A 56,661-nucleotide genomic window follows, 5' to 3' on the forward strand; every position below is an offset into this window, starting at 1 on the left:
GAAAGAGCGAGGAACTATGCGTGTGTCACGCGACAGGTACATGAAGTACAACAGATCAGTTGGAAACTATGCGGCCTGCATTCCAAAAACAGCCCCTATGGGGGTGGAGTCACGCAAGCAACAAGCATCAAACGGCAGGCCTGAGGGCCAAGCTGTGCTGCCCATTTCTAGAAAAGGCGACACGCCATGATCGACCCCAGCCGGGAAGCGCTACCCCTGCTGCGCTGGGCGGCCCGTTTAGGCTACGCCGGCTTATTACCTTTCGTAATTCTGGCAGTGGCTACGTGGATTGCGCCCCCGGCCTACCGTGCGCAGGCAGGCCATGCCCTGTTGGCCTATGGCGCCACCATTGCCAGCTTTTTGGGCGCAATTCATTGGGGCCTAGCCATGCGAGAGCCGCTGGCGCCACAACTCGGGCCGTTTGTGTGGGGCGTCTTTCCCAGCCTGGTTGCTTGGGTGGCACTGCTGCTGCCGCTTTCGCAAGGGCTGGTCACGCTGGCGCTGCTGCTTGGCATCTGCCTGATGGTGGACTGGCGCAGATACCCCACTTATGGGCTGAGGAAATGGCTCACGATGCGTCTGCACCTCACGCTGGTCGCTGCCGTTTGCCTTCTGGCGGGGGCAGTAGCGGCTTGATGCTTTCAGACGTTAACGTATCACGTAGGGTGGAGTCGGCGAGGGAAAACCGGACGCTGTTTGAAGCGATTGAAGCCCAGTTCGAGCTGAATGAATCCGGGGCGGCAACGCTGATGCGCTCGCACATGAAAGCGAGTCCGTTTCCCATGTGGCACAAGCGCATGGCTGGGCAGGTAACCAAGCACCGCGCCCAGCATCGCGGTCAATCAAACAGCCATCATTGATTGGTCGACTCCGATGGCTTGCTGCGATTAACCAGCAAGCGCCTCCCATCAAGGGTCACATTCTCATGCCCTGCCGGTCAGCACCGCCACAAACCCCACCACAGCAAGGCCCGGCGCAACGCATGACAATCAAACCCATGAAATCCCTCCACACCATTGCCCTTTCCATGCTTGACCTGGTTTCCGTGCGCGAAGGCGGTACGGTAGCCGACGCGCTGGCGATTGCCTTGCGCACCGCCCAGCATGCCGAACGGCTCGGCTTCAAGCGCTACTGGCTGGCCGAGCACCACAACATGCCAGGCATCGCCAGTTCGGCCACGGCCGTGCTGGTCGGCCACATCGCCGGTGGCACACACACCATTCGCGTGGGATCGGGCGGCGTCATGCTGCCCAACCATGCGCCGCTGGTGGTGGCCGAGGCCTTTGGCACGCTGGCCGAGTTGTACCCGGACCGCATCGACCTGGGCCTGGGCCGCGCGCCGGGCACCGACCAGGCGACCATGCGCGCACTGCGGCGCGAACGCACCGAGACGGCAGATGATTTTCCGCAGGACGTGGCCGAACTGCAGCGGCTTTTGGGGCCAGCCCAACCCGGCCAGCGTCTGATCGCCATGCCGGGCGCCGGCACCAATGTGCCGATCTGGCTGCTAGGCTCCAGCCTGTTTTCGGCGCAACTGGCGGCCGAACGCGGCCTGCCCTATGCGTTTGCCTCGCATTTCGCGCCGCGCATGCTGCTGCAGGCGATTGGGCTGTATCGACAGAACTTCAAACCGTCCGCCATGCTGGCCAAACCGTATGTGGCGATTGGCGTGCCACTGATTGCCGCGCCGACCGACGAGGAAGCCGATTTCCTGGCGAGCAGTACCTACCAGCGCGTGCTGGGCATCCTGACCGGCGAGCGGCGCGGCCTGCTGCCGCCGACGGCCAATTTCCTGGCCCAGCGACATCCGCAAGAGCGCGCGGCCATCGGCGACTTCCTGGCCGCCGCTGTGATTGGCGGCCCCGACACCGTGCATGAAGGCCTGGACGCACTGGCGCAGGCCACGAACGCCGACGAGTTCATGCTGGTTTGCGACATCTACGACCCGGCCTTGCGGCTGCGCTCGCTGGACATTGCTGCCGCTGCGCTGCAAGCCGTGGCGGCCTGATGGGCTGAACCGACGCTCTCGCCTGACCAACGGTATTGCTATTTAATTAATAGCTTCATTGCAATACAGGACATGCGGAAAAAGCACTTTTCATGCTTAAAATTTGTTGCAGCAGCCCTGCGCTGCTGCTTCTCCGGCGATCAGTGCGCGCCAGCGGCCGCGTCGGCACTGCCTGCACCCGCATGCGTCGGCCGCGTCAGGTAGATCAGCGGAATCAACAGCAAAAAGATCAGCGCTGATGCATAAAACACGTCGTTGGCGGCCAGCATGTAGGCCTGCTGGTCCACCAGCCGGTTGATGGCGCCCAGCCCCTGCTCGGGCGACAGTCCGGCGCCGGCCAGGCCCGACAGCGCACTGTTGGCCGCCACGCTGCCTGTGTTGACATATTCGCTGAGCTGCGCATGGTGCATGGCGGCGCGGTTCTGCCAGACCGTGGTGGCAATCGAGGTGCCGAAGGAGCCGGCCAGGATACGCACGAAGTTGGACAGTCCCGAAGCCGCTGGAATCCTGTCATACGGCAGGCCCGACAGTGTGATGGTGACCAGTGGAATGAAAAAGCAGGCCATCGCGATACCCTGGATCAGGGTCGGAATCAGGATGGTGCCCATGTCGGCCTGGGTGTTGAAGTGGGAGCGCATCCACAGCACCAGCGCAAACACGGCGAACGCCACGGTGGCAAAGTGGCGCGGGTCGGTCTTGCCGATGTTCTTGCCGACCAGCGGCGACAGCAGCAAGGCCAACACCCCCACGGGCGCCAGCACCATGCCCGCCTGCGTGGCGGTGTAGCCCATGTACTGCTGCAGCCACAGCGGCAGCAGCACGACATTGCCGAAAAACAGGCCATAACCGACTGAAAGCGCCAGCGCACCGGCCCAGAAATTGCGTCTTTTAAAGAGGCTGAGGTCAACCACCGGATGCTCCTCGGTCAGCTCCCAGATCACGAAGGCGATCAGCCCGACCAGCGCGACAATGGCCAGCGCAATGACCTCGCCGGAATGGAACCAGTCCAGCTCCTTCCCCTTGTCCAGCATGATCTGCAGCGCGCCGACCCAGATCACCAGCAGCGCCAGTCCGATCGAGTCGATCGGCAGCTTGCGGGTCTGGCTTTCGCGCTTGTGAAAGATGCTCCAGGTGATGAAAGCCGCGCCAAAGCCGACCGGGATGTTGATGTAGAAAATCCACGGCCACGAAATGTTGTCGGTGATCCAGCCGCCCAGCAGCGGCCCCATGACCGGCGCGACCAGGGTGGTCATGGACCACAGCGCCATCGCCACCCCGGCCAGCGCCTTCGGGTAACTCGACAGCAGCAGCGCCTGCGACAGCGGAATCATCGGCCCGGCCACCAGCCCCTGCAGCACGCGGAAAAAAATCAGCGTCGTCATGTTCGGCGCCAGCCCGCACAGCCAGGACGTGATCACGAACAGGATGATGCTGGTGGTGAACAGCCGTACCTGGCCGAATCGCTGCGACAGCCAGCCGGTCAGCGGCACGGCAATCGCATTGGCCACGCCAAAGCTGGTGATGACCCAGGTGCCCTGGGTCGGGCTGACGCCCAGGTCGCCGGCAATCGCCGGCAGCGACACGTTCGCAATCGACGTGTCGAGCACGTTCATGAACGTGGCGGCCGACAGCGCCAGCGTGCCCCAGAGGCGGGCCGAGCCACTCAAGGGCGGCGGCGGAAGGTAATCAGAAACAGAAGGGGTTGCGGACGCCATGAAAGCCTTGACGGAACGGTATTAAAAATGGGTCCGCTCAATGCGGCAACGCGGCATGACTGCCATTGACCGTCGGAGAAACCGGCGCTGATGCGTTGGACTTGACGGCCTTGCCGCCGCGCCCGGAATTCGCTGCGATCACGCGCCGGACGTCCTCGTTGCCGGCATCGTCCTGCACCGCGAACGCCTGCATGTGCGCCAACGCGGCATCGCGCGGCGCATCGGCCAGCGCCTTGCCGCTGGTCTGGCTGACATCGACCTCGGCATTCATCGACAGGCCGACCCGCAGGGGATGTTCCGTGAGTTGCCTGGGGTCCAGCGCGATGCGCACGGGTACGCGCTGCACCACCTTGATCCAGTTGCCGGTGGCGTTTTGCGCCGGCAGCAGCGAAAAGGCCGCTCCGGTGCCCACGCCCAGGCCGGACACGGTGCCGTGGTAGTCGACCTTTTTGCCGTACAGGTCGGCCACCAGCGTCACCGGCTGGCCGATGCGGATGTTGCGCAATTGCACTTCCTTGAAGTTGGCGTCCACCCAGACCTCGTTCAGCGGAACCACCGACATCAGCGGCATGCCGGCGGCGACCCGCTGGCCAAGCTGCACCGTGCGCTTGGCCACGTAACCATCGACTGGCGCGCTCAAGGCGGTTCGCTGCGAGGCCAGAAACGCCTCGCGCACCTTGGCCGCCGCCACCAGCACGGCGGGATTCTGTTCGATGGCCGTGCCGTCGGTCAGCGCCTGGTTGCTGGCAAGCTGCTCGCGCGCAGCGACGACGCCGGCCTGCGCCGCAGCCAGCGCGCTCCTGGCATTGGCCAGTTGCGTCTGCGCATGACCGAGTTCTTCTTTGGACACCGCGCCATTGCCGACGAGCGACTGGCGGCGCGCCAGGTCATCGGCGGCGCGTGCAATGTCGCTGTTGGCCTTGCTCACCTCGGCATTGCGCAGCGCAATCTGCGCGGTCAGCGGGCCGTTGTTGGCATAGACCGTGCGCGCCTGCCGCACCGCCTGGGCCAGCGCGGCTTCGGCCTGCTCCAGCGCCACCTTGGCATCGGCCGGGTCCAGTTGCACCAGCGGCTGGCCAGCCTTGACGAAGTCGGTGTCGTCGGCCATCAGCGCCACGACAGTGCCGCCGATCTGCGGCGTGATCTGGATGACGTTGCCCTGCACATAGGCGTTGTCGGTCGATTCGTAATGGCTGGCCACCAGGTATTCGTAAGCCGCCCAGCCCAGGCCGGCCACGACCACGACACTGGCGAGTGCGGTCAGCGCCTTTCTGCGCTTGGGATTGCCCGCCGGCGGCTGAACCGGCACGGCCGGGATGGAGGAAGCGGGGATAGCGGTGGAAGCTGGAGCTTGGGGTGCGTTCATGGTGTCGTTGTTCAGTGTGTGTTGGAAATGGCTTGCGCGGGCACAGCGCTGTTCAGCAGCGGCGCGCAAAAACTGTTTTATTGGTCAAACAGGCCGTTTGCGCTTGCTGGACGTGCGCTGACAGCTATGATTTTTGAACTCGCCTGTGTGGCAGGCGCTGGCCCGGCCGCATAACCGCCGCCGAGCGCCCGGATCAAGGCCACCTGCGTTTCCAGCGCCCGGCCCGCCAGGTCAACAGCCAGGCGGCGCTGGGCCAGCACGCTGGTTTCGGCCGTCAGCACATTCAGGTAATTGCCCAGCCCGGCCTGGTAGCGCTGCACGGCGATGTCGTAGGCGCTTTCGGCAGCGTCCTGCGCCGACCGCTGTTCGGCCTGCTGGCGGCCGATGGCCTGCATGGAGGCAACCTGGTCGGCCACATCGCGCACCGCATCGATCACTGCGGCGTTGTAGCTTTCGACCGCCGCGTCCAGGTCGGCGGTTTTGCCGCGCAGGTTGGCGCGCAGCCGGCCGGCCTCGAAAATTGGCAGGCGCACAGCCGGGCCAACGCCCCATTGCTGGCTGCCGGAGTTCAGCAGATTGCCCAAGCCGATGCTGGAAAAACCGGCAAAGGCAACCAGGTTGATGTTCGGATAGAACTGGGTTTTGGCATTCGCCACGTCGCTGGACGACGCCTCGACGCGCCAGCGCGCAGCGGCAATGTCGGCGCGGCGGCCCAGCAGGTCAGCCGGGATCACCATTGCCATGGCTATATTTTTGATAGCTGACTGTGCAGACGGGACCAGCGGAGAAGCACTGTTGGGCTGACCCATCAGGGCCTGGAGCGCATGGCGCGTCAGCGCCATCTGTTCCTGCACGGCCTCCAGTTGCAGGCGCGCCTCGGGCAGGCCGCCTTCGCTCTGGCGCAACTCCAGCCGGGTGTCGAGGCCGGCATTGACGCGGTCGCTGACCAGACTCAAGGTTTGTTCGCGCTGCGCCAGCGTGCGGCGGGCCACAACGGCCTGCTCGTTCAGCCGCACCAGCTGGAAATAGGTGCGTGCCACCTGGCTGGCCAGCAGCACGCGGGCCGCCTGGGCATCGGCCTGGGCGGCATTGGCGCTGCCCAGCGCGGCATCGAGCGCCGCGCGGTTCTTGCCGAAGAAGTCCAGTTCCCAGCTGGCGGCCAGCTGTGCCGTGCCGTTGTCACGAATCGAACCGGCCAGTGGCGGCGGCACCGCGCCGTTGGCGGTGTAGCGCTGGCGCGTCACATCGAGCTGGCCATTGACCTGCGGCAGCGTGGCGGCAGTCGCCACCTCCGTGACGGCCTGCGCGCGCGCCAGACGGGCCTGCGCCAGCTTCAAATTCGGGCTGCTTTCAAGCGCCTGGGCGACCAGGCTATTTAACTTTTCGTCGCCAAAGTCGCGCCACCATTCGGCTGCCACCGTGGTCTGCGGCTGCATTGGCGTTGGCGCAGCAGCCGTAGCCAGACCCAACGACGCTGCATCGCGCAGGCTCGCCTGCGGCGCAATGCCCGACATGTCGGCGCAACCGCCCATACCGGTGGCAATCAGGCCGGCCGCCACCACGCCTGCCGCAGACACCAGCGCCATGCGCACCGACGCCCGCCACACGGGCATGGAGACCTGTCCGGGGATACAGGCCAGTTCGGTGCCAGCCTGTGCGCGCCGTTCGGCGCAGGAAGTTTGGGGTTTACTTGTCATTTTTTTCTGTCGATGCGTGCAGGGTTTGCGCCGTGTCGAGAATGCGGCGCAGGTAACTTTTGAGGATTTGCCATTCTTCGGCCGAGAAGCCCGCCAGCAATGCGTTTTGCACGCCGCAGAGAACCGCAGGAATCTCCTGGGCTGCCGCGCGTCCTGCGTCGGTCAGCTCCAGGTTGACCACGCGCCGGTCATCCGACGAACGGCTGCGGCTGCACAACTGCTTGGCCTCCAGCCGGTCCAGCAGCCGCGTCATCGAGCCGGCGTCAAGCTCGCACTGGCGCGCCAGCTCGGCGGCCGTCGAGGCGCAACCCATGTAGAGCTTGAACATGGGCACCCACTGCGCATTGGTCAGGCCCGAGGGTTCGAGTTCGCGCTCGACGCCTTGTGCGACCAGGGAAATGATGCGCCGCATCATGTAGCCGATGCTGTCGTCGGGCGTGTAGCTTTCTGCCTGGTAGAAATCGGCCGGAGGGCTTGCAGGTGCGTCAGGGCAAGGGGCGGAATTGTGCGTTGAATCCATGGACCCAATAATACTTGCTTGAGCAATTATTGTCAAGCCTGTGTTTGCAATGCCAAGCTTTAAAAGTTAAAATAGCCTGCATGGCTACTTCCACCGCGACTTCCCTTCCCTCACGCACCTCCATGCTTCCCAATTCGCCGCCCGCCAAGGGATCGCCCCGGTCGCTGTCGGGGCTGGTCCCGTTTCTGCGGCCTTATTCAGGCCGCATCGGGCTGGCGGTGCTTTTCCTGGTCATGGCCGCCGTGGCAACTTTGGTGTTTCCGCTGGCGTTGCGCGGGCTGATTGACGGCGGCATGGGCGCGGCCGACAAGGGCACACAGCTGATGGGGCTGCGCACCCATTTTTTCGAGCTGTTTGGCGTGGCGGCCGCGCTGGGGCTTTTCTCTGCCGGGCGCTTCTACACTGTCAGCTGGCTGGGCGAGCGCGTCACCGCCGACATCCGCAATGCGGTGTATTCGCATGTGCTCAGGCAAAGCCCGGAGTTTTTTGAAACCACGCAGACCGGTGAGGTGCTGTCGCGCCTGACCGGAGACACCACGCTGGTGCAGACGGTGGTGGGTTCGTCGCTCAGCATGGGCCTGCGCAATGCCGTCATGGGCGTGGGCGCGCTGGGCATGCTGGTGTTCACCAACCCCTACCTGATGGTGCAGGTGCTCGGTGCGCTGCTGCTGATCGTCGCGCCGTCGGTGTGGTTCGGCCGGCGTGTGCGCAAGCTCTCGCGCGCCAGCCAGGACCGCGTGGCCGACTCCAGCGCGATTGCCGCCGAAGTGCTCAATGCCATTCCGGTGGTGCAAAGCTACACCGCCGAAGACCGGGAAGCGGCGCGTTTCGACCGGTCCACGGCCGATGCCTTCGCCATTGCCGTTCGCCGCACCAAGGCACGCTCGGTGCTGGTGGCCTTCATCATCATCGCCACCTCGGCGGCATTGCTCTGGGGCCTGTACCAGGGCACGCAGGCGGTGATGCGCGGCGACATTTCCGCCGGCCACCTGGGTCAGACCGTGGTCTATGTGATCATCCTGGCCAGCGCGGCGGCGGTGCTGGGCGAGGTCTATGGCGACCTGTTGCGCGCGGCAGGCGCCACCGAGCGGCTGATGGAACTGCTGGACAGCCAGTCGCCTGTCACTTCACCATCAAATCCGCTTGCTGCGCAGATCACACGGGCAGGGAGTGCTATCAAATTTGAAAATGTCACGTTTCACTACCCGTCCCGGCCGACACAGCCGGCGCTGGTTGATTTCAGCCTGAGCGTGGAGCCGGGTGAAACCATCGCCATCGTCGGTCCCAGCGGCGCGGGCAAGAGCACGGTGTTCCAGCTGCTGCTGCGCTTTTACGACCCGGCTTCGGGCAGAATTGAACTCGACAGCGTTCGTACCGCCGACATGTCACTGGAAGATCTGCGCGGACGCATCGGATTGGTACCCCAGGATGCGGTGATTTTCTCGACCACTGCCCTGGAAAACATCCGCTATGGCAAGCCCGACGCGACCGACGAGGACGTCAAGGCGGCGGCCCGGGCCGCGTTTGCCCATGAATTCATCAGCGCGCTGCCCGAAGGCTTCGACACCTTCCTGGGCGAACGCGGCGTGCGCCTGTCCGGCGGCCAGCGCCAGCGCATCGCGATTGCGCGGGCGATGCTGAAAAATTCACCGCTGCTGCTGCTCGACGAAGCCACCAGCGCGCTGGACGCCGAGAGCGAGCGCATGGTGCAGGCGGCGCTCGAAACTGCCATGAAGGACCGCACCACGCTGGTGATTGCGCACCGGCTGGCGACGGTCAAAAAAGCCGACCGGATTGTCGTGATCGACCATGGCCGCATCGTGGAGCAGGGAAGCCATGAGCAGTTGATGGCTGCCAACCAGGTCTATGCACGGCTGGCTGCGCTGCAGTTCGTAGCATGAAAACACGCATGGGGTAAGGCCGATGTGCGCGGTATCGGCGCCTTTCATGGGACAGAGGAAGGCGCGCTGCCTGGCCTACATTGGGGTGCGTGCATGCGCTTCGCGTCATGCAACGCGTTCACACCATCACCGGGTAGCAAGCAATCCATGAAGCCAGCGTTTCACGATATCGACGAACGAACCAACCTGACATCGAGTAACAAGTTCGAGCTGCTGCTGTTTCGCCTTGGCGAGGCGGCCAACTCCGGGCAACGTGAGTTGTTCGGCATCAATGTGTTCAAGGTGCGTGAAATCCTGGTCATGCCGCCCGTTACCAGCATGGCAAATGCCTCCCCCCACGTCATGGGCGTGGCGAATATCCGGGGGCAGATCATCCCGGTCATCAACCTGCCGGCGGTGGTTGGCTGCACGCCAACGAATGGCCTGGCCATCTTGCTGGTGACCGAATTTGCCCGCAGCACGCAGGCCTTTGCGGTCGAGGAAGTCAGCGAGATCGTCCGGCTGGAGTGGCAGCAGGTGCTGTCGGCCGAGGGCCAGGGCGGCGGCCTGGTGACCAGCATCGCCCGACTCGATGGCGATATCGAAAACACGCGGCTGGCACAAGTGCTCGATGTCGAGCAGATCTTGCAGGATGTGATGCCGCCTGAAAAGCAGGCAATCGGTACGGCACCGGGCGTAAAGGTGAACCTTCCTGCAGGCACGATTGTCCTGGCGGCGGATGATTCCGCCCTGGCCCGGTCGATGATTGAGCAAGGCTTGTCATCCATGGGCGTTCCCTTCGTCATGACCAAAACCGGCAAGGAAGCCTGGGACCGGTTGCAGTCCATCCACACGCAGGCGCAGGCCGAAGGCAAGACAGCGCATGACAAGGTCGCCCTGGTTCTCACCGACCTGGAAATGCCTGAAATGGACGGTTTTACCCTGACACGAAACATCAAGAGCGATGCCCGTTTCAAGTCGATTCCCGTCGTCATCCATTCATCGCTGACCGGCGCGGCCAATGAAGGTCACGTCAAGACCGTTGGCGCGGATGCGTATATTGCCAAGTTCGCCGCTGATGAACTTGCCGCCACCCTGCGTGAGGTCTTGTCGAGCCGTTAGGTGCCGAGCGCCGGCACAGTCAAACATTTCAACGCGATTGGAAACCCCTTTTTAGAACTATGCGTTTTATGCATAACTGCAGATAAACTCGGCCTTGGACAGCTGGGGTTGCGCGTAATAAGCTGCGCTACCTTCATTTGTTTCACAAGGATCTTCATGTCATCAACTTCCGCACTGGGCGAAAGCGCGATCGCACCGGCCTCTACCGTTCCGTCCTACCTTCAAGCCGACAACCTCGGGCCGTGGGGCAACTACCTGCAACAGGTAGACCGGGTCATTCCGCACCTGGGCAACCTGGCGCGCTGGGCCGAGACGCTCAAGCGGCCCAAGCGCATCCTGATTGTCGATGTGCCGATTCACATGGACGACGGCACGGTGGCGCACTTTGAAGGCTACCGTGTGCAGCACAACGTCTCCCGCGGTCCGGGCAAGGGCGGCGTTCGCTTTCACCAGGATGTGACTCTGTCGGAAGTGATGGCGCTGTCCGCCTGGATGTCGGTGAAGAATGCAGCGGTCAACGTGCCCTACGGCGGCGCCAAGGGCGGCATCCGGGTCGATCCGAAAAAGCTCTCGCGCGGTGAACTCGAACGCATGACGCGCCGCTACACCAGCGAGATCGGCATCATCATTGGCCCCAACAAGGACATTCCGGCGCCTGATGTCAATACGAACGAACAGATCATGGCCTGGATGATGGACACCTATTCCATGAACACCGGCTCCACCGCAACTGGCGTGGTCACGGGCAAGCCGGTCGATCTGGGCGGTTCGCTGGGACGGCGTGAAGCGACCGGGCGCGGCGTGTTCACGGTGGGCACGGAAGCGGCACGGCACATCGGGATGGACATTGCCACGGCCCGCGTTGCGGTTCAGGGTTTTGGCAACGTGGGTGGCGTGGCCGGCAAGCTGTTTGCCGATGCGGGCGCCCGGATCATCGCCGTGCAGGACCATGGCGGAACGATTTTCCGGGAAGCCGGGCTGGACGTTCCAGCCCTGCTCGAGCATGTCGCCAGCACTGGCAGCGTGGCCGGTTTCGCCCAGGCCGACGTAATTGCAAACGAATTGTTCTGGGAAGTGGACTGCGACATCCTGATCCCGGCAGCGCTGGAGCAGCAGATCACCGCCGCCAATGCCGGCCGCATCAAGGCGCGAATGGTCATCGAAGGCGCCAACGGGCCGACCACGCCGGCCGCCGACGACATTCTGCAGGAGCGCAATGTGCTGGTGGTGCCCGACGTGATCGCCAATGCCGGCGGCGTGACGGTCAGCTACTTTGAATGGGTACAGGATTTTTCCAGTTTTTTCTGGGACGAGGACGAGATCAACGCACGTCTGGTGAAAATAATGAAAACCGCTTTTGCGGCGGTTTGGCAAGTTGCACAGGAAAAAAAGGTCAGCCTGCGCACCGCCACCTTCATCGTGGCCTGCCAGCGCATCCTGCATACGCGCGAACTGCGCGGCCTGTACCCCTGATCAGGGCCGGGGTCCAGGCAGCAGGCGGGTGTGAACTGCCGGCTGCCTGTCTTTTGATGCCCTACTGCAGGGTTTCCTTGGCAGCTGCGAGCATGGGAAGCGGAAGGATTTCAATTCCCTCTTCCAGAAGCTCCAGCGCCTCGCGCGCACAGGCCTGGCCGCGAATGCTGCGCGCTTCGACCTCCCCATAGTGCATGCGGCGTGCTTCCTCGGCAAAGCGTACGCCCATGTCTTCGGTCACGGCCACCACCTGGCGCAGGGCGTTTAAAAAGGCGGCCTGTGCCGCAAGGCCGGCTTCAGGCAGAAGCGTGCCATCCTGCCGGTCGAAGCGCGCCATTTCGCCTTTTGATGGAAGATTTCCGATTGATGGGCAAGTCGTCACAGGGTCCGCGCGGCCTGAAACCGTTTCAGGGGCGTTGTGCCCCCCAAAATTGAGCCGCGGCGCACTTGGCATTTTCTGAATGCCAGTGTCGGCGCACAGGGGACAGGCCATCAGGCCACGCTGTTGTTGATCCAGGAAATCCTCTTCGGACCCGAACCAGCCCTCGAACGAATGCAGGCGCGAACAACGGAGATTCAGGACTTTCATGGGCGCAGTATGGCAAGACTGTTACGGCTGTGCCAACTGCCATTCCAATGTCCATGCGCCCGACAGCATGTTGCTCAACCACAGCATCCCCGTGAGCGTCTTTGCATCGGTCACCTGACCGCTGCCGCACCAGTTCATCAATTCCTCAGGCGTGGCACTGAACACCTCAAGGAATTCGCCGCAGTCGAGTTGTTGATCGCCCGGCGTCAAACCGCGTGCAAACCAGATATCGATGAATTCGGTGGAGTAGGCGATGGCCGGGTGCAGGACGCCGGCCCTGGCCCATTCGCGCGCGGTATAACCCGTTTCTTCCTGCAGTTCTCGCCTGGCGCAGTCCAGCGATAATTCGCCGGCATCGAGTTTTCCCGCAGGAAACTCAATCATCACGGAGTGGAGCGGATAGCGGTACTGACGTTCCATCACCACCCGGCCGTCATCCAGCAGCGCCACGATCATCACGGCGCCAGGATGCACCACGTATTCGCGCGTGGTGTGCCGGCCATCAGGAAGACTGACCGTGTCGCGATGGATTTTCAGAAAATTTCCGGCAAGAATTTCGTCGGAACTGAGTTTTATTTCAGTCAGGTTCGAATCGTCGGCTGCACCCCTGCTTTCGGCTTTGGATTCAGCCGTCATGATCGGTGTTTGAACAGGTATCGATAGGTAAAGCCGGGAAATGCAAACGTCAGGAAAAGGGTTCCCGTGATGGCATAAAACTCCCAGCCCTGCGGTGCAATCTGGCCATTTCGCTGCTCAAGATACAAGCCCACTCCACCCACCACCAGGTACCAAACCAGCAATTCTGCCAGCCGGACGGCCAGGTTCTTGGACGAACGGAGGGCATACACGGCAAACAGCCGGTTGCTGACAAACGGCATGTTGGCCATCAACAAGGCCAGCATCACCACCAGCCATACCGATGCAGTCTGGTTCAAACTCAGACTCCGAGAGAGTTCACGATGCTTTTGATTGACTGGGCGCACAGCGTCATCAGTCCACCAGGTGCAATACCCAGCGCCAGCAGCAAGGCACCGTTAATGGCCAGCACAATCCGCGCATCGGCGGGCGCATGAATCGGCTGCGCATTGTGGATATGGGGTACGTCGAAATACATGACCTTGATCACACGGAGGTAATAGAAAGCACCGATCAATGACATCATCACGGCAAAGACAGCGAGTACCAAGTAACTCGTCTGGCCTGACGAGATCAAGGCCTGCAACACACCCAGCTTGGCGTAAAAACCCACCAGCGGCGGCAGTCCGGCCAGAGAAAACATGCTCATCGCCATGACACCCGCGTACAGGGGGCTGCGCTGGTTCAAGCCGGAAAGATCGGTGATTTCTTCAGACTCATGGCCGGAGCGGGCCAGCAGCAAAATGATGCCGAAGGCGGCGAGCGTGGTCAGCACATAGGTCAAGGCATAGAACATGGCGGCACCATAAGCCGATTCCGTGTTGAGCTGGTTGCCATTGACCACCCCCGCCAGCAGACCCAGCAGCAGAAAGCCCATCTGGGAAATGGTCGAAAACGCCAGCATGCGCTTGAGGTTAGTCTGGGCAACGGCGGCCAGATTGCCGATCAGCAGGGAACCGATGGCCATCAATGCCAGCATCTGCTGCCAGTCAATTGCCAGCGGCAGCAGGCCTTCGACCAGCAGGCGAATCGTCATGGCAAATGCAGCAAGTTGCGGCGCACCGCCAATGATCAACGTGACGGCAGTGGGCGCGCCGTGGTAAACGTCAGGTAGCCACATATGGAATGGCACGGCGCCAAGCTTGAAGGCCAAGCCGGCCACAATAAAAACCAGACCGAACACCAACACCTGATGCTTGACCTGCCGGCTGGCAATGGCGTTAAAGACCTCATTGATGTTCAGCGAGCCGGTAGCGCCGTAAAGCATGGAGAGGCCGTAAAGCAGGAAACCCGAAGCCAGTGCGCTGAGCACGAAATATTTCATCGCTGCTTCGGTTGCCTGCGCGTCGTCACGGCGCAAGGCGACCAGTGCATAGCTTGACAATGCCATCAATTCAAGGCCCATGTAGAGCACCAGGAAGTTGTGGCCTGAAATCATCACGAACATGCCCAGCAAGGCAAACAGGCTGAGTGTGAAGAATTCACCGCCGCGCAGCATATCGCGGTCTGCCGCGTAAGGCCGGCCATAGACGATTGTGACCATCAGGGCAATGCTAGAGAAGCATTTCATCCAGCTGCCCATGGGGTCCACTACCACCATGTTGCCAAAACCATAAAAGATCTGCCCGCCAAGTGCTGTATTGGCTTCCATGATGGCCACAACGCCAAGCGTCAGCAGCGTCAATGCATAGGTAAGCGAACGGCGTGGCGTCTTGACGCCCAGGTCCACCAATGCGATGACGCAGGACATGACCAATAGAACAATTTCGGGATATACCGCGATCCAACTGAGTTTGTCAATCATCTGAATTCTTTGAGTTTTCTTAGTTCAGTTTCGAAAGCGCGACGTGCCTGAGCAGATCAGTCACCGACGTATTCATCACATCGGTAAAAGGCTTGGGATAAATGCCCATGTAGAGCACTGCGACCGCCAGCATTGCCAGCATCAAAAACTCGCGGCTATTGATATCGAGCAATTTCTTGACGTTTTCGTTGGTCACAGGGCCAAGATACACACGCTTGTACATCCACAGCGTATAAGCCGCACCCGATATCAATGCAGATGCAGCGGCCAAGCCAATCCAGAAATTGGCTTTGACTGCCCCCAGGATCACCATCCACTCACCCACGAAGCCAGCAGTGGCTGGCAAGCCGCAATTGGCCATCGCGAACAGCAGCGCGAAGGCTGCAAACTTGGGCATGGTGTTGACCACACCACCGTAACTCGCAATTTCGCGCGAATGCACGCGGTCATACAGCACGCCAATACAAAGGAACATGGCGGCTGAAACAAAACCGTGCGCAATCATCTGGACAATGCCGCCCGAGACGCTCAGGTCGTTGAAGAGGAAAAACCCGAGTGTCACAAAACCCATATGCGCTACCGATGAATAAGCCACCAGCTTCTTCATGTCGCGCTGGACCAGCGCCACCAAGCCCACATAAATCACGGCAATCAGTGAAAAGGCAATCATCAGCCATGCCCACTCGCGCGAAGCATCGGGCACGATCGGCATCGAAAACCGCAAGAATCCATAGGCGCCCAGCTTGAGCATGATCGCCGCCAGCACGGCAGAGCCGCCGGTAGGCGCTTCAACGTGGACATCAGGCAGCCACGTATGCACCGGAAACATCGGGACCTTGACAGCAAAGGCTGCAAAGAACGAAAAGAAAAGCAGGGTTTGCGCCGTACCCGACAGAGGCAGTTTGTGCCAAGCCAGGATATCAAAGCTGCCGCCCGACTTGTTGTACAAGAAAATCAGCGCCACCAGCATCAACAGTGAGCCGAGCAGTGTGTACAGAAAAAACTTGAAAGCTGCGTAAATTTTGTTCGGTCCACCCCAGATGCCAATGATCAGGTACATCGGAATCAGTGTGGCTTCGAAGAAGACGTAAAAAAGCATGCCGTCCAGTGCGGCGAACACGCCGATCATCAGGCCGCTCAAAATCAGAAATGACGCCATGTACTGGTTGACACGGGTCGTGATGGATTCCCAACTGGCGATGATGACCACCACGTTGATAAATGCCGTCAGCAGCACGAACCACAACGAAATGCCGTCCACGCCCAGGTGATAGTTCATGTTGAAGCGTGGAATCCAGCTGCTTTTCTCAACGAACTGCATGGCCGAGGTGCCTAGCTGGAAGCCGTCATACAGCGGCAGGGTGACCAGAAAACTGATGATGGCGCCGATCAGTGCAATCCAGCGAACGGTACGCGCCTGACTTTCCCGACCCAGGGCCAATAAACCGGCGCCAAAAAAAATCGGCACCCAGATGGCAAGGCTCAACAATCCCATTTTTCTCTTCCTTCTTCTTCTAGATTGTTTTTATCGGTTGAGCCAGACGAAATACGTCATCAACACAAAGATGCCAAGAATCATGCCAAAAGCATAGTGATAGATATAGCCCGACTGAAGGCGCCTGACCATGCTTGAAACCCAGCCAACAAATTTCCAGGAACCATTCACCAGCGCGCCGTCAATCAGCATCTGGTCGCCGACCTTCCAGAACACAGTACCGAGGCCGCGCATACCGCGGGCAATGACGTTTTCATTGAACCAGTCCAGGTAGTACTTGTTTTCAAGCAGCGTGTAGATCGGGCTCAGATTGCGCTTGATTGCAGTCGGCAAGGCGGGATTGACCATGTACATGTAGTAGGCCAGCACCACGCCTGACAGGGCAAGCCAGAAAGGCGGAGATGAAAAGCCATGAATGGCCATCTGCACGGGGCCATGAAACAGGCCAGCCAGTTCTTCCATGCCAGGATGACGTTCCAGGTTGACAAAAATCGCACCCTTGAAAAAGTCACCGAACAGCATCGGCTCGATGGTCATGAAACCGATGACAACCGACGGAATAGCCAGCAGAACCAGCGGTAGCGTCACGACCCACGGCGATTCGTGCGGCTCATGGTGTTCATGATGGTGCCCGTGATCGTCATGTGCATCATGATGAGCGTCAGGGTTCTGGTCATAGCGTTCCTTGCCGTGGAAGACAAGAAAGTAAAGACGAAATGAGTAGAAGGCTGTGACAAAAACGCCGGCCAGCACCGCGAAATAAGCAAAACCACTGCCCCAGAGATGGCTTTCGGCCACCACTTCAATGATGCTGTCCTTGGAATAAAAACCGGCAAAGAACGGTGTCCCGATGAGGGCCAGCGAACCTAGCAGGAAGGTGATCCAGGTGATGGGCATGTACTTGCGCACGCCCCCCATCCAGCGAATGTCCTGGTTGTGATGCATGCCGATGATGACAGAACCTGCGGCCAGAAACAGCAGAGCCTTGAAAAACGCATGTGTCATCAGGTGGAACACCGCCACCGAATAGGCAGATGCGCCCAGCGCTACGGTCATGTAACCCAGTTGCGACAACGTGGAATACGCAATGACCCGCTTGATGTCGTTCTGGATGATGCCCAGAAAGCCCATAAACAGCGCGGTGATGGCACCAATCACCATGATGAAACTCAGCGCGGTATCACTTAGTTCAAACAACGGCGACATCCGCGCCACCATGAAAATACCGGCCGTTACCATGGTCGCGGCATGAATCAGTGCCGAGATGGGCGTTGGGCCTTCCATTGAATCTGGAAGCCAGACATGCAGCGGAAACTGCGCTGACTTGCCCATGGCTCCAATGAACAGGCAGATGCAGATCACGGTGATCAGCATCCAGCCAGTACCCGGAAACGTCAGCTTGGAAAGCGCATCAGCCTTTGCAAAGGCTTCGCCATAGTTCAGCGTGCCCGCATAGGCAGCAATCAGGGCAATCCCCAGAATAAAGCCGAAGTCACCGACCCGGTTCACCAGAAAGGCCTTCATGTTGGCAAAAATAGCGCTGGGTTTGTTGAACCAGAAACCGATCAGCAGATACGAAACCAGACCAACCGCTTCCCAGCCAAAGAACAGCTGGAGCATGTTGTTGCTCATCACCAGCATCAGCATGGAAAAGGTAAACAGGGAAATATAGGCAAAGAAACGGTTATAGCCTGCATCTTCTTCCATGTAGCCGATGGTGTAAATATGCACCATGAGTGAGACAAAAGTCACCACGCACATCATCATGGCTGTCAGACCATCCACCAGAAAGCCAACTTCCATTTTCAGGTTGCCCACTGTCATCCAGGTGTAAAGCGTTTCGTTGAATCGCGCACCATCAACGACCACACTTTGCAGTGTCATGGCAGAGATGATGAAGGCTATGAACACACCCAGAATGGTCAGGGTGTGCGCGAGACGGCGCCCTATCCAGTTACCACCAAACGTGGTTCCCAGAATACCGGCCAGCAGTGCGCCAGCCAGAGGTGCCAGCGGAACAGCCAGCAACGTCGAGGCAGAAAGGGTTTGGCTCATCTTGTTGTTAACCCTGAAGCGTGTTGAGTTCGTCGACGTTGATGCTGGACTTGTTACGGAACAGAAGCACCAAAATAGCCAGACCGATGGCAGACTCGGCTGCCGCAACGGTCAGTATGAAAAATACAAATACCTGGCCCGCCATGTCGTTCAGGTAATACGAGAAGGCCACGAAATTCATGTTGACGGCCAGCAGCATGAGCTCAATGGCCATAAGCAAAACAATCAGGTTTTTGCGGTTCAGGAAAATGCCAATGACCGACAGGGCAAACAGCATGGCACCCAGCGAAAGAAAATGTCCAAGCGTAAGCATCATTATTTTTTTTCCTCAACGGATGCGGCAGACGCGATGTCAGGCATTGCAACAACTGACTTCATCTTGACCAGCCTGACACGGTCTTGTGCTTTGACACGGACTTGATCGGATGGATTGGTCCGTTTGGAATCCTTGCGCTCGCGTAAGGTCAGGGCAATGGCGGCAATAATGGCCACCAGCAAAATCACGGCAGCAATTTCCAGTGGGTAGATGTATTGCGAGTAAAGGACCTTGCCAAGTTCCTTTGTATTGGACAGCTGTGCCGCAATGTCGCCGGACACAGGCGCCGAAGCTCCTTTTGGCGGCTCACTGAAACCACCCATCAGCACATACGACATTTCCAGAGCAATGACCGCACCCACCGTGCCAGCCAAAGGAAAGTGCCTCCAGAAACCCTTTCGCATGCTGTCCAGGTTAATGTCCAGCATCATCACCACGAAAAGGAAAAGCACCATCACCGCGCCCACGTAGACCAGTACCAGGGTGATCGCCAAAAACTCGGCTTTAAGCAAAATCCAGATAGCTGCTGCCTGAAAAAATGCAAGCACCAGAAAAAGTGCAGCGTGCACCGGGTTGCGGGCTGTAATGACGCGAAATGCTGCAAAAAGCAGTATTGCGGCAAACACATAAAAAAGACCTGTTTTAGCGTCCATCTTGAAGGGGATTCTTTCTTCTTACAAAAGCGGGCATTGGAGCGAAGGATCTCAGCGGTATCTGGCATCTGCTGCACGGTTGGCAGCAATTTCGCTTTCGTAACGATCCCCCACGGCAAGCAGCATCTCCTTGGTGAAATACAGGTCGCCCCGCTTTTCGCCGTGGTATTCCAGGATATGCGTTTCAACGATTGAATCGACCGGACAGCTTTCTTCGCAGAAGCCGCAAAAAATGCATTTCGTCAGGTCGATGTCGTAGCGTGAAGTGCGGCGGCTGCCGTCTTCCCGAACATCTGACTCGATGGTGATCGCGAGCGCCGGACATACTGCCTCGCAAAGCTTGCAGGCAATACAGCGTTCTTCTCCATTTTCATACCGACGTAATGCGTGCAAACCACGAAATCGCGGACTCAATGGGGTTTTTTCTTCAGGAAACTGAATCGTGATCTTGCGACTGAACATGTATTTTCCGGTCAGGGCCATACCCTTGAGCAATTCGGTCAACATGAAGCTTGAGACAAAATCCTTTACGGATGCGACAGCAGACATGACTTTTTCGCCTATTTCCAGATGTTGTAAGAAGTCTGCATCCAGGCCCCGACGACCACCAGCCAGACCAGGGTCACAGGTATGAAGATTTTCCAGCCCAGACGCATGATCTGGTCGTAGCGGAAACGTGGAAAGGTGGAACGAACCCACAGAAAAATGGTGACGACCACAAAGGTCTTCAGTCCCAGCCAGATCCAGCCTGGAATCCAGTTGAAGAATGCATGGTCAATCGGCGACAGCCAGCCGCCGAGGAACAGCAGCACGCAAAGAACGGAGACCAGAATCATGTTGGCGTATTCAGCCAGGAAGAACATGGCAAACGACATACCGGAATATTCCACCATGTGTCCCGCCACGATCTCGGATTCGCCTTCCACCACATCGAACGGGTGACGATTGGTTTCTGCCAGACTGGAAATGAAATACACGACGAAGATAGGCAGCAAAGGCAACCAGTTCCATGACAGGAAAGTCAGACCCCTGCTGGCGGCCATGCCGGAGCCTTGGCTCATGACAATATCGGTCATGTTCAAGCTGCCGGAAACCATCAGCACCACCACAAGGCAAAAGCCCATTGCGATTTCATAGCTCACCATTTGGGCCGATGCGCGCATTGCACCCAAAAATGCATACTTGGAATTTGAGGCCCAGCCAGCAATGATGACGCCGTAAACTTCCAGAGAAGTGATGGCCATGATAAACAGCAAGCCGGCATTCACATTAGCCAATGCCACATCAGGGCCAAACGGAATCACCGCCCAGGCTGCAAGTGCAGGCATGATGGTCATGATCGGACCCAACACGAACAAGCCCTTGCTGGCTGCTGTAGGAATGATGATTTCCTTGGTCAACAGCTTGAGTGCATCGGCAATCGGCTGCAACAGGCCGAATGGTCCGATGCGATTAGGACCAAGGCGAACCTGTGTAAAACCAATGGCTTTTCTTTCCCATAAAGTGAGATAAGCCACGCATCCCATCAGCGGTGCCAGCACTGCCACAATCTTGATAAGCACCCAGAGTACCGGCCAGACAGTGGCCGGCCATATCCCGCCCATCAAGCCTTGCCCCGTCGCATACATTCCATCAATCATGCGCCCGCCCCTTCAAAACTTGCAGCCTTGCGCGCATCGGCTGTCAGCTGCAGCGAAGTGGCACGTCTGACCAACCCGTCGAGTTGGTAAATGCTTGCCACCACTGGTGCATGACCGCTAACGGCAGAGACATCCACCTCGTGCTGGATTGCATTGCCCAGTCGATCTGAAGAGATGTGGCTGGCATCAGCGTCACGAATGCTCTTGAGAACATCACTTGAAGATTCAAAATTGAAGCCAGGCAAACCCAGCAGATTGGCCAACACGCGCAGGACTTTCCATGCAGGACGCGTTTCACCTCTGGGTTTCACCACAGCATGAAAACTTTGGATTCGACCTTCGGCATTGATGAAGGTGCCTGGTGTTTCCGTAAAAGGCGCAATCGGCAACAGCACATCGCTGAAACCCATATTGGCCTTGAAGGGACTCAGCGTGACTACCATCTGGGCAGAATTCAATGAAGCTCTGGATTGGATGCCGACTGCTGAATCAAATTCGGGTTCGTTATTCAACAGAATCACTGCCTTGAGCTTGCCATCAAGCATCTGGCCTGCATTCAACCCCCCGTTGCCTGGGAGTGCGTTGACGAATTGTGCGCCAACGGTGTTGGCAGCTTCAGTCAGGTAACCCACGCTGGCAGCGCATTGATCTCCGATCCAGTTGGCCAGTACCAGCAGACTGGAAGCATTGGCATGATGTGCAGCGGCATTGCCCAGCAGGATCGCTTTTCGCTCACCACTCATCAAAGACAATGCTATTGCTTTTGCCGCCTCAGTGACTTCGCCAGATACGGGCGCAGCAACACCCTTTTCAACAGCGATTGCTGCGGCGACATTGGCCAGCGACTGCGCCCAGTTTTCAGACGATGTCAGGAGAGCGTTAGAGACAGGTATCGCCCATGCATCCGTTAAAGGCAGTTCATTCAGCGAATTAATCGTATTGAGCACACAGCCATTGCGGACCGATTGCCTGATACGCAGTGCAAACAAGGGATGATCCTTGCGCAGGTTCGAGCCAATTACCAGGACTCGCTGCAATTCCGACAGTGACGCAATGGAAGTGCCAAGCCATCGAACCGAAGATGATGAGGTGAAATCGGCATTGCGCAAGCGATAGTCAATATTTTCGCTGCCAAGGCCACGCATCAGGGAGGACGCCAAATGGAGTTCTTCCAGTGTGCTGTGAGGGCTTGCCAGCGTGCCAATGCTGTCCGCACCGTACTCTGACTTGATCTGTTTCAGTCCATTGGCGACATATTCAAGTGCGGTTTGCCAGTCAACCGTTTTCCATTCACCACCCTGCTTGAGCATGGGGCTGAGCAGACGGTCATCAGTGTTCAGGGCTTCGTAGGAAAAGCGGTCACGGTCTGCGATCCAGCACTCGTTGACGGCTTCGTTTTCAAGCGGCAATACGCGCATTACCTTGTCGTGCTTGACCTGGACGATCAGGTTGGCACCGGTCGAGTCGTGGGGACTGACCGATTTGCGGCGTGACAGTTCCCAGGTGCGGGCACTGTACCGAAACGGCTTGCTGGTCAGCGCGCCCACCGGACAAAGATCGATCATGTTGCCCGACAGTTCGGAGTCCACTGACATACCGACAAAAGTTTCAATTTCGGCATGTTCGCCGCGGTGCGACATGCCCAGTTCCATCACGCCGGCGACTTCCTGCCCAAAACGTACGCAACGCGTGCAATGAATGCAGCGGCTCATTTCCTGCATTGAAATCAGGGGCCCCACATCCTTGTGGAAGACCATGCGCTTTTCTTCCTGGTAACGCGACTCTCCTGCACCGTAACCTACGGCAAGATCCTGCAACTGGCACTCGCCACCCTGGTCGCAGATAGGGCAATCCAGGGGGTGGTTAATCAGCAGAAACTCCATCACACCCTTCTGGGCTTTGATGGCTTTGTCGTTCTTGGTGTGTACGACCATCCCCTGCGTGACAGGGGTGGCGCATGCCGGCATCGGTTTGGGCGCCTTTTCCACATCGACCAAGCACATGCGGCAATTGGCGGCAATGCTCAGTTTCTTGTGATAACAGAAATGCGGAATATAGGTGCCCGCTTTTTCAGCCGCGTGCATCACCGTGCTGCCTTCGAGCACCTCCACTTTTTGTCCGTCCAGTTCTATTTCAACCATATTCTTTTTCTTTCAACGATTCAGGCCTGTGCCGCAGTGCGACTGGTCGCCTGAACGGTGCTTGGATTCATAGCATCAGGTGATTCATTTTTTGAAATCATCGCTTCAAACTCATGGCGGTAGTGCTTGATCATGGCGCGGACCGGCATGGCAGCAGCATCGCCCAAGGCGCAAATGGTTCGTCCCTGGATGTTGTCCGCTACCGAATTGAGCAGGTCCAGATCGCTGGGACGACCCAGTCCGTTGTGAATACGGTCCACCACGCGCCACAGCCACCCCGTGCCTTCGCGGCATGGGGTGCATTGACCACAGGATTCATGCATGTAAAAGTACGAGAGGCGCTTCAGGGACTCGACCATGCAGCGGGAGTCGTCCATGACGATGACAGCACCCGAGCCAAGCATCGAGCCGGCCTTGGCAATCGAATCGTAGTCCATCGTGCACTCCATCATGATGGCAGCCGGCAGCACCGGCGACGACGATCCGCCAGGAATCACAGCCTTCAGCGTGCGGCCCTTGCGAACCCCACCGGCCAGTTCCAGCAGCTTGGAGAACGGCGTGCCCATCGGCACTTCGTAGTTGCCCGGCAATTCGACATCACCCGAAACCGAATAAATCTTGGTGCCGCCATTGTTCGGCTTGCCGCATTCGAGGTAGGCAGCACCCCCGTTGCGGATGATCCACGGCACGGCGGCAAAAGTTTCGGTATTGTTGATCGTGGTGGGCTTGCCATACAGGCCGAAGCTGGCTGGAAACGGTGGCTTGAAGCGCGGTTGGCCCTTCTTGCCTTCGAGCGATTCCAGCAGGGCAGTTTCCTCGCCGCAAATATAGGCACCGAAACCATGCGAGGCGTGGAGTTGGAAGTTGAAGCTACTGCCTAAGATGCCGTCACCCAGCAGGCCCGCTGTGCGCGCCTCGTCCAGCGCTGCTTCAAAGCGCTGGTAAGTGGCAAAAATCTCGCCGTGGATGTAGTTATAGCCAACACTGATGCCCATGGCATAAGCGGCAATCGCCATGCCCTCGATCACGCTGTGCGGGTTGTACTGCATGATGTCGCGGTCTTTGCAGGTGCCTGGCTCGCCTTCATCCGAATTGCAGACCAGATACTTCTGACCCGGGAACTGGCGCGGCATGAAGCTCCACTTCAGCCCGGTCGGGAAGCCCGCACCGCCTCTGCCACGAAGACCACCGGCCTTGACTTCGGCAATGACCTGGTCAGGTGTCATTCCAGCACCGCCGTCCTGACCAAGAATCTTGCGCAGTGCCTGGTAGCCACCACGCGCTTCATAGTCGCCGAGGCGCCAGTTGCTGCCGTCAAGATCTGCAAGGATTTGCGGATTGATGTGCCGGCCATGAAAGCAGGTCTGCACACCAGTAGCTGCAAATTGCGACAGTACGGACTGGGAAGCTCCGGTGTCGCCGGAATGGGATCGGACTGTCATTGACTCAAGCCTCCGCCGATTTGAGACCATCAACAAGCTGGTCAAGTTTTTCGTTGCTCATGAAGCTGCACATATGGATGTCATTCACCAGCATTACCGGAGAATCGGCACATGCACCCAGGCATTCGGACTGCTGTAGTGTGAACAGGCCGTCGGCCGTGGTTTCACCCATCGCAATGCCGAGCTTTTGCTCCAGATGGTGCAGCGCTTTGGCGCCATCGCGCAACTGGCAAGGCAGGTTAGTGCAGACATTAAACTTGTACTTGCCCACGCGCTGCTGGTTGTACATGTTGTAGAAAGTTGTGACTTCATGGACTGCAATTGGCGCCATGCCCAAATACTCAGCCACCAGCTTTTCACTTTGAGCGCTGACAAAACCCTGTTCCTGCTGCACGATCTGCAAGCAGGCCATCACGGCCGACTGCTTCTGGTTCGTAGGGTATTTGGCGACTTCTCTGTCAAAAAGCGTTTTGGTTTGTTCAGAAATCATGGAAGAAGTCATGCGGTTAGCGGTCAATTTCACCGAAAACAATGTCCATCGTGCCAATCACGGCAACGGCATCGGCAATCATGTGGCCGCGCGCCATTTCGTCCATGGCTGCGAGATGGGAAAAGCCAGGCGGGCGAATCTTCAGGCGGTACGGCTTGTTCGCGCCGTCGCTGACGATGTAGATGCCGAACTCGCCCTTGGGGTGCTCGACGGCGGCATAGGCTTCGCCTTCAGGCACGTGGAAACCTTCAGTGAAAAGCTTGAAATGATGAATCAACTCTTCCATGTTTGACTTCATGGATTCACGGTTAGGAGGCGCCACCTTGTGGTTGCTGGTGATCACCGGGCCGGGGTTGACGCGCAACCAGTCAACGCACTGCTTGATGATACGGTTGGACTGGCGCATTTCCGCCACGCGGACCAGGTAACGGTCATAGCAGTCACCGGTTTTACCGACCGGAATGTCAAAATCCATGTGCTCATAGACTTCATAGGGCTGCTGTTTGCGAAGATCCCAGGCAAAACCCGAACCCCTGAGCATGGGACCGGTGAAACCCAGATTCAATGCACGTTCTGGCGATACCACGCCAACACCGACGGTACGCTGCTTCCAGATGCGGTTGTCGGTCAGCAGGGTTTCGTACTCATCGACCAGTTTGGGAAACTTGGCCACGAAGTCATCGATGAAGTCAAGCAACGATCCCTGGCGGTTTTCATTCAGGGCATCGATTGCCTTGGCATTACGTATCTTGTTGACCTTGTACTGCGACATGCTTTCCGGCAAATCGCGGTAAACGCCGCCCGGACGGAAATAAGCCGCATGCATGCGGGCACCAGACACCGCCTCGTACATGTCGAAAAGCACTTCGCGCTCGCGAAAGCAATAGATCAGCATGTTCATTGCACCGCAGTCCAGTCCGTGCGCGCCAAGCCACATCAGGTGATTGAGCAAGCGGGTGATTTCAGAGAACATTACGCGGATGTACTGCGCTCGAACCGGAACATCAACGCCGATCAGTTTTTCGATGGCCAGACAGTAAGCATGCTCATTGGACATCATCGACACATAGTCGAGCCGGTCCATATAAGGTAAAGACTGGATATAGGTCTTGCTTTCGGCCAGTTTCTCGGTCGCCCGGTGCAGCAGCCCGATATGCGGGTCAGCCCGCTGTATCACTTCTCCGTCAAGTTCGAGGACCAGGCGCAAAACGCCATGAGCGGCCGGGTGCTGCGGTCCAAAATTGAGCGTGTAGTTTTTAATTTCAGCCATGTCGTATCTCTTGCGGAAACCGCCTATTGAAGACCACCGTAGTTTTCCTCGCGAATCACGCGGGGAATCATCTCGCGGGGTTCGATGGTGACAGGCTGATAAATCACGCGTTTTTGCTCGGCGTCGTAACGCATTTCCACATGCCCTGTGGTCGGAAAATCCTTGCGAAACGGATGACCAATGAAACCGTAATCGGTCAGGATGCGGCGCAGGTCGTTGTGGCCCTCGAAAACAATGCCGTAAAGGTCAAAAGCTTCACGCTCGAACCAGTTCGCCGAGCTCCAGATGCCATTGACCGAATCAACCACGGGAAAATCATCGTCTGGGCAAAATACCTTGAGCCTTACCCGCTGGTTGAGGCTGACCGAAAGCAAATGTATAGAGACGCAATAGCGCAGTCCGTCATATTGACCGTTTTTGTATTCGGAATAATCAAGACCACAAAGGTCCATGAGTTGCTCGAATTTGCAGCCAGGCGAATCGCGAAGCAATGTTGCTGCTGCCAGATAATCGACAGCCGCAACAATTACCGTAATTTCACCGAGAGCAATCTTGACAGTTTTTGCCTTGCTGCCCAGCACCGATGCAATGGTTTCACCCAGCCGGGAGATTGAAACAGGAGGTGAAGACAATGGCATCAAGCCCTCGCGATCGTGTTGGTGCGTCGAATTTTCTGCTGCAACTGAATGATGCCGTAGAGCAATGCCTCGGCGGTTGGCGGGCAACCCGGCACGTATACATCCACCGGCACGATGCGGTCACAGCCGCGGACGACCGAATAGCTGTAGTGATAGTAACCACCGCCATTAGCGCACGACCCCATGGAAATCACCCAGCGAGGCTCGGCCATTTGATCGTAAACCTTGCGCAAGGCGGGCCCCATCTTGTTGCACAAGGTGCCTGCGACGATCATCAGATCGGACTGACGCGGGCTGGGCCGAAACAACATGCCAAAACGGTCAATGTCGTAGCGTGCAGCACCCGCATGCATCATTTCTACAGCGCAGCAGGCAAGGCCAAAAGTCATGGGCCACAGCGAACCGGTCTTGGCCCAGTTGACCACCGAGTCATAGCTCGTGGTCACAAAGCCTTCTTTGAAAACACCTTCAAGTGACATAACCGTACCCTTTTTGAAAAGCCCCTTTTAAGGCTTTTTCTTATTCCCAGTCCAGCGCACCCTTTTTCCACTCGTAGATAAAGCCCACAACCAGAATACCCAGAAAAACCATGACCGACCAAAAACCAAGCGGACCAATTTCCTTGAGCGAAACCGCCCATGGAAACAAAAAGGCAATTTCAAGGTCAAAAAGAATGAACAGAATGGCAACCAGGTAGTAGCGAACATCAAATTTCATGCGGGCATCTTCGAAGGCCTCAAATCCGCATTCATAAGGAGAATTTTTTTCGCTGTCAGGCCGAACAGGCCCCAGCAAACGACCCATGACCATCGGCAATATACCGACACCTACGCCCACCAGAATAAACAACAGAACAGGAAGGTATTGGTCAAGGTTCATCGTGGGTTTCAACTTGTGAAAAGCCACTCGTACAGCAAGCCGCACAGAGTACCTGCACAGCTTGCACGAGTTTACCGTTTGAGCCGAAAGCAGCCACTGGTGAGCTGCTGCCGATGCTAGTCAATCTGGTGCGGACGGCGAGACTCGAACTCGCACAGCTTTCGCCACTACCCCCTCAAGATAGCGTGTCTACCAATTTCACCACGTCCGCGATACTTACTTTTGTCTGGATGCTTGAGGAAACTTTGCAGTTTTTTTGCTTCCCAGACTGTCTAAGAGTTTACCCTGAAATCGCACGGCTTTTAAGTTGAAGTCCTGGCTTTGTGGTCTTATTTCGTGGGGATTTGAGCTGCACCCGAAGCGGGCACCACTGGTGCAGCGGGAATCACCACATTGGCAGAAGCCGGTGCGGCAGTGCCAGGAATCTGGGCAGCGCCCGAAGCCGGAAGGGCGGGCGCCGTGATGGCTGCACCTTCCAGAACGCTTGAGCCGGTGCGGGGTTGCTGCGCATTCCCAAAATAGGCCAGCATCAGGGTGCAGGTAAAAAACAGCGCCGCCAGGATGCCGGTCGTGCGCGACAGGAAATTGGCGCTTCCACTGGCGCCGAACAGGCTACCGGAGCCGCCGCTGCCAAACGCTGCACCCATGTCGGCACCCTTGCCATGCTGAACCAGGATCAGGCCCACCATACCCAGCGCCGAAAGCATCTGCACGGCCAGCACAGCCGTCAATAAAATATTCATGATTACTCCTAATTTAGTAGCGAACTTTGCCGGTCAGACGGGCGCAGAAGCAATAATTTTCAAAAAATCCGGGGCATTGAGCGAAGCACCGCCGATCAGGCCGCCATCGATGTCCGGCTGGGCCAGCAAAGTCGCAGCATTGGCAGCGTTCATGCTGCCGCCATACAGTATCTTGATACGTGCCGACTGATCGGTTGCAGCTTTCAGCTGGGCCCTGAGCACCGCGTGTACGGCCTGGGCTTCTTCCGGTGAAGCCGTCTTGCCAGTGCCAATGGCCCAGACAGGCTCATAAGCCACCACCACTTCGCTGATGCAGTGCCCGTTGGCATGGATCACCGCCGCCAGTTGGCGCTTGACGACTTCTTCGGTCCGACCGGCTTCACGCTCGGCCAGCGTTTCACCGACGCAAACGATGGGCGTCACACCAACTGCCAGCGCGGCCCTGGCCTTTTCAGCCACGAGCGCATCGGTTTCGGTATGATACTGGCGCCGCTCTGAATGGCCTACGATGGCATAGCGGCATCCCAGTTCCTTTAGCATGGCCGCACTGACCTCGCCGGTGTATGCGCCCGAACCTTGGGCAGACACATCCTGCGCGCCTACATCCAAAGCCGACAGGGCCGGATATTTCGATTTCAGGGATTGAACCTGCATCAAATAGGGGCTGGGGACGCACACGGCCACTTCGCAGGCCTGGCCTTGGGCTAGCCCTGCGGCAAGGGCCGCCAGCAGTTCTTCATTGGCAGCCAGGCTGCCGTTCATTTTCCAGTTTCCTGCAATCAGCTTTTTCATAGGGTTCTTTGAATATTGCCTGCGGCTTACCAGGTCAGGACGATCTTGCCGATGTGCCCATTCGATTCCATCAGGGTATGCGCCCGGGAAGCGTCGGCTGCGGCAAAGATGCTATAGATCACGGGCTTGATCGTCCCGCTGGCGATCAACGGCCAGACTTTTTCCTTCAGCGCTGCAGCAATGGCCGTCTTGAATTCCAGCGAACGCGGTCGCAGGGTCGATCCGGTGAGGGTCAGCCGCCTGCGCAGCACCAGACCCGCATTGAACTCGGCCTTGACCCCGCCCTGCACGGCAATGATGACGAGCCGGCCGTCTTCAGCCAGGCACTCGACTTCACGCGCGACATAGCTGCCGCCGACCATATCAAGGATCACACTGACGCCCTGCCCCTTGGTCAGCGTCTTGACCTGCTCGACAAAGTCACTGGTTTTGTAGTTGATCGCATGGTCGGCACCGAGTGCCACGCAGGCTGCGCACTTTTCGTCAGTGCCCGCTGTCACCAGCACCGTGGCGCCCATGGCTTTGGCGATCTGGACAGCTGTCACGCCGATGCCGCTGGAGCCGCCCTGCACCAGCAGGGTTTCGCCTTTTTGCAGACGCGCGCGTTCGAAGACATTGCTCCACACGGTGAAGAATGTCTCAGGCAGCGAAGCCGCCTCGATGTCGCTCAGCCCCTCGGGCACCGGCAGGCATTGCCCGACAGGCGCCACGCACAATTCGGCATAGCCGCCGCCCGCCACCAACGCACACACACGATCGCCGATTTTCAGATGCGCCGCCGACATGGCCGCCGCATCGCCGCCGACGATCTCTCCGGCGACTTCGAGCCCGGGAATGTCGGACGCGCCCGGCGGCACGGGATAGTTCCCTGTACGTTGCAGCACGTCCGGGCGGTTGATGCCACTGGCTCGCACGCGGATCAGGACTTCGCCGGCAGCCGGCACAGGGTCTGGACGCGTGCCGGCTTGCAGCACATCGGGTGCGCCAAATGAAGTGATTTCAATGACTCTCATGGTATTTCTCGGTCATTTGTGCTGCCAGCGCTTACTGCGTAGGCGCTAGAAGCTACAAAATCTATAGCAAATAAAGGATCAACCCTGCTGGGCAGGACGGTCCAGCAACGCCTTCATCGACAGCTTGACGCGGCCTTTTTCGTCGGTTTCCAGAACCTTGACCTTGATGATCTGGCCTTCTTTCAGGTAGTCGGTGACCTTCTCGACGCGCTCGTGGGCAATCTGGCTGATGTGCAACAGGCCGTCCTTGCCGGGCATCAGGTTGACCAATGCACCGAAATCCAGAATCTTGGTGATGGCGCCTTCATAGACCTTGCCGATTTCGACTTCGGCGGTGATCTCGGCGATGCGGCGCTTGGCTTCATCGGCCTTGGCGCTGTCGTTCGAGGCGATGGTGATGGTGCCGTCTTCCTCGATGTTGATCTGCGTGCCGGTTTCCTCGGTCAGCGCACGGATCACGGCGCCGCCCTTGCCGATCACGTCACGGATCTTTTCGGGATTGATTTTCATCACGTACAGGCGCGGCGCGAAGTCGGACACTTCGGCATTCGCCTGGCCCATGGCTTCCTGCATCTTGCCCAGAATGTGCATGCGGGCTTCCTTGGCCTGGGCCAAAGCGACCTGCATGATTTCCTTGGTGATGCCCTGGATCTTGATGTCCATCTGCAGCGCGGTGATGCCGAACGTGGTGCCGGCCACCTTGAAGTCCATGTCGCCCAGGTGATCTTCGTCACCCAGGATGTCGGTCAGCACGGCAAAGCGGTTGTCTTCCTTGATCAGGCCCATGGCGATACCGGCCACGTGGGCCTTCATGGGAACGCCGGCATCCATCAGCGACAGGCAGCCGCCGCAGACCGACGCCATCGACGACGAGCCGTTGGACTCGGTGATCTCGCTTACAACGCGCATGGTGTACGGAAATTCTTCCTTGCTCGGCAGCACGGCGATCAGTGCACGCTTGGCCAGACGGCCGTGGCCGATTTCGCGGCGTTTCGGGCTGCCCACACGGCCGGTTTCGCCGGTGGCGAATGGAGGCATGTTGTAGTGCAGCATGAAGCGGTCTTCGTAGTCACCGGACAGCGCATCAATGCGCTGCGCATCACGCTCGGTGCCCAGCGTGGTCACGACCAGCGCCTGGGTTTCGCCGCGCGTGAACAAAGCGGAACCGTGAGTGCGCGGCAGCACGCTGTTGCGGATTTCAATCGGGCGCACGGTGCGCGTGTCGCGCCCGTCAATGCGCGGGTCGCCGGCCAGGATCTGGCTGCGGACGATCCTGGCTTCGATGTCGAACAGCATGCCTTCAACGGCTACGCCGTCGAATTCGACGCCTTCGGCCTTCAGGCCCATCTTGGTCCAGGTGGTCACTTCACGCGTGGCGTGGGTGCGAGCCTGCTTGTTGCGGATCTGGTAGGCAGCGCGCAGCTTTTCCTCGGCCAGTGCGCCGACCTTGGCAATCAGCACGTCATCCTTGGCGGGCGCCTGCCAGTCCCAGACCGGCTTGCCGGCGTCGCGCACCAGTTCGTGGATCGCGTTGATGGCGATGTTGCCCTGCTCGTGGCCGAACACGATGGCGGCCAGCATGATTTCTTCGGACAATTGCTTGGCCTCGGACTCGACCATCAGCACGGCGGCCTCGGTACCGGCCACGACCAAGTCCATCGTCGAATCCTTCAGCTGGGTCTTGCCGGGGTTCAGCACGAATTCGCTGCCGATGTAGGCGACGCGGGCGGCGCCGATCGGGCCGTTGAACGGAATGCCGGAAATCGCCAGCGCGGCGCTTGAAGCGATCAGCGCGGGAATGTCACCTTCAACTTCGGGGTTGAGCGACAGCACATGGATCACGACCTGCACTTCGTTGAAGAAGCCTTCAGGGAACAATGGGCGAATCGGGCGGTCGATCAGGCGCGAGGTCAGCGTTTCGAATTCGCTCGGGCGGCCTTCGCGCTTGAAAAAGCTGCCCGGAATGCGGCCGGCGGCATAGGTCTTTTCCAAGTAGTCAACGGTCAACGGGAAAAAATCCTGGCCGGGCTTGGCATCCTTCTTGGCGACCACGGTGGCCAGAACGACGGTGCCGTCCATGTCCAGCAGCACGGCGCCGCCGGACTGGCGCGCCATTTCGCCGGTTTCCATCGTGACCTTGTGCTGGCCCCATTGGAATGATTTGGTGACTTTATTGAACATGCTCATGTTTTTTCTCGGTTTTTTGAAGGCACATCAGGCAGTGCCAAAAGCCCGGAGTCATGGCTGGCTGAACACGATGCCATTCCATAAAACGCCTGAAAGCCGCAACTTTTCAGGGCCGGAGTTTTATGGAATGACACAGCGCGTGCTCACTGGACCTTGCTCCGAAGTCATCAGGTACGCCAGGGAGGCGCGCCTGAAGTTGAATACGTTTTTTGCAGTTTTTAAGTGCAAAACGCCTGAGCTAGTGAACTAACTCAGGCGCTTTTCGATGGGTTTACCGATTATTTACGCAGGCCAAGCTTGGCGATCAGCGCAACATAGCGGGCTGCATCTTTGGACTTCAGGTAGTCCAGCAGCTTGCGGCGACGGCTCACCATGCGCAGCAGGCCGCGGCGACCGTGGTGGTCCTTGGCGTGGGTCTTGAAGTGAGGCATCAATTCGTTGATGCGGCCGGTCAGCAGGCCGACCTGAACTTCAGGACTGCCGGTGTCCGTGGCGGAACGGGCGTTGTCCTTGACAATTTCGGCCTTGATTGATTTTGCGATCATGGGTTTTCCTCTTGCAACAGAGTTGCGACTGGCGAGCGAAGCAGTTTTCCCACAATTGGGAGGTGACCGATTTCGTCGTGATTTCCGGCCTCAGGCAGCAGGCTTGTTCAAGCTTGCCGTCCATGGCGCGGAACTGCGGATTATAGCGTAAGCCAGCGCTGCAACCGCTCAACGCCCTGCTCCAGCCGGGACAGGTCGCGGCTGGCAAAACACCAGCGCAACCAGCCCTGCGCCTCGGGTGCGGGGTTGACCATGAAGGCATTGCCCGGCGCCAAGCCCAGTCCGGCCTCGACCACCAGGCGCTTGGCGGTTTCCAGCGAGTCGCCGAATCGGTCCTGGTCGGACAGCCTGAAAAAAGCGTACATGCCGCCCCTGGCCGGCGCCACTTCCACGCCGGGCAGCGCCTGCAGCAGCGGCACCAAAGTGTCGCGGCAGGTCTTGAGGTGCGCCACCAGTTGCGGCGTGACGTCGTTTGTTCCCTGCAGCGCGACCAGTCCGGCGCGCTGGATGAACACCGGCGCGCAGGAGGTGTTGAACTCGACCAGCTTGCCCATGTGAGGCGTCATTGACACGGGCATCACCAGCCAGCCCAGGCGCCAGCCGGTCATCAGGAAGCTCTTGGAAAAGCTGTGCGCCACCACCAGCCGGTCTTCGGGCGCGGCAATGTCCAGGAAACTGGGCGCGCAGCCATTGGGCGTGGGCTCGAAGTACAGGCGCTCATAGACCTCGTCGGCCAGGATCCAGGTGCCGGTCTGGCGGCAATGCGCCAGGATCATTTCCTGCTCGGCGCGGCTCAGGGTCCAGCCGGTCGGGTTGTTCGGTGCATTGACGATCAGCAGTTTGGTGGCCGGCGTGATGGCTGCGAGCAGTTCCGCCATGTCGAGCTGCCATTCGCCCGCCACCGGCTTGAGGCTGACGCAGTGCAACCGGGCACCCATGATCAGCGGCTGTGCGGTCAGGTTGGGCCAGACCGGCGTCACCGCCACCACTTCGTCGCCGGCATCGACCAGCGCCTGCACGGCGAGCATCAGCGCATTGACGCCGCCCGAGGTCACGGCGATGCGGCCGGCGCCAATCGGCGCGGCGCCCGGGCAACGCAGGCCGGTGGAATATGCGGCAATGGCGTCGCGCAATTCCGGCAATCCGAGGTTGTGCGCATAAAACGTTTCGCCCAACTGCAGCGAGGCAATGGCGGCGTCGCGGATAAAGGCCGGCGTGGCCTCGTCGCTCTCGCCAAACCAGAACTTCAACACATCGCTGCGGCCCATGCCCGCATTGGCAACCTGGCGGATCATGGATTCTTCAAGATTCAGAACTGCTTTTCTCATGCGCGCCTTTTAAAGGTTTTCAAATGATCTGGTGAGGAAATTCAGGGGCGAATCATCTGGCAACTGGTCGGCTGCTCGGCGCGTTGCGCCGAAATCGCCTTGATGACGCGAAAGCCGTAGCCTGATCCTTCGACATCGAACTTCGCGCCCGGCGCGCCTTGCTTGTCCATGATCGCCACCGCCAGCGGCTGCTGGAACTGGTGATCGGCAGCGCGCATCGACCCCTTGAAGCCGGAGAAATTCACCGTTGCCTTTTCCATCTGTGCAGCCACCGCAGCCGCTTCGCTGCTGCCGGCTTTCTCCAGGCTTTGGGCCAGCGTTTCCACCATCAGCTGCATGCGCATGTGGACATAGTCGTCCTGCGGACGTGGAAAGCGCTGGCGAAACGACTGGTAGAAATTCTCCGATGCCGCGCCCGGGGTGTTGGGAAACCAGTCGGCCACGGCGATCACCTTGCCAACGCCGGCATCGCCCAGCGCAGCAGGAACGCCCAGCGCATTGCCGTAGAAAGTGTAGAACTTGCCTTCGTAACCCACTTCCTTCGCTGCCTTGATGAGCAGCGTCAGGTCGTTGCCCCAGTTGCCGGTGAGCACCGCTTGCGCGCCGCTGGACTTGATCTTGACCGCATAGGGAATGAAATCCTTGACGCGGCCAATCGGATGCAGCTCGTCGCCGACGATCTGGACATCGGGCCGCTGCGCGGCAATCTGCTTGCGCCCCTCGCGCAGCACGGCCTGGCCGAAACTGTAGTCCTGGCCTATCAGGTACACCTTCTTGACGGCCTTGTCGTCCTTGAACACGTCCATCAGCGCGGCCATGCGCATGTCGGCATGGGCGTCGAAACGGAAATGCCAGTAGCTGCATTTCTCGTTCGTCAAAATGGGATCGACCGCCGAATAGTTCAGGAACAGCACCCGCTTGCCGGGCTCGCGTTCGTTGTGCTTGTTGATGGCGTCGATCAGCGCCGCCGCTACCGACGATGAATTGCCCTGCGCAATCACGGTCACGCCGTCGTCAATCGCCGAACGCAGGGCAGCCAGCGCTTCCTCGTTCTGGCCTTTGTTGTCATAGCGCTCAATGACCAGAGGGTGCGGGCCGTCAGCCAGCTTGACGCCGCCGCGCGCATTGACGCGTTCGGTGGCCCAGACCAGGTTGCGGAACACGGCCTCTCCGGTATTGGCAAAGGCGCCGGACAGGCTTTCGATCAGCGCGATGCGCACCGGCGGCTGGGAAACGGGCTGCGCCTGGGCCAGCAATGAAAGGCCCAGACACAAGGCGGCGGCGTTAAGTTTGAAAAAAATTCGCATAAAAAAGAGAAAATCCTGTGTTGTTAGCTTCTGAATCCGGCGCCAGCCGGACGCGGTCAAGCCCGGCGAAATGATCAGGCGTTCAGCCTGCCAGAACGGGGGCGGGCTGGATATCGGCAAGATTCCAGCGCGGCTTCACGTCAAAGGTGTAGCTGCCCTGCAGCCTTTGCAAATCGCCCAGTCCGGCCTGCAATCGCATGCCGGCAGCCATGGCGATCATCGCGCCGTTGTCAGTGCAGAACTCCAGCTCGGGGTAATGCACGCGAATGCCGCGCTGCCGGCAGGCGGCATTCAACTGGCTGCGCAGCAAGGCGTTAGCGCCGACGCCGCCGGCCACCACCAGCCGTTTGAGGGCAGTTTGCGACAGGGCGGCCAACGTTTTTTTCACCAGCACATCCACAATCGCCGCCTGGGTGGATGCTGCCAGGTCGGCCTTGCGGCTTTCCAGCTCGGGGCCGAGCTTTTTGGCCTGCGTCAGTACGGCGGTCTTGAGGCCGGAGAATGAAAAGTCCAGGTTGCCGCTGTGCAGCAGCGGGCGCGGCAATTGGAAGGCCGCGCCATCGCCGCCCAACGCCAGCCGGGCCAGATGCGAACCCCCGGGATACGGCAGGCCCATCAGCTTGGCCGACTTGTCGAAGGCCTCGCCGGCCGCGTCGTCGATGGTTTCGCCCAGTAATTCATAGCGACCGACCCGGTCCACGCGCATCAGCTGGGTGTGGCCGCCCGACACCAGCAGCGCGACAAAAGGAAACTCGGGCGGGTCGGCGCTCAGGAAAGGCGACAGCAGGTGCCCTTCCAGGTGGTGCACGCCCATCGCCGGCTTGCCCAGCGCGGCGGCCAGCGAGCAGGCCACGCCGGCACCGACCAGCAGCGCGCCGGCCAGTCCGGGACCGCGCGTGTAGGCCACCACATCGACATCGGCCAGCGTACGCTGCGCGACCTTCATCGCCTCCTGCGTCAGCGGCAGCACGCGCCGGATGTGGTCGCGGCTGGCCAGTTCGGGCACCACGCCGCCAAAGGGCTGGTGCATGACGATCTGGCTGTGCAAAGCGTGTGACAGCAAGCGCGGCACGCCGCTGCCGCTGGCATCGACCAGCGCCACACCGGTTTCATCGCAACTCGACTCGATTCCAAGAACCAGCATTTTTTCAAACATGGCGGCTAGTTTAGGTCAAGCGCTTGACGCTGAAGACGTGATTGTCCAGCCTACTTCATCACCAGTCCGCCATCGACAAACAGCACTTGCCCCGTCATGAAGCGGCTCCAGTCCGAGGCCAGGAACAGCACAGGCCCGGCCACGTCTTCGGGCGTGGCCACCCGCCGCAGCGGGGTTTGCCCGACGATCATCGCCCTCACCTCTTCAGGCGTGCCCTGGCTGGCCGACGTGGGGTAGACCAGTCCGGGCGCGACGCAGTTGACGCGAATACCCAGCGGCCCCAGCTCGACGGCCAGGTTGCGGCTGAAGCCGACCAGCGCGGACTTGGCCGTGGTGTAGTCGTGGTAGGGAATGGAAGGCCGCTCGACCAGATCGCTCACCATGTTGACGATGCTGCCCCGGGCGCGCTGCCTGAAATGCGGCAGCACGGCCTGGCAGACGTTGTAGGCGGCGTGAACCGCGCCGTCCAGCTGCGCCTCGTAGTCGCTCCAGGCCAGTTCCCAGAACATCTTTCGCTGGTCCGGGTCGAAGGTGAAGGCCTTGAAGGCGTTGTTGACCACCACGTCAATGCGGCCGACCTCGTTCAATGCCTGCGCCACCATGGCCTGAACTGCTGCTTCGGAGCAGACATCGGCCTGAATCGCCAGGCCGTCGCCGCCCACCTCCTGGCAGCGTGCCACCACTGCGTTGGCAGCGGCCTCGTTGCTCAGATAGTTGACGACCACCAGCGCGCCCTCGCGGGCAAAGGCCAGCGCAATCGCCGCACCTATGCCCCGGCTGCCGCCGGTGACCAAGACCACCTGGCCCTGGAATTTCAGGGCAACTGCACCGTGGGCTGCGGTGCTCATGGCGCGGGCAGCAAGTCCTGGCTCACCACTTCCGAGACCTTGATGGGACGCTGCACCAGCCCCAGCGCAAGGTAGGTGTCAGCAGCTTTTTGCAGCACCGCCAGATCAAAAGCGCCCAGCCCGTTTTTGCGTGTCGTGGCCGACACACTGGCCAGGTTGCGCAGGCCGATGACTTCACGGTTGATGGCAGCGTCCTTGCCGTCAATCGCATACTTCACCGCCAGCGCCGCCGCCTCGTCGGGTTGCCGGATCATCCAGGCGGCACTGTCGCGGTAGGCTGCCAAAAACTGGCGCAGCAGCGGCTTTTTTTGCTGATAGGTTTCCTCGCGCACTACAAACATGTCGCTGGAGACGTTCAGGTAGTCCTTTACTTCCATGACGTTGACATCGGCCAGGCCTTTTTGCCGGCCGACCAGCAAGCCGGTGTCGGTGGCGGCGGTGGCGTCCACCTGGCCCTGCATCAGCGGCGCGAAATTGAGCAGGCCCGTCACCACGATGGTCACGTCCGACTCGCGCAGGCCAGCCTGATGCAGCAGCACCAGCAGGTTTTGTCGCGTGCCGCTGGACAGGCTGTAGACGCCAATCTTCTTGCCTTTCAGGTCCGCCGGCTTGTTGATATTGCTGCCCTTGAGCGACACCACGTTGAAGACATTTTGTGGATAGATGTCATAGATGGCGCGCAGCTTTTCACCCTTTTCGAGTGCCGAGAAAAAGGAACCCGGGTCGGTGAAGGCGATGTCGGCCTGCCCGGTCAGCAGGTTGCGCAGCGCGTCGCCGCCACCCGCGCCCGGCACGTAGCGCAACTCAATGCCTTTGGCCTTGAAAAAACCCTTGTCTTCATCGACCAGCAAGTTGGTCACTTCGGTGATCGGTTTGCTCCAGCCGGCGACAACGAATTTTTCCAGGCTGGCGGGCGGCGCGGCGAATGCGGTGCCCGCGAGGCCAGGTCCCAGCAGTGCGCAAGCCGTGGCGGCCGCAGCCAACCGCGTCAATGAACGACGGGCAAGCGAAGGATGCAAGATTTTTTTCATGATGGAGTTTGTTTGGGAAGCAGGGTGATACGCGACGCCAGCAGGCGTTTTTCAAGCACGAGGGACAACTGGTACAGCAGCAGGCCCAGCAAGGTGATGAGCACTAGCACGGCAAACATCAGCGGCGTGTCCATCATGCCCTGCGAGGCAATGATGAGCGCGCCCAGGCCGGAACTGCCGCCAATAAATTCTCCGACGACAGCGCCTACGAGCGCCAGCACCACGGCGACGCGAAAGCCGCCCAGGATGCCGGGCAGCGCCGAGGGCAGCTTGAGCCGCAGCAGCGTCTGCCAGCGTGTGGCGCCCAGCATGCGAAACAGCTCCAGCCGCGATTGATCGACCTGGCCCAGGCCGGTCATGGTGTTTTCCATCAGCGGAAAAAAGCAGACCAGCGCGGTGATCACCACCGTCGAGGTCATGCCAAAGCCGAACCAGACGATGAACAACGGCGCCAGCGCCAGCTTGGGAACAACCTGGCTGGTGATGACATAAGGCATCAACAATCGCCGCAGACTGGGCGATTCGCCCAGCGCCACGCCGCCGACCAGACCCAGCACGCAACCGGCGGCCAGCCCCAGGACCAGTTCCAGCACCGTCTGACCGATATGCGGCCACAAGTAGCCCGACAGCAGGCCTTTGTACAGCGCGTCAAACACCAGCGACGGCGGCGGCAGCACCAGCGCCGACAGCTTGAGCTGGCGCGCCAGCAACTCCCAACCCAGCAACCCGGCGGCAAACAGCAGCCAGGCAAAAAAATGGGCCCAGCGAGCACTCATGACGCACCCTCGCCACCGGCATCCATGCCCGACCTGAGCTGCGCACACAGCGCATTGAAGGCCGGGCTGTAGCGCACGTCGCGCCCGCGCGGCCGGGGCAGCGCCACCGGCAGGTCCTGGCAGATGCGCCCGCCTGCCATCACCGCCACCCGGTCGGCCAGATACACCGCTTCACTGATGTCATGCGTGACGAAAAACACCGTGGTCTGGCGCAGGCGGCATAGCGCCAGCAAATCGTCCTGCAGGTCTTCGCGGGTGATGGCGTCAAGCGCGGCAAACGGCTCGTCGAGCAGCAGCATGGCGGGCTCGCCGACCAGCGCGCGGGCAATCGCCACCCGGCTTTGCTGGCCGCCTGACAGATGGCGCGGATAATGGTGTTGAAGGGCCAGCAAGCCCATCAGCGACAACAGTTCGCGCGCCCTGGCCACGTCCTGCGGCGTGGGCGGATGGCGCAGCGACAGCGGCAGCAGCACGTTGTCGAGCACGGTGCGCCACTCCAGCAGCGTCGGCGACTGAAAGACAAAGCCCAGTTCGGGGCCGGGCCGGGTGTGCGGCACACCCTGCAGGCGGATCATCCCGGCACTCGGCTGCAGCAGGCCGGCAGCCAGCTTGAGCAGCGTGGTCTTGCCGCAGCCGCTGCGCCCGACCAGGCAATGGAACTCGCCCTGCGCGATGCGCCAGTCCACCCGGTCAACCACGGCCGGCCAGCCCGGATAGGTGTAGCTGACCTGCGCCATGTCCAGAAAACTCATGGCTGGCGCCCGTTTTTACAGTCCAGGGCGTTAATCGACATAGGGCGCAAAGCTTTCCGCGGCGAGTTCGGCCGATTGTTCAATCTCGACCATCTGGACCAGGTCCAGCAGATTGAAGCGTCCGTCGTGGTGCCAGCCGGCCTCGGGCGAGGTCATGCTGCCCAGCGCGCAGATGCGGGTCACGCCGGCCTGCCCCAGTTGCCCGGCCAATTCAAACAGCTCGGCGGGCGCGGCCGCCAGCCCCACGGTTTGCAGATAAACGCGGCTGCGGGCAATCTCGGGAAGCACCTGTGCCAGCGCGTCCACCGCCACCACCAGCACAGTGCGGTTCAGCGCGCTGGGCTCCAACCCTTGCAATTGATCGGCATAGGCCACACGCCACGGCGCATCCAGCTCGCCGATCAGGCTGGCGCCGGGCTGCGTCATCAACCTGAGTTCTTGCGCCTGGTTCCATCGCGCCACCTCGCTGGCCTCGTTCAGCGGCAGCGTGCGGCGCGGAAACCTAGGCTCCAGACTCGCAATCGCCTGCGCCAGGTACTGGGCGAAGGCCTGCGGCGACACCTTGCCGCCGCGCTCGACATAAAACAGCTGCGGCGAATAACAACCTTGCTGGTCGTAGCGCACCACGTCGATGGCCGCCTGCTGCGCCGTGACCAAGGCCTTGCGCGCATCCAGCGCGGCACGTGCCACCATGCCGAAACTGAGCTTGTGGCCATACCCCAGAAAGCGCGTGGTGATGGGGACCTGCGCGCGCAATGCCTGCAGCGCGCCATTGCCGCCATAAGCCAGCACCACGTCAGCCTGCGCAAACAGCGCCTGCTCCAGCGGCGCGTCGCCGCCCTTCCACCAGCCCACCGCGAGGCAGTCGGCCAGCGCCGGGTCCAGTTCCACCAGCAGGTGGGCGAACCAGCCGGCCAACAACGGCTCGGCGCTGGGCAGTTTGCCAATGCTGCCTGACTTGACCAGCAGGCTGGAAATCAGACTCCACAGCGGCAAACCCGGCACATTGCCGGCCCAGACATGAACCAGCAACTCCGGCCCCACGGCCTTGGCAAAACCGCCCTTGGGGCGCGGCTGGAATTCATCGAGCAGCTTCGGATTGGCAAAGTCCTCGGCCACAAAGCGCTGCAGCTGCGGCTGGCGAAAAGTCTTGAGGTAACTGGTCAGCCCCAGCCGCACCGTCTCGGCGTCGTAGCCGGTGACCAGCGGCAGCAGTCGGTCGGCCTGCTGGCGATACGGGTCGCTGCGGTCCAGCAGGCGGGCGATGGCGCGATCGACCAGCGTGATGATCTGCGACACGCTGCGCGTCTTGAGGTAGGCCCGGCTGCCCTGCTTGACGCGCTCGGCCAGTGCTGACCATTGCGCCTGGCTCAGGACCGGCACGGCGACTTCGAGCCGCTCGCCGCCAGTGCCGAAATGCAACGTCTGCCATGCCAGCTCGTCTGCCTTGAAGCCCGGCAGGTAACCGGCCACGGCGTGTAATGTTGTCATGCGCGCGCGGCCTGCAAAAATTCTTCCACCGCCAGCGAGCAGCCTTTGGCCTGCGTGCCTTCGGCGCGGCCGAGCAGCAAAAATCCGTCCGTGACCGCCACGCCGACGTCTTCGGTGAGGATGGTCGTCACCGAGTTGAAATTGGCCAGGTCGCAGTGCGCCAGCACGCCCTGCTCGCCATGCGCCACCTCCGCGCCGCTCAAGGGGTTGACCAGCCGCGAGCGTATCCAGTGCGGGCCCGACTTGACCGCCGGCAGCACTGCATTGCCGTGGTCATAAAACTGCGTGCTGAGTTCGGTCATCCCGTACATGTTGATGCAATGCTCCGGCGGCACGCCCAGCAGAGCGGTCAATTGCGCATAAAATTGCGCCATGGGAATCTCGCGCGACAAGCCTTTGAAGCCACCGGTGTCCAGTACCTGGCTGCCCGCTGGCAGTGCAAAGTTTCGCCCCCGTGCTTCCAGCGCATCCATCAGGTGCACCAAACTGTAGGACGCGCCCAGCAGCGCATAAGGCTGACCCGTGGCCTCGGCCTGTGTCAGCGCTGCGCACACGCCCGCCGTATCAAGTCCGGCGGCGTCGATAAAGTAGCGGCTGCCGTCGGCGCCAAAGGTCTGTAACGCCAACGCCAGGTAATGCGCCAGCGAGGAGTTGGCCATCACTTCTTCAGTCGGAAACAGGATACCCATGGTGATGCGGCTCTGGCCGCGCATGAAACGCCGGGCGAAGTTGGCGCGCATCGAGGCGTCGTACACCGCCAGCGTTGGATGGTGGTGCTTGCCCTTGACGTCGCCCTGCGTGGTGCCGCTGGTCATGAACACGCGATCCGTGTTTGAAGGAGGCTGGCAGGTCAGGATCAAGGCCTTGAAGGCACTGATGGGAACGGCCGGAATGTCCTGCCAGGTCTTGACCGTGCGCGGCGTCTTGCCGCGCTGCCGGCAAAAGCGCTGGAACGGTGTGTTGTGGGCAAACTGGTAGGCAAACAGCGCCAAAGCCTGGGCGTTGAAGGCCTCGTCAGTGACGCCATCTTGCGCCATGAAGGCCAGCACGCCGTCAACGATGCGGTCGGCAAGGGCTTGCGAGCGGGCAGGTATTGCGGTGTCAAGGGCATCCATGGTCGTCATTCCTTCAAGAGGCTGCGGTGGCAGGGTGCTCCTGAAGTCGTGATGGCCAGGGCGTGAACCCTGTCCTGACAGCTCTTCTTACGTCGGCATGACCCGATTCAAGTTCGCGGGTTTGGTGAAACCATCTCAGCCGCCCTGCCATCACTGGCCGGACTGCACCCCGAAGCGGAAACGATTCTAAACGCAAGGGCCCGTCGCTTCGTGTGACGCGAGGCTGGCCGTCAACCGCTGCCGATGCGCATCGACTGCGCAGTGGCGTAGATGCTGTGGTCAATGCAAAACAGCATGTCCAAATGCTTCGCCACCGCGCACGAAAGGCTGTTGCTTTCCCGGCCAAACCAGCCACCGGCATGCATTTTGCTAGTAAAAACCATGACATTGCCCCATTCCCTGCGCCTGGTGGTCATTGCACCGGACCTGATGATTGACGATGCCCACGACGAGGCGGCCGTGGCGCTGGCCGAGCGCTCGCGGCAGCTGCGCATAGGCCTGCTGGAAGGCGGCTTCAACCTGATTGCCACGCTGCCAGCCGACACCTTTCTGCGCGAACGGCTGGCGCAGTTGCAGCCCGACATGATCATCGTCGATGCCGAAAGCGATGCCCGCGACTCGCTCGAACACGTCGTCATGGCCACGCGCGACGAGCGCCGGCCCATCGTGCTGTTCACCAATGACGACGACACCCGGCATGTCAAGGATGCAGTAGCCGCAGGTGTTTGCGCCTATATCGTCGCCGGGCTGGAGCCCGCACGCATCCGGCCCATCCTCGATGTGGCGATGGCGCGCTTTGAGCACGAACAGGGGCTGCGCCGCGAACTGGCCGATGCACGCACCGAACTGAAGGACCGCAAGGTCATCGACCGCGCCAAGGGCATGCTGATGCAGCGTCAGGGCCTGTCGGAGCAGGCGGCGTATGAAAAGCTGCGCAAGGCGGCCATGGACAAGGGCCTGCGTCTGGGCGACGTGGCGCAGCGCATGCTCGATGTGGCTGACCTGCTCGGCTAGGCCGTCAACGCCGAAATGGTGCGGTGCACAACAGCAGTGCACTTCCTGAAAAGTGGGCTTTCAACCCGACGACAGCCAAAATGCTATTGATTCAGTAGCTACTCATACAAGCAGGGCAAGCGGAAGAGCCCTATGAGCTTGAAATTTTCAATCCTGGCCTGGCAACCGGCTTCAATTGGCACAGCTTTTGCAATGAATTGAACAATGGGCTTTGCGCTTCAACGGCGAGGTGGAAAGTCCAAAGAACAAAGGCGTTCGAACCCTGCTGTCACACCTCGATGTGACGGCCCGGATCGAACGCCTTTTTTTATTTTGTTGTTTTATTTCCAGGAGTTGCTGACATGACGGACCTGCTCAAACCTTCCCTGACCCGCCGCAGCGTGCTGCAAGCCGCCGCCGTGGGTGCCGTGGGCATCAGCCCGGCATTGCGCGCCGCCGTCTATGCGCAGGGCTCGGACGCGCCGGAAAAAAAGGAAGTCAGGATCGGCTTCATTCCACTGACTGACTGCGCGTCGGTGGTGATGGCGTCGGTGCTGGGCATCGACAAGAAATACGGCGTGACCATCATTCCGTCCAAGGAATCGAGCTGGGCCGGCGTGCGCGACAAGCTGGTCAACGGCGAACTCGACTTTGCCCATGTGCTGTATGGCCTGATCTACGGCGTGCATCTTGGCACTGCCGGCCCGAAGAAGGACATGGCCGTGCTGATGACGATCAACAACAACGGCCAGGCGATCACGCTGAGCAAGAAACTCGCCGACAAGGGTGCCGTCGATGGCGCCGGACTGGCCAGGCTGATGGCGTCTGAAAAGCGCGAATACACCTTCGCCCAGACCTTCCCCACCGGCACGCATGCGATGTGGCTGTACTACTGGCTGGCGGCCAACGGCATCAACCCGATGACGGACGCCAAGGTCATCACCGTGCCGCCGCCGCAGATGGTCGCCAACATGCGCATTGGCAACATGGACGGCTTTTGCGTCGGCGAGCCGTGGAACCAGCGCGCCATCATGGACGGTATTGGCGTCACCGCCGTCACCACGCAGGACATCTGGAAAGACCATCCGGAAAAGGTCTTGGGCACGACCGCCGAGTTCACCCAGAAATACCCCAACACGTCCCGCGCCGTGACCGCCGCCATCCTGGAAGCGGGCAAGTGGATCGACGCCAGCCTGGCGAATAAAAGCAAAATGGCCGAAACCATCGCCGGCAAGGCCTATGTCAACACCAGCGTGGACGCCATCAACCAGCGCATTCTGGGCCGCTACCAGAACGGCATGAGTGGCTCATTTGCCAAGACCTGGGACGACCCGAACCACATGAAGTTCTTCAACGACGGCGCGGTGAACTTTCCGTACCTGTCGGACGGCATGTGGTTTTTGACGCAGCACAAGCGCTGGGGCCTGATGAAAGAGCACCCGGACTACCTGGCCGTGGCCAGGCAGATCAACAGGATCGACATCTACAAGCAGGCCGCCAGCGCCGCCAAGGTGAGCGTTCCAAAGGACATGATGCGCACCAGCAAGCTGATCGACGGCACGGTCTGGGACGGCAAGGACCCGAAAAAGTATGCCGACAGCTTCAAGGTTCACGCCTGAAGCCGCTCCTGAAATTTCATTGAAATCCTGTTTTAAGAGGTGACGCCATGGTCAGTGCCGTATTTCACAGCCCGCTCGAAAGCGCCCCGCCGCTCACTTCCGGCGCGGAGCGGAGCGCTACGCATTCAATAGCTGCCAATGCACACGGGGCAAGCGCAAAGACCGTAAAAGGCATTGAAACGACCGCTGCGAACGTTGCTTCGGCGACCGGACCGCAGCGGGACTTCCCGGTACTGTGGCTGCGCGTATTGCCGCCGCTGCTCGGGCTGGCGCTGCTGGCGCTGATCTGGGAGGTGGTGTCGATTGGCACCAAGGGCAGCATCCCGTCGCCCAGGGAAACCTTCCTGCAGGCGGTTGTGCTGTTCAGCGATCCGTTCTACCGCAACGGCCCGAATGACCAGGGCGTGGGCTGGAACGTGCTGTCGTCGCTCAAGCGCGTGGCGCTCGGCTTTGGCCTGGCCGCCATCGTCGGCATTCCGGTCGGGTTCCTGATTGGCCGCTTCACGTTTCTGAGCCGCATGTTCAACCCGCTCATCAGCCTGATGCGGCCGGTGTCGCCGCTGGCCTGGCTGCCGATTGGCCTGCTGGTGTTCAAGGGTGCCGACCCGGCTGCCATCTGGACGATTTTCATCTGCTCGATCTGGCCCATGATCATCAACACCGCTGTCGGCGTGCAGCGCGTGCCGCAGGACTACATGAACGTGGCGCGTGTGCTCAACCTGTCGGAATGGAAGATCGTCACCAAGATTTTGTTCCCCTCGGTGCTGCCCTACATGCTGACCGGCGTGCGGCTGGCCGTGGGTACGGCGTGGCTGGTGATCGTGGCGGCCGAGATGCTGACCGGCGGCGTGGGCATCGGCTTCTGGGTTTGGGACGAGTGGAACAACCTGAACGTCAAGAACATCATCATCGCGATTTTCGTCATCGGCATTGTCGGCCTGATGCTGGAATACGCGCTGATCAAGCTGGCCACGGCCTTCACCTTTGAAGAAGTCAAATCCTGAGACCTTGCGGGACAGACCAAGAATTTACACGCAGTGAAATTTTGCTCTGTCCCCAACCATTTAGAACTTGCGGGACAGACCAAGAGTTGCACGCAGTGAACTTTGCTCTGTCCTCAACTGATGAAAAGAACCCTGAATCATGAACACCTCAGCAAACCCCAAATACATCGACATCCAGGGCGTCGAGCAGACCTTCAAGACCCGGAAAGGCCCGTTCTGCGCGCTGCAGAACGTCAACCTGAAAGTGGCCAAGGGCGAGTTCGTCGCACTCATCGGCCATTCGGGCTGCGGCAAGTCCACCCTGCTCAACCTGATCGCCGGGCTGACGATGCCCAGCCAGGGCGTGCTGCTGTGCGCCAACCGCGAAATCGCCGGCCCCGGCCCGGAACGTGCCGTGGTGTTCCAGAACCACTCGCTGCTGCCGTGGCTGACCTGCTTTGAAAACGTCTACCTGGCGGTCGAACGGGTGTTTTCGGCGACTGAAAGCAAGGCGCAGCTCAAAAGCCGCACCGATGCGGTGCTGGCGATGGTCGGCTTGACGGCGGCTAGCCAAAAGCGTCCCGGCGAAATATCGGGCGGCATGAAGCAGCGCGTTGGCATTGCACGCGCGCTGTCGATGGAGCCCAAGGTGCTGCTGCTCGACGAGCCCTTCGGCGCGCTCGATGCGCTGACCCGCGCCAAGCTGCAGGACGAGCTGCTGCAGATCGTTGCCAACACGCAAAGCACGGTGGTCATGGTGACGCACGATGTCGATGAAGCCGTGCTGCTGAGCGACAAGATCGTGATGATGACCAACGGCCCTTCGGCCACGATTGGCGAGGTGCTCAGCGTTGACCTGCCGCGCCCGCGCAACCGGGTCGAACTGGCCGAAAGCACGCAGTACCAGCACTACCGCAAGGCGGTGATTGATTTCTTGTACACGCGCCAGGCGCATGTGGAAAAAATCACGGCCTGAACACTTTGCGAACCGGTGGGCGCGCAGCAGCGTTCATCGTGTCGCCGCAGGCTATGGAAGGGTTTGCGAATGTGCGCGCCAAGCGCTGCAAGGCGGAGGAAGCCTTTGAGGCGTGGAGCGCACCGGCCGGTGCGCAGCCACGCCGACCGCCAGCTGATGGACCGATGAGGCTATCGACCGCATGTTGCATGGAACTGCAAAAGGGCATGCACTGGAACTATTTTGAAACTTGCCTTCAGCCTGTACGCCACAGGTTCGCAACAGGTACTTTTCAGCGGTGCTGGCCCGTGATGTAGTGCTCCAGCTGTTCGATAACAAATTTTTGTTCCGAAATAATGTTTTTCACCAAGTCGCCAATCGAAATCAGGCCGATCAGCTTGTCGTCCTGGACGACGGGCAGGTGGCGCAGCCGGTTGTCGGTCATCAGCGCCATGCATTCTTCGCTGGTTTGCGCAGGCTTGACGAACATCACGGCCTTGGTCATCACATCGCGCACCTGCGTCAGCGCCGAGGTACGGCCTTTCAGGGCGATCTTGCGCGCATAGTCGCGTTCGGTGACGATGCCGACGATCGCCGTGCCCTCGGTGACCATCAGCGCCCCGATTCCCTTGTCGGCCATGCGCTGCAAGGCGTCCAGCACGAAATCATCTGGCCCGATGGTGTGAACGGTGGCATCGCCCTTGGATTTGAGAATGTCGGCAACAGTGGTCATGAATGGCTCCCTCTTGAAAAGATTGCAGATGCAGTCGCGAGTTTCGGGCCATTTGCACCGGTAATGCAAGAGTCCGTACCCCCAACCCGAGAATAAAACAAGGGACTCTGCACGCCACCAGCGTTTGCCTGCAGCACAAAGCAGCGCTGCAAACCATTGAGCAAGCCTGTTGTCCCTCCTGGCGGCACCCGTGCAATGCACGTTTTGAAGGCGCTCATGCACCATGCCGGTTTTTAGGCAGCACCCTGGTTGCTATTTTTTAAATAGCAATAACCTCATACAAGATATGCGGAAAAAGCCATATTTTCTTTGAATTCAAGCAATCTCAAGTACATGGCACAAGCTTTGCATAGTCAACGTGCGGTCAACGCTGGCCGCACGTAGGCCCGGTGCAATGGCGGATTGGGCAGACAGGACGATGGCGTCCCCACGGAGAAGCCGGCTCAGGCCCTGGCAACCCGTGCGGACGCCTTTTTTGTTTTTACGAACTGCCGAATCGGGTAAAGGAGTCACGATGAAAAAATCCAGACTGGTCATGATTGGCAACGGCATGGCCGGCGTGCGTGCGCTTGAAGAACTGCTGAAGATTGCGCCTGATCTGTACGACATCACGGTGTTCGGCGCGGAGCCCCACCCGAACTACAACCGCATCCTGCTCTCGCCGGTGCTGGCCGGCGAGCAGACGTTAGATGAAATCGTGCTGAACGACTGGTCCTGGTACCTGGACAACCACATCAGGCTGCACGCCGGCTGGACGGTGACTGAGGTGGACCGGGTGCGCCGCGTGGTGCATGCCATCAATGCCGCCGGCGAAACCCTCAGCGCCGACTACGACCGGCTGATCATGGCCACCGGCTCCAACCCCTTCATCCTGCCAATTCCGGGCAAGGACCTGAAAGGCGTGCTGGCCTACCGCGACATCGCCGACACGCAGGCCATGATCGACGCCGCCGTGTTGTACAAGCATGCGGTCGTCATCGGCGGCGGCCTGCTGGGCCTGGAAGCGGCCAACGGCCTGATGAAGCGCGGCATGGAAGTGACCGTGGTGCATGTCGGCGACTGGCTGATGGAACGCCAGCTCGACGACGTGGCCGGCAAGCTGCTGCAAAAGTCGCTGGCCGAGCGCGGCATGAAATTTCTGATCGGCGCCCAGACGCAGGAACTTGTCGGCGGCGACGATGGCCGCGTCAAGGCCGTCAAGTTCAAGGATGGCAGCGAAGTGCCGGCCGACCTGGTCTGCATGGCCGTGGGCATCCGCCCGAACACGGCGCTGGCCGAAACAATGCGCCTGCATGTCAACCGCGGCATCGTCGTCAACGACACCATGCAGACCACCACCGACGCGCGCATCTATGCCGTTGGCGAATGCGCCGCACACCGTGGCATCGCCTATGGCCTGGTGGCGCCGCTTTTCGAGCAGGGCAAGGTGCTGGCCAACCACCTGGCGATGTTCGGCATTGGCCGCTACACCGGCTCGCTCACCTCGACCAAGCTGAAAGTCACCGGCATCGACCTGTTCAGCGCCGGCAACTTCATGGGCGGCGACGGTGCCGAGGAAATCATCATGTCCGACCCGTTTGGCGGGGTGTACAAGAAGCTGGTCATCAAGGACGACAAGCTGATCGGCGCATGCCTGTATGGCGACACGGTCGATGGCAGCTACTACTTCAAGCTGCTGCGCGACGGCCGCAGCATCGAAGGCATCCGCGACCGGCTGATGTTTGGCGAGTCGAACATCGGCGACACCGGCCACGAAGGCCACAGCAAAGCCGCCGCCATGCTGGACAGCGACGAAGTTTGCGGCTGCAACGGCGTGAACAAAGGCGCGATCTGCAAGGCGATCAAGGAAAAAGGCCTGTTCACACTCGACGAGGTGCGCAAGCACACCAAGGCCAGCGCCAGCTGCGGCTCATGCACCGGCCTGGTCGAGCAGATTTTGATGTTCACCGCCGGTGGCGACTATTCGGCCACGCCCCGGCTCAAGGCGATGTGCGGCTGCACCGATCTGGGGCATCAGGCGGTACGCGACGCCATCCGCAAGAACAAGCTCCTGGCGATTGCAGACGTTTACGCATTTCTGGAATGGCGTACGCCCAACGGCTGCGCGAGCTGCCGCCCGGCGGTCAACTACTACGTCACCAGCACCTGGCCCAAAGAAGCCAAAGACGATCCGCAAAGCCGCTTCATCAACGAGCGCAGCCACGCCAACATCCAGAAAGACGGCACCTACAGCGTCATCCCGCGCATGTGGGGCGGCGAAACCAGTTCCAGCGAGTTGCGCCGCATTGCCGACGTGGTCGACAAGTACAAGATTCCGACCGTCAAGGTCACCGGCGGCCAGCGCATCGACCTGCTGGGCGTGAAAAAGGAAGACCTGGTGAATGTCTGGAAGGACATCGGCATGCCGTCGGGCCATGCCTACGCCAAGGCGCTGCGCACGGTGAAGACCTGCGTCGGCAGCGAATGGTGCCGCATGGGCACGCAGGATTCGACCGAGATGGGCAAGATGCTGGAGCGCGCCATGTGGCGCATGTACGCGCCGCACAAGGTGAAGTTTGCGGTCAGCGGCTGCCCGCGCAACTGCGCCGAATCGGGCATCAAGGACGTCGGCATCATCGGCGTCGATTCGGGCTGGGAAATGTATGTCGCCGGCAACGGCGGCATCAAGACCGAGGTGGCGCACTTCTTCACCAAGCTGAAAACTGCCGCCGAAGTGCTCGAATACACCGGCGCGTTTTGCGAGCTGTACCGCCAGGAAGGCTGGTACCTGGAGCGCACGGTGCATTACGTCAACCGCGTCGGCCTGGACCATGTGAAGAAAAAAATCCTCGATGACCATGCAGGCCGCAAGGCGCTCTGGGAACAACTCCAGTTTGCACTCGACGGTGAGCCCGATCCATGGTTTGACTTCAAGGAAGCATCGGTGGACACGCGCCAGTTCATTCCGATTACGGTGATTTGAATTCGTAGGTCGGCTTAGCGAAGCGTAAGCCGACATCCCCGCAACCCGCCGCCGTATTCGCCGATGTCGGGTTACGCCTGCGGCTAACCCGACCTACGAAAATATTGATGAAATAGGCCTCCAGCGCATGACCCACCTGCACTACAAGCTACAAAAGGAATAGCAATGACTGAATGGAAAACGATTTGCCGCGTAGAAGACATCCCCGTGCTCGGCTCGCGCCGGGTGTCACGCCCGCAGGGCATGGATGTGGCCGTATTTCGCAACAGCGAGGACAAGGTGTTCGCACTGCTCGACCGCTGCCCGCACAAGGGCGGCCCGCTGAGCCAGGGCATTGTCTTTGGCACCAGCGTGGCCTGCCCGCTGCACAACTGGAAGATTGGCCTGTGCGACGGCCAGGCCTCAGCCCCCGACGAAGGCTGCACGCCCCAATTTGCCTGCAAGGTCGATGCCGGCGAGGTGTTCCTCGACGCAGCCGAACTGGCCACGCTGGCGATCGACCTGCTGGCGCCCCGGGCCGGGCCGGGTGCCTCGACCGGCGCGGTGGGCGACCAGGCGGTTGCCGTGCAGGCCCCGCACAGCGACTAGACCCGACCTTTTTTGACCGAAGCCTGCGAGGAGCCACCATGACTGAAACGCGATCAACCTGTCCCTATTGCGGCGTCGGCTGTGGCGTGATCATCGCGTCGCAGGGCCAGGACATCACCGGCGTGCGCGGCGACCCGGACCATCCGGCCAATTTCGGACGGCTGTGCACCAAGGGCTCGACCCTGCACCTGACGGCATCAAGCGCCGTCACGCGGCAAACGCGCCTGCTGTATCCGATGCGACGCGAGCACCGGGGCGAAGCGCCGAAACGCGTCGCGTGGGACAGCGCGCTGGACTTTGCCAGCCAGCGCTTTGCGCAGATCATGACGGCGCACGGCCCCGACGCCGTCGGCTTCTACGTCTCGGGCCAGTTGCTGACCGAAGACTATTACGCCTTCAACAAGCTGGCCAAGGGCCTGATCGGCACCAACAACATTGACTCGAACTCGCGCCTGTGCATGAGCAGCGCGGTGGCCGGCTACAAGCAGACGCTGGGCGCCGACGCACCGCCCGCCTGCTACGACGACGTCAACCATGTGCAGTGCCTGTTCATCGTCGGCAGCAACACCGCTTATGCACATCCGATTTTGTTCCGCCGCATTGAAGACGCAAAGGCAGCCAATCCGGCGCTGAAAATCATTTATGTGGACCCGCGCCGCACCGACACCGCCGAAATCTCCGACCTCTACCTGCCGCTGCAGCCCGGCACCGACGTGATGCTGTTCAACGGCATGCTGCACATCATGCTGTGGGAAGGCTGGACCGATGCCGCCTATATTGCCGCCCATACCAGCGGCTTTGATGCCCTCAAGGCCACGGTGCGCGACTGCACGCCCGAGCTGGTGGCGCAGACCTGCGGCATCACGAAGGAAGACCTGTTTGAAGCCGCCCGGCTGTTTGCCACATCGGGCGCCACGCTCAGCCTGTATTGCCAGGGCCTAAACCAGTCGAGCAGCGGCACGGCCAAGAATGCCGCGCTTATCAACCTGCACCTGGCGACCGCGCAGATCGGCAAGCCCGGCGCCGGGCCGTTTTCGCTCACTGGCCAGCCCAATGCGATGGGCGGGCGCGAAGTTGGCGGCATGGCCAATCTGCTGAGCGGGCACCGCGACCTGTCGAACGCCCAACATCGCGCCGAAGTCGCCGCGCTGTGGGGCGCGCATTCCGTGCCGGAAAAGCCGGGCAAGACCGCCGTCGAGATGTTCCAGGCCGCCGCCGATGGCGAGATCAAGGCGCTGTGGATCGCCTGCACCAACCCGGCGCAATCCATGCCCGACCAGGCCACCGTGCGCCGCGCCCTGGCGCGCGCCGAACTGGTCATCGTGCAGGAAGCGTTTGCCACCACGGCGACCTGCGAGTTTGCCGACCTGCTGCTGCCGGCCACCACCTGGGGCGAAAAGACCGGCACCGTGACCAACAGCGAACGCCGCATCAGCCGGGTCCGGCCGGCGGTGGCGGCGCCCGGCGAAACGCGGCATGACTGGTCGATTGCGGTGGATTTTGCGCAGCGGCTCGAAAAGCTGCTGGGTGCGCAGAACCCTCACCCCAACCCTCTCCCAGAGGGAGAGGGAGCAAGAATGAAAACAGCAACTCAGTTCACGATTGAATTACCTGCCCCTTTTGGGAGAAGGAGCAATACAGCAGAAGCAGCCACTAAACCCACACTTTTCAACTATCCGACGGCCGAATCCCTCTGGAACGAGCACCGCGAATCGACACGCGGACGCGACCTGGACATTACCGGCATGAGCTATGCACTGCTGGAACACGCGCCCCTGCAATGGCCAATGCGCGAAGGCGAAACGGCTGGGAAAATCCGCCTCTACGAAGACGGCATCTTCCCCACGCCCGACGGCCGGGCCAATTTCGTCAGCACCGTGTACCGGCCCGTCGCCGAATCACGCGAATCGCGCTACCCGTTCTCATTGACCACCGGCAGGCTGCGCGACCAGTGGCACGGCATGAGCCGCACCGGCACGCTGGGACGGCTGTTCGGCCATGTGGCCGAGCCTTCAGTACAGATGAATGCGCAGGACATGGCGCGCCGGCTGCTGAAAGATGGCGATCTGGTGCATGTGACGTCCAAACGCGGCTCCATCGTGGTGAAGGTAGAGGCTTCGCCGGAAGTCGCGGTCAGCCAGGCCTTCATGGCGATGCACTGGGGCAGCGAATACCTGGGCGGCCTGTCGAGCACCGGCCAGCCGCTGGCGGGCGTCAATGCCCTGACCACTTCCGCCTGTTGCCCCAGCTCCCAACAACCCGAGCTCAAGCATGCGGCCGTCAAGATACTGAAGGCCGAACTGCCCTGGTCGCTGCTGGCCATGGCCTGGTTCGACGAAGGCGATGCGCTGGCCGTGCATGAACAGCTCAAACCCATGCTGGCTGCTTTTCCGTTTGCCAGCTGCGTGCCGTTTTCCAACAACAATCCGCTGGCCGGCCCCCAGCCCGAGCGCAGCGGCCTGCTGTTCCGCGCTGCAGCCCACGAGGCGCCCGGCGACGAAACCCTGGCATTGCTGGAGCGGATTTTCGGCCTCGACGGGTCCTACATCCTGCGCTATGCCGACCGCCGCAAAGGCCAGCGCCGTACCATCCGGCTGGCGCGCACCCATCAGGAGGCCGAACTGACGGGCTTCGTGCTGGCCGGGGACACCAGCGCGCAACACTGGATCACCACGCTGCTCAGGGACGAACTGCCGGCGCAGGCCTATGGCCGGCTACTGTTGCTGCCGGGCGCCAAGGCGCCAGTGGCCGTGCAGTCGCGCGGCAAACCAGTGTGCAGCTGCTTCAATGTCAGCGACATCGCCATCGACGAGCACCTGAAACGCCAGGACGAAAGTGCAGACGCGGCTTCAGCCACCTACGACGTGCGGCTGGCTGGCCTGCAGGCCAGCCTGAAGTGCGGCACCAACTGCGGCTCCTGCATCCCCGAACTCAAGCGCCGGGTGCGTTCTGCCTGCAGCCTGATCCCTGTCAAGCAACCGGTCTGAGAAACCCGTTTCCGGCTTAAAAATGTTGTCCTAATTCACCGACAATCGCGCCATGGGAATCAGCCACTACCTCAAGGAAATCGGGCGCGGAAAAGACGGTGCGCGCCCGCTGACGCAAGCGCAGGCGGCCGACCTGCTGGGCCAGGTGCTCGACGGCACGGTCAGCGATCTGGAAATCGGCGGCTTTTGCATCGCCATGCGCGTCAAGGGCGAAACGCCCGAGGAAATGGCCGGCTTTCTGGACGCCCTCTACCCGCGCCTGAACCTTCTGCCAACCAGCGACACGGCCACCGTGGTGCTGCCCAGCTACAACGGCGCACGCAAGCTGCCGGTGCTCACGCCGCTGCTGGCGCTGCTGCTGGCGCGCGAAGGCCTGAGCGTGCTGGTCCACGGCACGCCTACCGAATCCAAGCGCGTTTTTTCATCAGATGTGCTTGCAGCGCTGGGTGTGCCTGCGCTGACAGCTATCAAAAAAGTAGCATCTGGCGAGGTCGCGTTTGCCCCCACCGAACTGATCAGCCCGGCCCTCAAGCGCCTGCTCGACGTGCGGCGCATGCTGGGCCTGCGCAACCCGGCGCACAGCCTGGTCAAGCTGATCAACCCGGCGCTGGGCAAGTCGCTCGTCGTCAGCAGCTACACGCATCCCGAATACGCGGTGTCCATGGCCGCCACCTTCGAGCGCGTCAAGGCCAACGCCCTGCTGCTGCGCGGCACTGAAGGCGAAGGCGTGGCCGACCCGCGCCGCTCGCCACAAATGCAGGGCTTCATCCGCGGGCAGCGCGTGCTGATGGACGAAGGCGTCAAGGGAACCCTGCCCTCGGTACCCGACCTGCCCAAGGAGATTGATGCTGCCAGCACGGCCACTTATATCCAGTCGGTGCTGTCAGGCGACAGCCCTCTGCCGCCCTCCATATCCCAGCAGGTGGCACACATCGTGCAATTAGCAAGGCAACTATGAACTACGACCCCCTTCCTCCCGGCGGCCACGGCAAATGCTTTCTCGTGGGCGCAGGTCCGGGCGACCCGGAACTGCTCACGCTCAAGGCGCTGAAGGCAATCCAGCGCGCCACCGTGCTGTTTGTCGATGACCTGGTGAGCGAGGAGATCACAGCCTTTGCGCGGCCAGACGCGCGCATCGTGCATGTCGGCAAGCGTGGCGGCTGTAAGTCCACGCCGCAGGCCTTCATCGAAAAGCTCATGCTGACGGCAGCCCAGGAAGGCGAGACCGTCGTGCGGCTCAAGGGCGGCGACCCCTTCATTTTTGGCCGTGGCGGCGAGGAAGTCGAGCACCTGTTGGCTGCCGGCATCGAGGTCGAAGTCATCAACGGCATCACCTCCGGGCTGGCCGCCGTCACGTCGCTCGGCGTGCCGCTGACGCACCGCCAGCATGCGCACGGCGTGGTCTTCGTCACCGGCCATGCCAAGCCCGGCGACAGCGGCACCGACTGGCGCGCGCTGGCCGCCACCGCCCACAGCGCCCGGCTGACACTGGTGATCTACATGGGCGTGAGCGGCGCCGAGCACATCCAGAATGAACTGCTGAGCGGCCTGCCTGCCGACACGCCGGTGGCTGTGATCCAGAATGCCTCGCTGCCGACCCAGCGCCACATCACCACCACGCTGGCCCGGCTGTCTGCCGACGTCAAGCTGTCCGGCATCGCCAGCCCGTCGGTCATCGTCGTGGGCGGTGTCATCAGCGCCCTGGCGCAGGCCGCCGAACACCCGCAAGTGCGCCGCAGCGCCTAAAGCACCGGGTTGGGCTTGCCCACCCTGGCGCGGCTACACTCCCGTGTTTCATGAAACGCAGCCACGGTGCGCGCCAGATCGCTATGCTTTACATAGCTGACTGCGCCCATCCTGCCTGCGCAAGAGGCTGATTTGACTCATAAATTCGACGTGGTGGTGATTGGCGCCGGCGCGGCCGGCCT

53 protein-coding genes, 1 tRNA gene and 1 riboswitch (2 of these 55 cut by a window edge) are annotated in these 56,661 nt (G+C 60.5%); of the genes, 17 read left to right on the top strand and 37 right to left on the bottom strand.

Annotation, left to right across the window (positions count from 1 at the left end; genetic code table 11):
- The 4 genes from GZ092_RS03605 to GZ092_RS03620 form a co-directional block, all read left to right on the top strand.
- A protein-coding gene (locus tag GZ092_RS03605) for a hypothetical protein (RefSeq protein ID WP_293634436.1) crosses the window boundary here: on the top strand, window positions 1-190 show its final stretch. It extends 515 nt beyond the left edge of the window; the window shows 190 of its 705 coding nt (coding positions 516-705); the start codon falls outside the window, past its left edge; its stop codon occupies window positions 188-190.
- Window positions 187-636: a DUF3429 domain-containing protein gene (locus GZ092_RS03610; RefSeq protein ID WP_293634438.1), complete on the top strand. Its 450-nt coding sequence runs from the start codon at window positions 187-189 to the stop codon at window positions 634-636. Before GZ092_RS03605 ends, GZ092_RS03610 begins: the two co-directional genes overlap by 4 nt.
- Window positions 636-860: a DUF2805 domain-containing protein gene (locus GZ092_RS03615; protein WP_293634634.1), complete on the top strand. Its 225-nt coding sequence runs from the start codon at window positions 636-638 to the stop codon at window positions 858-860. Before GZ092_RS03610 ends, GZ092_RS03615 begins: the two co-directional genes overlap by 1 nt.
- A 137-nt stretch (window positions 861-997) precedes the next feature.
- Complete coding sequence (locus GZ092_RS03620) at window positions 998-2,008, top strand: LLM class flavin-dependent oxidoreductase (protein WP_293634440.1); 1,011 nt, start codon at window positions 998-1,000, stop codon at window positions 2,006-2,008.
- A gap of 140 nt (window positions 2,009-2,148) precedes the next feature.
- Here the strand turns inward: GZ092_RS03620 and GZ092_RS03625 are convergent, their stop codons facing one another.
- The 4 genes from GZ092_RS03625 to GZ092_RS03640 all read right to left on the bottom strand — a co-directional run bounded on the left by GZ092_RS03625 (window position 2,149) and on the right by GZ092_RS03640 (window position 7,306).
- Window positions 2,149-3,723 (bottom strand): DHA2 family efflux MFS transporter permease subunit, encoded by a 1,575-nt coding sequence (locus GZ092_RS03625; RefSeq protein ID WP_293634442.1) that lies wholly within the window; start codon window positions 3,721-3,723, stop codon window positions 2,149-2,151.
- A 37-nt stretch (window positions 3,724-3,760) separates the two neighbouring features.
- Window positions 3,761-5,089: an HlyD family efflux transporter periplasmic adaptor subunit gene (locus GZ092_RS03630; RefSeq protein WP_293634444.1), complete on the bottom strand. Its 1,329-nt coding sequence runs from the start codon at window positions 5,087-5,089 to the stop codon at window positions 3,761-3,763.
- 77 nt (window positions 5,090-5,166) lie between these two features.
- Window positions 5,167-6,675 (bottom strand): efflux transporter outer membrane subunit, encoded by a 1,509-nt coding sequence (locus GZ092_RS03635; RefSeq protein WP_293634636.1) that lies wholly within the window; start codon window positions 6,673-6,675, stop codon window positions 5,167-5,169.
- 100 nt (window positions 6,676-6,775) lie between these two features.
- The gene (locus tag GZ092_RS03640; protein ID WP_293634446.1) at window positions 6,776-7,306 is read right to left on the bottom strand and encodes a MarR family winged helix-turn-helix transcriptional regulator; all 531 of its coding nucleotides are present in this window, start codon (window positions 7,304-7,306) and stop codon (window positions 6,776-6,778) included.
- An 80-nt stretch (window positions 7,307-7,386) separates the two neighbouring features.
- Here GZ092_RS03640 and GZ092_RS03645 point away from each other — a divergent pair, with 80 nt between their 5' ends.
- From GZ092_RS03645 to GZ092_RS03655, 3 genes are all read left to right on the top strand, one after another.
- On the top strand, window positions 7,387-9,207 hold the full coding sequence (locus tag GZ092_RS03645; RefSeq protein WP_293634448.1) for an ABC transporter transmembrane domain-containing protein: 1,821 nt from the start codon (window positions 7,387-7,389) through the stop codon (window positions 9,205-9,207).
- A 147-nt stretch (window positions 9,208-9,354) separates the two neighbouring features.
- Complete coding sequence (locus GZ092_RS03650; protein WP_293634452.1) at window positions 9,355-10,308, top strand: chemotaxis protein; 954 nt, start codon at window positions 9,355-9,357, stop codon at window positions 10,306-10,308.
- A 156-nt stretch (window positions 10,309-10,464) separates the two neighbouring features.
- The gene (locus GZ092_RS03655; protein WP_293634454.1) at window positions 10,465-11,781 is read left to right on the top strand and encodes a Glu/Leu/Phe/Val dehydrogenase; all 1,317 of its coding nucleotides are present in this window, start codon (window positions 10,465-10,467) and stop codon (window positions 11,779-11,781) included.
- A gap of 61 nt (window positions 11,782-11,842) precedes the next feature.
- Here GZ092_RS03655 and GZ092_RS03660 read toward each other — a convergent pair whose 3' ends face one another.
- The 32 genes from GZ092_RS03660 to GZ092_RS03815 all read right to left on the bottom strand — a co-directional run bounded on the left by GZ092_RS03660 (window position 11,843) and on the right by GZ092_RS03815 (window position 42,835).
- Window positions 11,843-12,370 (bottom strand): DUF1178 family protein, encoded by a 528-nt coding sequence (locus GZ092_RS03660; RefSeq protein ID WP_293634456.1) that lies wholly within the window; start codon window positions 12,368-12,370, stop codon window positions 11,843-11,845.
- A 21-nt stretch (window positions 12,371-12,391) separates the two neighbouring features.
- Window positions 12,392-13,006: an NUDIX hydrolase gene (locus GZ092_RS03665; protein ID WP_293634458.1), complete on the bottom strand. Its 615-nt coding sequence runs from the start codon at window positions 13,004-13,006 to the stop codon at window positions 12,392-12,394.
- Complete coding sequence (locus GZ092_RS03670; RefSeq protein WP_293634460.1) at window positions 13,003-13,305, bottom strand: DUF2818 family protein; 303 nt, start codon at window positions 13,303-13,305, stop codon at window positions 13,003-13,005. The genes GZ092_RS03665 and GZ092_RS03670 overlap by 4 nt, the downstream gene beginning before the upstream one ends.
- A 2-nt stretch (window positions 13,306-13,307) precedes the next feature.
- The gene (gene nuoN / locus GZ092_RS03675; protein ID WP_293634462.1) at window positions 13,308-14,810 is read right to left on the bottom strand and encodes an NADH-quinone oxidoreductase subunit NuoN; all 1,503 of its coding nucleotides are present in this window, start codon (window positions 14,808-14,810) and stop codon (window positions 13,308-13,310) included.
- A gap of 19 nt (window positions 14,811-14,829) precedes the next feature.
- Window positions 14,830-16,305, bottom strand: coding sequence for an NADH-quinone oxidoreductase subunit M (locus GZ092_RS03680; RefSeq protein ID WP_293634464.1), 1,476 nt, complete (start codon window positions 16,303-16,305; stop codon window positions 14,830-14,832).
- 30 nt (window positions 16,306-16,335) lie between these two features.
- A complete protein-coding gene (gene nuoL, locus GZ092_RS03685; RefSeq protein ID WP_293634638.1) occupies window positions 16,336-18,360 on the bottom strand; it encodes an NADH-quinone oxidoreductase subunit L in 2,025 nt (674 codons plus the stop codon).
- 7 nt (window positions 18,361-18,367) lie between these two features.
- A complete protein-coding gene (gene nuoK, locus GZ092_RS03690) occupies window positions 18,368-18,676 on the bottom strand; it encodes an NADH-quinone oxidoreductase subunit NuoK (protein ID WP_131418801.1) in 309 nt (102 codons plus the stop codon).
- Entirely contained in the window at window positions 18,676-19,329 is a 654-nt protein-coding gene (locus GZ092_RS03695) for an NADH-quinone oxidoreductase subunit J (protein ID WP_293634474.1), read from the bottom strand. The genes nuoK and GZ092_RS03695 overlap by 1 nt, the downstream gene beginning before the upstream one ends.
- A 51-nt stretch (window positions 19,330-19,380) precedes the next feature.
- The gene (gene nuoI, locus GZ092_RS03700) at window positions 19,381-19,878 is read right to left on the bottom strand and encodes an NADH-quinone oxidoreductase subunit NuoI (RefSeq protein WP_293634476.1); all 498 of its coding nucleotides are present in this window, start codon (window positions 19,876-19,878) and stop codon (window positions 19,381-19,383) included.
- An 11-nt stretch (window positions 19,879-19,889) separates the two neighbouring features.
- Complete coding sequence (gene nuoH, locus GZ092_RS03705) at window positions 19,890-20,969, bottom strand: NADH-quinone oxidoreductase subunit NuoH (protein WP_293634478.1); 1,080 nt, start codon at window positions 20,967-20,969, stop codon at window positions 19,890-19,892.
- Complete coding sequence (nuoG, locus tag GZ092_RS03710) at window positions 20,966-23,110, bottom strand: NADH-quinone oxidoreductase subunit NuoG (RefSeq protein WP_293634480.1); 2,145 nt, start codon at window positions 23,108-23,110, stop codon at window positions 20,966-20,968. Before nuoG ends, nuoH begins: the two co-directional genes overlap by 4 nt.
- Before the next feature lie 20 nt (window positions 23,111-23,130).
- Complete coding sequence (nuoF, locus tag GZ092_RS03715) at window positions 23,131-24,552, bottom strand: NADH-quinone oxidoreductase subunit NuoF (RefSeq protein WP_293634481.1); 1,422 nt, start codon at window positions 24,550-24,552, stop codon at window positions 23,131-23,133.
- Between the two features lie 4 nt (window positions 24,553-24,556).
- Window positions 24,557-25,042, bottom strand: coding sequence for an NADH-quinone oxidoreductase subunit NuoE (gene nuoE / locus GZ092_RS03720; protein ID WP_293634640.1), 486 nt, complete (start codon window positions 25,040-25,042; stop codon window positions 24,557-24,559).
- Between the two features lie 16 nt (window positions 25,043-25,058).
- A complete protein-coding gene (locus tag GZ092_RS03725; RefSeq protein WP_293634482.1) occupies window positions 25,059-26,312 on the bottom strand; it encodes an NADH-quinone oxidoreductase subunit D in 1,254 nt (417 codons plus the stop codon).
- Window positions 26,313-26,335: 23 nt separating this feature from the next.
- Window positions 26,336-26,950 carry an NADH-quinone oxidoreductase subunit C gene (locus tag GZ092_RS03730; protein WP_293634483.1) on the bottom strand — a complete coding sequence of 205 codons (615 nt, stop codon included), beginning with the start codon at window positions 26,948-26,950 and terminating at the stop codon, window positions 26,336-26,338.
- On the bottom strand, window positions 26,950-27,429 hold the full coding sequence (locus GZ092_RS03735) for an NADH-quinone oxidoreductase subunit B (protein ID WP_011800826.1): 480 nt from the start codon (window positions 27,427-27,429) through the stop codon (window positions 26,950-26,952). Before GZ092_RS03735 ends, GZ092_RS03730 begins: the two co-directional genes overlap by 1 nt.
- A gap of 40 nt (window positions 27,430-27,469) precedes the next feature.
- Complete coding sequence (locus GZ092_RS03740; RefSeq protein ID WP_293634487.1) at window positions 27,470-27,829, bottom strand: NADH-quinone oxidoreductase subunit A; 360 nt, start codon at window positions 27,827-27,829, stop codon at window positions 27,470-27,472.
- Window positions 27,830-27,955: 126 nt separating this feature from the next.
- Window positions 27,956-28,040, bottom strand: a tRNA-Leu gene (locus GZ092_RS03745).
- Window positions 28,041-28,158: 118 nt separating this feature from the next.
- Window positions 28,159-28,572 carry a preprotein translocase subunit SecG gene (secG, locus tag GZ092_RS03750; protein WP_293634489.1) on the bottom strand — a complete coding sequence of 138 codons (414 nt, stop codon included), beginning with the start codon at window positions 28,570-28,572 and terminating at the stop codon, window positions 28,159-28,161.
- A 33-nt stretch (window positions 28,573-28,605) separates the two neighbouring features.
- A complete protein-coding gene (tpiA, locus tag GZ092_RS03755) occupies window positions 28,606-29,364 on the bottom strand; it encodes a triose-phosphate isomerase (protein WP_293634491.1) in 759 nt (252 codons plus the stop codon).
- A gap of 26 nt (window positions 29,365-29,390) precedes the next feature.
- Window positions 29,391-30,377: an NAD(P)H-quinone oxidoreductase gene (locus GZ092_RS03760; protein WP_293634493.1), complete on the bottom strand. Its 987-nt coding sequence runs from the start codon at window positions 30,375-30,377 to the stop codon at window positions 29,391-29,393.
- Window positions 30,378-30,455: 78 nt separating this feature from the next.
- The gene (pnp, locus tag GZ092_RS03765) at window positions 30,456-32,564 is read right to left on the bottom strand and encodes a polyribonucleotide nucleotidyltransferase (protein WP_293634495.1); all 2,109 of its coding nucleotides are present in this window, start codon (window positions 32,562-32,564) and stop codon (window positions 30,456-30,458) included.
- Between the two features lie 278 nt (window positions 32,565-32,842).
- Entirely contained in the window at window positions 32,843-33,109 is a 267-nt protein-coding gene (rpsO, locus tag GZ092_RS03770; protein WP_293634496.1) for a 30S ribosomal protein S15, read from the bottom strand.
- A 140-nt stretch (window positions 33,110-33,249) separates the two neighbouring features.
- Entirely contained in the window at window positions 33,250-34,437 is a 1,188-nt protein-coding gene (locus GZ092_RS03775) for a pyridoxal phosphate-dependent aminotransferase (protein WP_293634497.1), read from the bottom strand.
- Between the two features lie 41 nt (window positions 34,438-34,478).
- Window positions 34,479-35,744, bottom strand: a complete 1,266-nt coding sequence (locus tag GZ092_RS03780) for a branched-chain amino acid ABC transporter substrate-binding protein (protein WP_293634498.1) — start codon at window positions 35,742-35,744, stop codon at window positions 34,479-34,481.
- Between the two features lie 82 nt (window positions 35,745-35,826).
- Window positions 35,827-36,888 carry a tRNA (adenosine(37)-N6)-threonylcarbamoyltransferase complex transferase subunit TsaD gene (tsaD, locus tag GZ092_RS03785; RefSeq protein WP_293634642.1) on the bottom strand — a complete coding sequence of 354 codons (1,062 nt, stop codon included), beginning with the start codon at window positions 36,886-36,888 and terminating at the stop codon, window positions 35,827-35,829.
- A gap of 62 nt (window positions 36,889-36,950) precedes the next feature.
- Window positions 36,951-37,748, bottom strand: a complete 798-nt coding sequence (locus GZ092_RS03790; protein ID WP_293634499.1) for a 3-oxoacyl-ACP reductase — start codon at window positions 37,746-37,748, stop codon at window positions 36,951-36,953.
- Complete coding sequence (locus tag GZ092_RS03795) at window positions 37,745-38,779, bottom strand: ABC transporter substrate-binding protein (RefSeq protein WP_293634500.1); 1,035 nt, start codon at window positions 38,777-38,779, stop codon at window positions 37,745-37,747. The genes GZ092_RS03790 and GZ092_RS03795 overlap by 4 nt, the downstream gene beginning before the upstream one ends.
- Window positions 38,776-39,555: an ABC transporter permease gene (locus GZ092_RS03800; protein WP_293634503.1), complete on the bottom strand. Its 780-nt coding sequence runs from the start codon at window positions 39,553-39,555 to the stop codon at window positions 38,776-38,778. The genes GZ092_RS03795 and GZ092_RS03800 overlap by 4 nt, the downstream gene beginning before the upstream one ends.
- Complete coding sequence (locus GZ092_RS03805; protein ID WP_293634505.1) at window positions 39,552-40,307, bottom strand: ABC transporter ATP-binding protein; 756 nt, start codon at window positions 40,305-40,307, stop codon at window positions 39,552-39,554. The genes GZ092_RS03800 and GZ092_RS03805 overlap by 4 nt, the downstream gene beginning before the upstream one ends.
- Before the next feature lie 30 nt (window positions 40,308-40,337).
- On the bottom strand, window positions 40,338-41,798 hold the full coding sequence (locus tag GZ092_RS03810) for an acyl-CoA reductase (RefSeq protein ID WP_293634507.1): 1,461 nt from the start codon (window positions 41,796-41,798) through the stop codon (window positions 40,338-40,340).
- A complete protein-coding gene (locus tag GZ092_RS03815; protein WP_293634644.1) occupies window positions 41,795-42,835 on the bottom strand; it encodes a long-chain fatty acid--CoA ligase in 1,041 nt (346 codons plus the stop codon). The genes GZ092_RS03810 and GZ092_RS03815 overlap by 4 nt, the downstream gene beginning before the upstream one ends.
- Window positions 42,836-42,980: 145 nt before the next feature.
- Window positions 42,981-43,095: riboswitch (TPP riboswitch) on the bottom strand.
- 199 nt (window positions 43,096-43,294) lie between these two features.
- Between GZ092_RS03815 and GZ092_RS03820 the strand changes: the two genes are divergently transcribed.
- From GZ092_RS03820 to GZ092_RS03835, 4 genes are all read left to right on the top strand, one after another.
- On the top strand, window positions 43,295-43,927 hold the full coding sequence (locus GZ092_RS03820; RefSeq protein ID WP_293634509.1) for an ANTAR domain-containing protein: 633 nt from the start codon (window positions 43,295-43,297) through the stop codon (window positions 43,925-43,927).
- Window positions 43,928-44,268: 341 nt separating this feature from the next.
- Window positions 44,269-45,525: a CmpA/NrtA family ABC transporter substrate-binding protein gene (locus GZ092_RS03825; protein ID WP_293634511.1), complete on the top strand. Its 1,257-nt coding sequence runs from the start codon at window positions 44,269-44,271 to the stop codon at window positions 45,523-45,525.
- 47 nt (window positions 45,526-45,572) lie between these two features.
- Window positions 45,573-46,529: a nitrate ABC transporter permease gene (gene ntrB / locus GZ092_RS03830; RefSeq protein ID WP_293634513.1), complete on the top strand. Its 957-nt coding sequence runs from the start codon at window positions 45,573-45,575 to the stop codon at window positions 46,527-46,529.
- 139 nt (window positions 46,530-46,668) lie between these two features.
- Window positions 46,669-47,484: an ABC transporter ATP-binding protein gene (locus GZ092_RS03835; protein ID WP_293634515.1), complete on the top strand. Its 816-nt coding sequence runs from the start codon at window positions 46,669-46,671 to the stop codon at window positions 47,482-47,484.
- A 271-nt stretch (window positions 47,485-47,755) separates the two neighbouring features.
- On the opposite strand, the gene GZ092_RS03840 is transcribed toward GZ092_RS03835, so the two are convergent.
- Window positions 47,756-48,196, bottom strand: coding sequence for a CBS domain-containing protein (locus GZ092_RS03840; protein WP_293634517.1), 441 nt, complete (start codon window positions 48,194-48,196; stop codon window positions 47,756-47,758).
- Window positions 48,197-48,710: 514 nt separating this feature from the next.
- On the opposite strand from GZ092_RS03840, the gene nirB reads away from it, so the two are divergent.
- The 6 genes from nirB to GZ092_RS03870 form a co-directional block, all read left to right on the top strand.
- Window positions 48,711-51,158, top strand: coding sequence for a nitrite reductase large subunit NirB (gene nirB / locus GZ092_RS03845; protein ID WP_293634519.1), 2,448 nt, complete (start codon window positions 48,711-48,713; stop codon window positions 51,156-51,158).
- A 165-nt stretch (window positions 51,159-51,323) separates the two neighbouring features.
- Window positions 51,324-51,746 (top strand): nitrite reductase small subunit NirD, encoded by a 423-nt coding sequence (nirD, locus tag GZ092_RS03850; RefSeq protein ID WP_293634520.1) that lies wholly within the window; start codon window positions 51,324-51,326, stop codon window positions 51,744-51,746.
- Between the two features lie 38 nt (window positions 51,747-51,784).
- On the top strand, window positions 51,785-54,733 hold the full coding sequence (locus tag GZ092_RS03855; RefSeq protein WP_293634521.1) for a nitrate reductase: 2,949 nt from the start codon (window positions 51,785-51,787) through the stop codon (window positions 54,731-54,733).
- Window positions 54,734-54,785: 52 nt separating this feature from the next.
- Window positions 54,786-55,691: a DNA-binding protein YbiB gene (gene ybiB, locus GZ092_RS03860; RefSeq protein ID WP_293634524.1), complete on the top strand. Its 906-nt coding sequence runs from the start codon at window positions 54,786-54,788 to the stop codon at window positions 55,689-55,691.
- Complete coding sequence (gene cobA / locus GZ092_RS03865; protein WP_293634525.1) at window positions 55,688-56,479, top strand: uroporphyrinogen-III C-methyltransferase; 792 nt, start codon at window positions 55,688-55,690, stop codon at window positions 56,477-56,479. The genes ybiB and cobA overlap by 4 nt, the downstream gene beginning before the upstream one ends.
- 132 nt (window positions 56,480-56,611) lie before the next feature.
- Window positions 56,612-56,661: the beginning of an NAD(P)/FAD-dependent oxidoreductase gene (locus GZ092_RS03870; protein WP_293634528.1), read on the top strand. It continues 1,192 nt past the right edge of the window; the window shows 50 of its 1,242 coding nt (coding positions 1-50); it begins with the start codon at window positions 56,612-56,614; the stop codon falls past the right edge of the window.

The sequence above is a fragment of the Polaromonas sp. genome, assembly GCF_010365105.1.
Classification (GTDB): Bacteria; Pseudomonadota; Gammaproteobacteria; order Burkholderiales; family Burkholderiaceae_C; genus Polaromonas.

Bases quoted from the DNA above. Each gene is read 5' to 3' on its own strand.
- GZ092_RS03610 (WP_293634438.1), top strand. From the start codon at position 187: ATGATCGACCCCAGCCGGGAAGCGCTACCCCTGCTGCGCTGGGCGGCC.
- GZ092_RS03615 (WP_293634634.1), top strand. From the start codon at position 636: ATGCTTTCAGACGTTAACGTATCACGTAGGGTGGAGTCGGCGAGGGAA.
- GZ092_RS03620 (WP_293634440.1), top strand. From the start codon at position 998: ATGAAATCCCTCCACACCATTGCCCTTTCCATGCTTGACCTGGTTTCC.
- GZ092_RS03625 (WP_293634442.1), bottom strand. From the start codon at position 3,723: ATGGCGTCCGCAACCCCTTCTGTTTCTGATTACCTTCCGCCGCCGCCC.
- GZ092_RS03630 (WP_293634444.1), bottom strand. From the start codon at position 5,089: ATGAACGCACCCCAAGCTCCAGCTTCCACCGCTATCCCCGCTTCCTCC.
- GZ092_RS03635 (WP_293634636.1), bottom strand. From the start codon at position 6,675: ATGGCGCTGGTGTCTGCGGCAGGCGTGGTGGCGGCCGGCCTGATTGCC.
- GZ092_RS03640 (WP_293634446.1), bottom strand. From the start codon at position 7,306: ATGGATTCAACGCACAATTCCGCCCCTTGCCCTGACGCACCTGCAAGC.
- GZ092_RS03645 (WP_293634448.1), top strand. From the start codon at position 7,387: ATGGCTACTTCCACCGCGACTTCCCTTCCCTCACGCACCTCCATGCTT.
- GZ092_RS03650 (WP_293634452.1), top strand. From the start codon at position 9,355: ATGAAGCCAGCGTTTCACGATATCGACGAACGAACCAACCTGACATCG.
- GZ092_RS03655 (WP_293634454.1), top strand. From the start codon at position 10,465: ATGTCATCAACTTCCGCACTGGGCGAAAGCGCGATCGCACCGGCCTCT.
- GZ092_RS03660 (WP_293634456.1), bottom strand. From the start codon at position 12,370: ATGAAAGTCCTGAATCTCCGTTGTTCGCGCCTGCATTCGTTCGAGGGC.
- GZ092_RS03665 (WP_293634458.1), bottom strand. From the start codon at position 13,006: ATGACGGCTGAATCCAAAGCCGAAAGCAGGGGTGCAGCCGACGATTCG.
- nuoN (WP_293634462.1), bottom strand. From the start codon at position 14,810: ATGATTGACAAACTCAGTTGGATCGCGGTATATCCCGAAATTGTTCTA.
- GZ092_RS03680 (WP_293634464.1), bottom strand. From the start codon at position 16,305: ATGGGATTGTTGAGCCTTGCCATCTGGGTGCCGATTTTTTTTGGCGCC.
- nuoL (WP_293634638.1), bottom strand. From the start codon at position 18,360: ATGAGCCAAACCCTTTCTGCCTCGACGTTGCTGGCTGTTCCGCTGGCA.
- nuoK (WP_131418801.1), bottom strand. From the start codon at position 18,676: ATGATGCTTACGCTTGGACATTTTCTTTCGCTGGGTGCCATGCTGTTT.
- GZ092_RS03695 (WP_293634474.1), bottom strand. From the start codon at position 19,329: ATGGACGCTAAAACAGGTCTTTTTTATGTGTTTGCCGCAATACTGCTT.
- nuoI (WP_293634476.1), bottom strand. From the start codon at position 19,878: ATGTCTGCTGTCGCATCCGTAAAGGATTTTGTCTCAAGCTTCATGTTG.
- nuoH (WP_293634478.1), bottom strand. From the start codon at position 20,969: ATGATTGATGGAATGTATGCGACGGGGCAAGGCTTGATGGGCGGGATA.
- nuoG (WP_293634480.1), bottom strand. From the start codon at position 23,110: ATGGTTGAAATAGAACTGGACGGACAAAAAGTGGAGGTGCTCGAAGGC.
- nuoF (WP_293634481.1), bottom strand. From the start codon at position 24,552: ATGACAGTCCGATCCCATTCCGGCGACACCGGAGCTTCCCAGTCCGTA.
- nuoE (WP_293634640.1), bottom strand. From the start codon at position 25,042: ATGATTTCTGAACAAACCAAAACGCTTTTTGACAGAGAAGTCGCCAAA.
- GZ092_RS03725 (WP_293634482.1), bottom strand. From the start codon at position 26,312: ATGGCTGAAATTAAAAACTACACGCTCAATTTTGGACCGCAGCACCCG.
- GZ092_RS03730 (WP_293634483.1), bottom strand. From the start codon at position 26,950: ATGCCATTGTCTTCACCTCCTGTTTCAATCTCCCGGCTGGGTGAAACC.
- GZ092_RS03735 (WP_011800826.1), bottom strand. From the start codon at position 27,429: ATGTCACTTGAAGGTGTTTTCAAAGAAGGCTTTGTGACCACGAGCTAT.
- GZ092_RS03740 (WP_293634487.1), bottom strand. From the start codon at position 27,829: ATGAACCTTGACCAATACCTTCCTGTTCTGTTGTTTATTCTGGTGGGC.
- secG (WP_293634489.1), bottom strand. From the start codon at position 28,572: ATGAATATTTTATTGACGGCTGTGCTGGCCGTGCAGATGCTTTCGGCG.
- tpiA (WP_293634491.1), bottom strand. From the start codon at position 29,364: ATGAAAAAGCTGATTGCAGGAAACTGGAAAATGAACGGCAGCCTGGCT.
- GZ092_RS03760 (WP_293634493.1), bottom strand. From the start codon at position 30,377: ATGAGAGTCATTGAAATCACTTCATTTGGCGCACCCGATGTGCTGCAA.
- pnp (WP_293634495.1), bottom strand. From the start codon at position 32,564: ATGAGCATGTTCAATAAAGTCACCAAATCATTCCAATGGGGCCAGCAC.
- rpsO (WP_293634496.1), bottom strand. From the start codon at position 33,109: ATGATCGCAAAATCAATCAAGGCCGAAATTGTCAAGGACAACGCCCGT.
- GZ092_RS03775 (WP_293634497.1), bottom strand. From the start codon at position 34,437: ATGAGAAAAGCAGTTCTGAATCTTGAAGAATCCATGATCCGCCAGGTT.
- GZ092_RS03780 (WP_293634498.1), bottom strand. From the start codon at position 35,744: ATGCGAATTTTTTTCAAACTTAACGCCGCCGCCTTGTGTCTGGGCCTT.
- tsaD (WP_293634642.1), bottom strand. From the start codon at position 36,888: ATGCTGGTTCTTGGAATCGAGTCGAGTTGCGATGAAACCGGTGTGGCG.
- GZ092_RS03790 (WP_293634499.1), bottom strand. From the start codon at position 37,748: ATGAGCACCGCAGCCCACGGTGCAGTTGCCCTGAAATTCCAGGGCCAG.
- GZ092_RS03795 (WP_293634500.1), bottom strand. From the start codon at position 38,779: ATGAAAAAAATCTTGCATCCTTCGCTTGCCCGTCGTTCATTGACGCGG.
- GZ092_RS03800 (WP_293634503.1), bottom strand. From the start codon at position 39,555: ATGAGTGCTCGCTGGGCCCATTTTTTTGCCTGGCTGCTGTTTGCCGCC.
- GZ092_RS03805 (WP_293634505.1), bottom strand. From the start codon at position 40,307: ATGAGTTTTCTGGACATGGCGCAGGTCAGCTACACCTATCCGGGCTGG.
- GZ092_RS03810 (WP_293634507.1), bottom strand. From the start codon at position 41,798: ATGACAACATTACACGCCGTGGCCGGTTACCTGCCGGGCTTCAAGGCA.
- GZ092_RS03815 (WP_293634644.1), bottom strand. From the start codon at position 42,835: ATGGCGCAAGATGGCGTCACTGACGAGGCCTTCAACGCCCAGGCTTTG.
- GZ092_RS03820 (WP_293634509.1), top strand. From the start codon at position 43,295: ATGACATTGCCCCATTCCCTGCGCCTGGTGGTCATTGCACCGGACCTG.
- GZ092_RS03825 (WP_293634511.1), top strand. From the start codon at position 44,269: ATGACGGACCTGCTCAAACCTTCCCTGACCCGCCGCAGCGTGCTGCAA.
- ntrB (WP_293634513.1), top strand. From the start codon at position 45,573: ATGGTCAGTGCCGTATTTCACAGCCCGCTCGAAAGCGCCCCGCCGCTC.
- GZ092_RS03835 (WP_293634515.1), top strand. From the start codon at position 46,669: ATGAACACCTCAGCAAACCCCAAATACATCGACATCCAGGGCGTCGAG.
- GZ092_RS03840 (WP_293634517.1), bottom strand. From the start codon at position 48,196: ATGACCACTGTTGCCGACATTCTCAAATCCAAGGGCGATGCCACCGTT.
- nirB (WP_293634519.1), top strand. From the start codon at position 48,711: ATGAAAAAATCCAGACTGGTCATGATTGGCAACGGCATGGCCGGCGTG.
- nirD (WP_293634520.1), top strand. From the start codon at position 51,324: ATGACTGAATGGAAAACGATTTGCCGCGTAGAAGACATCCCCGTGCTC.
- GZ092_RS03855 (WP_293634521.1), top strand. From the start codon at position 51,785: ATGACTGAAACGCGATCAACCTGTCCCTATTGCGGCGTCGGCTGTGGC.
- ybiB (WP_293634524.1), top strand. From the start codon at position 54,786: ATGGGAATCAGCCACTACCTCAAGGAAATCGGGCGCGGAAAAGACGGT.
- cobA (WP_293634525.1), top strand. From the start codon at position 55,688: ATGAACTACGACCCCCTTCCTCCCGGCGGCCACGGCAAATGCTTTCTC.